General features: G+C 46.2%; 50 protein-coding genes, 1 other RNA gene, 1 pseudogene and 1 riboswitch. Of the genes and pseudogenes, 32 read left to right on the top strand and 20 right to left on the bottom strand.

All coding sequences use genetic code 11. The features are described 5' to 3' along the window. Positions 1–234: 234 nt before the first annotated feature. A complete protein-coding gene (locus MO387_RS16650) occupies positions 235–744 on the top strand; it encodes a hypothetical protein (RefSeq protein WP_325050878.1) in 510 nt (169 codons plus the stop codon). Positions 745–1,190: 446 nt separating this feature from the next. Here the strand turns inward: MO387_RS16650 and MO387_RS16645 are convergent, their stop codons facing one another. From MO387_RS16645 to MO387_RS16630, 4 genes are all read right to left on the bottom strand, one after another. Then, positions 1,191–1,883, bottom strand: coding sequence for a hypothetical protein (locus tag MO387_RS16645; protein ID WP_107949246.1), 693 nt, complete (start codon positions 1,881–1,883; stop codon positions 1,191–1,193). Between the two features lie 18 nt (positions 1,884–1,901). After that, the gene (locus MO387_RS16640; protein WP_107949244.1) at positions 1,902–2,687 is read right to left on the bottom strand and encodes a hypothetical protein; all 786 of its coding nucleotides are present in this window, start codon (positions 2,685–2,687) and stop codon (positions 1,902–1,904) included. A 59-nt stretch (positions 2,688–2,746) separates the two neighbouring features. Next, complete coding sequence (locus MO387_RS16635; protein ID WP_107949242.1) at positions 2,747–3,748, bottom strand: nuclease-related domain-containing protein; 1,002 nt, start codon at positions 3,746–3,748, stop codon at positions 2,747–2,749. A 659-nt stretch (positions 3,749–4,407) separates the two neighbouring features. Then, positions 4,408–5,385, bottom strand: coding sequence for a class 1 fructose-bisphosphatase (locus MO387_RS16630; protein WP_107949237.1), 978 nt, complete (start codon positions 5,383–5,385; stop codon positions 4,408–4,410). 266 nt (positions 5,386–5,651) lie between these two features. On the opposite strand from MO387_RS16630, the gene MO387_RS16625 reads away from it, so the two are divergent. After that, positions 5,652–7,967, top strand: coding sequence for a S9 family peptidase (locus tag MO387_RS16625; protein WP_107949235.1), 2,316 nt, complete (start codon positions 5,652–5,654; stop codon positions 7,965–7,967). Between the two features lie 314 nt (positions 7,968–8,281). Here the strand turns inward: MO387_RS16625 and arcA are convergent, their stop codons facing one another. Further along, entirely contained in the window at positions 8,282–8,998 is a 717-nt protein-coding gene (arcA, locus tag MO387_RS16620) for a two-component system response regulator ArcA (RefSeq protein WP_006080127.1), read from the bottom strand. Between the two features lie 588 nt (positions 8,999–9,586). Here arcA and MO387_RS16615 point away from each other — a divergent pair. From MO387_RS16615 to MO387_RS16605, 3 genes and pseudogenes are all read left to right on the top strand, one after another. Then, positions 9,587–10,021 (top strand): DUF3293 domain-containing protein, encoded by a 435-nt coding sequence (locus MO387_RS16615; protein WP_006084167.1) that lies wholly within the window; start codon positions 9,587–9,589, stop codon positions 10,019–10,021. 101 nt (positions 10,022–10,122) lie between these two features. Further along, positions 10,123–10,297, top strand: a riboswitch (Lysine riboswitch). A 150-nt stretch (positions 10,298–10,447) separates the two neighbouring features. Next, on the top strand, positions 10,448–11,803 hold the full coding sequence (gene lysC, locus MO387_RS16610; protein WP_063881752.1) for a lysine-sensitive aspartokinase 3: 1,356 nt from the start codon (positions 10,448–10,450) through the stop codon (positions 11,801–11,803). Position 11,804: 1 nt separating this feature from the next. Further along, positions 11,805–12,926, top strand: a pseudogene (locus MO387_RS16605) (succinylglutamate desuccinylase/aspartoacylase family protein). Between the two features lie 103 nt (positions 12,927–13,029). On the opposite strand, the gene MO387_RS16600 reads toward MO387_RS16605, so the two are convergent. After that, positions 13,030–13,995, bottom strand: coding sequence for a zinc transporter ZntB (locus tag MO387_RS16600; protein WP_107949233.1), 966 nt, complete (start codon positions 13,993–13,995; stop codon positions 13,030–13,032). A 299-nt stretch (positions 13,996–14,294) separates the two neighbouring features. Here MO387_RS16600 and MO387_RS16595 point away from each other — a divergent pair, with 299 nt between their 5' ends. Further along, positions 14,295–14,669 carry a YacL family protein gene (locus tag MO387_RS16595; protein ID WP_006080134.1) on the top strand — a complete coding sequence of 125 codons (375 nt, stop codon included), beginning with the start codon at positions 14,295–14,297 and terminating at the stop codon, positions 14,667–14,669. A gap of 89 nt (positions 14,670–14,758) precedes the next feature. Here the strand turns inward: MO387_RS16595 and MO387_RS16590 are convergent, their stop codons facing one another. Then, positions 14,759–15,388, bottom strand: a complete 630-nt coding sequence (locus tag MO387_RS16590; protein WP_107949231.1) for a response regulator — start codon at positions 15,386–15,388, stop codon at positions 14,759–14,761. Further along, positions 15,381–17,216: a nitrate/nitrite two-component system sensor histidine kinase NarQ gene (gene narQ / locus MO387_RS16585; RefSeq protein WP_199908757.1), complete on the bottom strand. Its 1,836-nt coding sequence runs from the start codon at positions 17,214–17,216 to the stop codon at positions 15,381–15,383. The genes MO387_RS16590 and narQ overlap by 8 nt, the downstream gene beginning before the upstream one ends. Positions 17,217–17,441: 225 nt before the next feature. Between narQ and nrfA the strand changes: the two genes are divergently transcribed. Both nrfA and MO387_RS16575 read left to right on the top strand, forming a co-directional pair. After that, positions 17,442–18,845, top strand: a complete 1,404-nt coding sequence (gene nrfA / locus MO387_RS16580; RefSeq protein ID WP_012090224.1) for an ammonia-forming nitrite reductase cytochrome c552 subunit — start codon at positions 17,442–17,444, stop codon at positions 18,843–18,845. A gap of 258 nt (positions 18,846–19,103) precedes the next feature. Beyond that, positions 19,104–19,856, top strand: a complete 753-nt coding sequence (locus MO387_RS16575; RefSeq protein WP_063881746.1) for a putative porin — start codon at positions 19,104–19,106, stop codon at positions 19,854–19,856. Positions 19,857–19,937: 81 nt separating this feature from the next. Here the strand turns inward: MO387_RS16575 and MO387_RS16570 are convergent, their stop codons facing one another. Next, positions 19,938–20,480 (bottom strand): hydrolase, encoded by a 543-nt coding sequence (locus MO387_RS16570; protein WP_106651648.1) that lies wholly within the window; start codon positions 20,478–20,480, stop codon positions 19,938–19,940. A gap of 344 nt (positions 20,481–20,824) precedes the next feature. Between MO387_RS16570 and MO387_RS16565 the strand changes: the two genes are divergently transcribed. The 5 genes from MO387_RS16565 (at position 20,825) to aroG (ending at position 25,726) form a co-directional block, all read left to right on the top strand. After that, on the top strand, positions 20,825–21,163 hold the full coding sequence (locus tag MO387_RS16565) for a P-II family nitrogen regulator (protein ID WP_028761800.1): 339 nt from the start codon (positions 20,825–20,827) through the stop codon (positions 21,161–21,163). A gap of 10 nt (positions 21,164–21,173) precedes the next feature. Next, positions 21,174–22,424 (top strand): ammonium transporter, encoded by a 1,251-nt coding sequence (locus MO387_RS16560; protein WP_012197658.1) that lies wholly within the window; start codon positions 21,174–21,176, stop codon positions 22,422–22,424. Positions 22,425–22,637: 213 nt separating this feature from the next. Beyond that, the gene (locus MO387_RS16555; protein WP_107949227.1) at positions 22,638–22,976 is read left to right on the top strand and encodes a hypothetical protein; all 339 of its coding nucleotides are present in this window, start codon (positions 22,638–22,640) and stop codon (positions 22,974–22,976) included. 127 nt (positions 22,977–23,103) lie between these two features. Beyond that, positions 23,104–24,297, top strand: a complete 1,194-nt coding sequence (locus MO387_RS16550) for a hypothetical protein (RefSeq protein ID WP_012197656.1) — start codon at positions 23,104–23,106, stop codon at positions 24,295–24,297. A gap of 373 nt (positions 24,298–24,670) precedes the next feature. Beyond that, a complete protein-coding gene (aroG, locus tag MO387_RS16545) occupies positions 24,671–25,726 on the top strand; it encodes a 3-deoxy-7-phosphoheptulonate synthase AroG (protein WP_107949225.1) in 1,056 nt (351 codons plus the stop codon). A gap of 103 nt (positions 25,727–25,829) precedes the next feature. Here the strand turns inward: aroG and MO387_RS16540 are convergent, their stop codons facing one another. Next, positions 25,830–26,006, bottom strand: coding sequence for a hypothetical protein (locus MO387_RS16540; RefSeq protein WP_006080150.1), 177 nt, complete (start codon positions 26,004–26,006; stop codon positions 25,830–25,832). Positions 26,007–26,489: 483 nt separating this feature from the next. Between MO387_RS16540 and MO387_RS16535 the strand changes: the two genes are divergently transcribed. Together MO387_RS16535 and MO387_RS16530 are read left to right on the top strand one after the other, a co-directional pair. After that, positions 26,490–28,289 (top strand): ABC transporter ATP-binding protein/permease, encoded by a 1,800-nt coding sequence (locus tag MO387_RS16535; RefSeq protein ID WP_107949222.1) that lies wholly within the window; start codon positions 26,490–26,492, stop codon positions 28,287–28,289. A gap of 77 nt (positions 28,290–28,366) precedes the next feature. After that, the gene (locus tag MO387_RS16530) at positions 28,367–28,627 is read left to right on the top strand and encodes a hypothetical protein (protein ID WP_107949220.1); all 261 of its coding nucleotides are present in this window, start codon (positions 28,367–28,369) and stop codon (positions 28,625–28,627) included. A 147-nt stretch (positions 28,628–28,774) separates the two neighbouring features. Here MO387_RS16530 and MO387_RS16525 read toward each other — a convergent pair whose 3' ends face one another. From MO387_RS16525 to MO387_RS16515, 3 genes are all read right to left on the bottom strand, one after another. After that, positions 28,775–28,984 (bottom strand): hypothetical protein, encoded by a 210-nt coding sequence (locus tag MO387_RS16525; protein WP_012588577.1) that lies wholly within the window; start codon positions 28,982–28,984, stop codon positions 28,775–28,777. 151 nt (positions 28,985–29,135) lie between these two features. After that, complete coding sequence (locus tag MO387_RS16520) at positions 29,136–30,626, bottom strand: FMN-binding glutamate synthase family protein (RefSeq protein ID WP_006084153.1); 1,491 nt, start codon at positions 30,624–30,626, stop codon at positions 29,136–29,138. 11 nt (positions 30,627–30,637) lie between these two features. Next, the gene (locus MO387_RS16515) at positions 30,638–31,255 is read right to left on the bottom strand and encodes a histidine phosphatase family protein (protein ID WP_107949218.1); all 618 of its coding nucleotides are present in this window, start codon (positions 31,253–31,255) and stop codon (positions 30,638–30,640) included. Between the two features lie 226 nt (positions 31,256–31,481). Between MO387_RS16515 and MO387_RS16510 the strand changes: the two genes are divergently transcribed. The 3 genes from MO387_RS16510 to MO387_RS16500 all read left to right on the top strand — a co-directional run bounded on the left by MO387_RS16510 (position 31,482) and on the right by MO387_RS16500 (position 33,645). Further along, positions 31,482–32,108 (top strand): DUF5610 domain-containing protein, encoded by a 627-nt coding sequence (locus MO387_RS16510; RefSeq protein WP_107949216.1) that lies wholly within the window; start codon positions 31,482–31,484, stop codon positions 32,106–32,108. Positions 32,109–32,221: 113 nt separating this feature from the next. Beyond that, complete coding sequence (locus tag MO387_RS16505; protein WP_107949214.1) at positions 32,222–32,971, top strand: ferredoxin--NADP reductase; 750 nt, start codon at positions 32,222–32,224, stop codon at positions 32,969–32,971. Positions 32,972–33,048: 77 nt separating this feature from the next. Next, positions 33,049–33,645, top strand: a complete 597-nt coding sequence (locus MO387_RS16500; RefSeq protein WP_107949212.1) for a glutathione S-transferase N-terminal domain-containing protein — start codon at positions 33,049–33,051, stop codon at positions 33,643–33,645. Between the two features lie 14 nt (positions 33,646–33,659). On the opposite strand, the gene MO387_RS16495 is transcribed toward MO387_RS16500, so the two are convergent. Next, on the bottom strand, positions 33,660–34,070 hold the full coding sequence (locus tag MO387_RS16495) for a hypothetical protein (protein WP_107949209.1): 411 nt from the start codon (positions 34,068–34,070) through the stop codon (positions 33,660–33,662). Between the two features lie 220 nt (positions 34,071–34,290). Here MO387_RS16495 and MO387_RS16490 point away from each other — a divergent pair, with 220 nt between their 5' ends. The 5 genes from MO387_RS16490 (at position 34,291) to MO387_RS16470 (ending at position 41,135) form a co-directional block, all read left to right on the top strand. Then, positions 34,291–35,298 (top strand): Fe(3+) ABC transporter substrate-binding protein, encoded by a 1,008-nt coding sequence (locus MO387_RS16490; RefSeq protein ID WP_107949207.1) that lies wholly within the window; start codon positions 34,291–34,293, stop codon positions 35,296–35,298. Between the two features lie 84 nt (positions 35,299–35,382). After that, positions 35,383–37,014: an iron ABC transporter permease gene (locus MO387_RS16485; protein ID WP_107949204.1), complete on the top strand. Its 1,632-nt coding sequence runs from the start codon at positions 35,383–35,385 to the stop codon at positions 37,012–37,014. After that, a complete protein-coding gene (locus MO387_RS16480; RefSeq protein ID WP_107949202.1) occupies positions 37,014–38,063 on the top strand; it encodes an ABC transporter ATP-binding protein in 1,050 nt (349 codons plus the stop codon). The genes MO387_RS16485 and MO387_RS16480 overlap by 1 nt, the downstream gene beginning before the upstream one ends. A gap of 177 nt (positions 38,064–38,240) precedes the next feature. Then, positions 38,241–39,953: a gamma-glutamyltransferase gene (gene ggt / locus MO387_RS16475; RefSeq protein ID WP_107949199.1), complete on the top strand. Its 1,713-nt coding sequence runs from the start codon at positions 38,241–38,243 to the stop codon at positions 39,951–39,953. 246 nt (positions 39,954–40,199) lie between these two features. Next, complete coding sequence (locus tag MO387_RS16470) at positions 40,200–41,135, top strand: Dyp-type peroxidase (RefSeq protein ID WP_011845757.1); 936 nt, start codon at positions 40,200–40,202, stop codon at positions 41,133–41,135. Positions 41,136–41,206: 71 nt separating this feature from the next. On the opposite strand, the gene MO387_RS16465 is transcribed toward MO387_RS16470, so the two are convergent. After that, a complete protein-coding gene (locus tag MO387_RS16465) occupies positions 41,207–42,109 on the bottom strand; it encodes a LysR family transcriptional regulator (protein WP_107949197.1) in 903 nt (300 codons plus the stop codon). A gap of 106 nt (positions 42,110–42,215) precedes the next feature. Here MO387_RS16465 and MO387_RS16460 point away from each other — a divergent pair, with 106 nt between their 5' ends. Further along, on the top strand, positions 42,216–42,848 hold the full coding sequence (locus tag MO387_RS16460) for an NAD(P)-dependent oxidoreductase (RefSeq protein WP_107949195.1): 633 nt from the start codon (positions 42,216–42,218) through the stop codon (positions 42,846–42,848). Between the two features lie 140 nt (positions 42,849–42,988). Here the strand turns inward: MO387_RS16460 and argR are convergent, their stop codons facing one another. Next, positions 42,989–43,459 carry a transcriptional regulator ArgR gene (argR, locus tag MO387_RS16455; protein WP_006080175.1) on the bottom strand — a complete coding sequence of 157 codons (471 nt, stop codon included), beginning with the start codon at positions 43,457–43,459 and terminating at the stop codon, positions 42,989–42,991. A gap of 294 nt (positions 43,460–43,753) precedes the next feature. On the opposite strand from argR, the gene mdh reads away from it, so the two are divergent. After that, entirely contained in the window at positions 43,754–44,689 is a 936-nt protein-coding gene (gene mdh, locus MO387_RS16450; protein ID WP_011845758.1) for a malate dehydrogenase, read from the top strand. 96 nt (positions 44,690–44,785) lie between these two features. Here mdh and MO387_RS16445 read toward each other — a convergent pair whose 3' ends face one another. Continuing rightward, a complete protein-coding gene (locus tag MO387_RS16445; RefSeq protein ID WP_107949193.1) occupies positions 44,786–45,184 on the bottom strand; it encodes a DUF393 domain-containing protein in 399 nt (132 codons plus the stop codon). A 283-nt stretch (positions 45,185–45,467) separates the two neighbouring features. On the opposite strand from MO387_RS16445, the gene folM reads away from it, so the two are divergent. Beyond that, entirely contained in the window at positions 45,468–46,214 is a 747-nt protein-coding gene (gene folM, locus MO387_RS16440) for a dihydromonapterin reductase (RefSeq protein WP_107949191.1), read from the top strand. A 30-nt stretch (positions 46,215–46,244) separates the two neighbouring features. On the opposite strand, the gene MO387_RS16435 is transcribed toward folM, so the two are convergent. The 3 genes from MO387_RS16435 to MO387_RS16425 all read right to left on the bottom strand — a co-directional run bounded on the left by MO387_RS16435 (position 46,245) and on the right by MO387_RS16425 (position 47,558). Then, complete coding sequence (locus tag MO387_RS16435) at positions 46,245–46,949, bottom strand: 5-formyltetrahydrofolate cyclo-ligase (protein WP_107949188.1); 705 nt, start codon at positions 46,947–46,949, stop codon at positions 46,245–46,247. A gap of 8 nt (positions 46,950–46,957) precedes the next feature. Continuing rightward, positions 46,958–47,138, bottom strand: a non-coding RNA gene (gene ssrS, locus MO387_RS16430) — 6S RNA. Between the two features lie 117 nt (positions 47,139–47,255). Beyond that, positions 47,256–47,558, bottom strand: coding sequence for a cell division protein ZapA (locus MO387_RS16425; protein ID WP_006080182.1), 303 nt, complete (start codon positions 47,556–47,558; stop codon positions 47,256–47,258). Positions 47,559–47,793: 235 nt separating this feature from the next. On the opposite strand from MO387_RS16425, the gene MO387_RS16420 reads away from it, so the two are divergent. From MO387_RS16420 to gcvP, 6 genes are all read left to right on the top strand, one after another. Then, positions 47,794–48,369: a UPF0149 family protein gene (locus MO387_RS16420; protein WP_006080183.1), complete on the top strand. Its 576-nt coding sequence runs from the start codon at positions 47,794–47,796 to the stop codon at positions 48,367–48,369. 218 nt (positions 48,370–48,587) lie between these two features. Then, entirely contained in the window at positions 48,588–49,814 is a 1,227-nt protein-coding gene (gene ubiH / locus MO387_RS16415) for a 2-octaprenyl-6-methoxyphenyl hydroxylase (protein WP_107949186.1), read from the top strand. A 44-nt stretch (positions 49,815–49,858) separates the two neighbouring features. Next, entirely contained in the window at positions 49,859–51,082 is a 1,224-nt protein-coding gene (locus MO387_RS16410; RefSeq protein WP_107949184.1) for an FAD-dependent monooxygenase, read from the top strand. 254 nt (positions 51,083–51,336) lie between these two features. Beyond that, entirely contained in the window at positions 51,337–52,431 is a 1,095-nt protein-coding gene (gene gcvT, locus MO387_RS16405) for a glycine cleavage system aminomethyltransferase GcvT (RefSeq protein WP_107949182.1), read from the top strand. Positions 52,432–52,456: 25 nt separating this feature from the next. Further along, entirely contained in the window at positions 52,457–52,846 is a 390-nt protein-coding gene (gcvH, locus tag MO387_RS16400; protein ID WP_006080188.1) for a glycine cleavage system protein GcvH, read from the top strand. 122 nt (positions 52,847–52,968) lie between these two features. Beyond that, complete coding sequence (gene gcvP / locus MO387_RS16395; protein WP_107949180.1) at positions 52,969–55,857, top strand: aminomethyl-transferring glycine dehydrogenase; 2,889 nt, start codon at positions 52,969–52,971, stop codon at positions 55,855–55,857. The last annotated feature ends 188 nt before the right edge of the window (positions 55,858–56,045 follow it).

The following is a 56,045-nucleotide window of genomic DNA, read 5'->3' as shown; positions in this document are numbered from 1 at the left end:
GCTGCTTCAAGTTTGAATTCAGCACTAAATGTTTTTCTGGTTGTCGATCTCATGTGTTCACCTAAGGTCATCTATGAGGCAATAATATCACCTCTATTTAGGTGGCCAAAATTAGTGTGCCACTACAGTGCCACTACATAGATACTTAAGTCATCTAAACAAGGAGGCTTAATCATGTAACACACATCATTGGATCAACAGTTAATCGAATACCGTCAACAACGTGCTTTGGCTATGCCCTTATCTGGCATGATAGTGTGGATCTTGCTATTTGTATTAAGTTTTATGTTATCGCCTTCACATTTGGTGATGGCGGTATTTATCGGAACGGATTCAATCGTCTATTTAGCCATGGGCATTTCTCGGCTAACCGGTGAGAACATGTCGTTCAAGAAAAAGCATGAGCGTAATTGGTTTGATAACGTGTTTATAGCCGCAGTGGGTATGAGTTTCCTGACCTTTGCTATCAGCATTCCATTCTTCATGGAAAATTATCTGGCATTGCCTTTCGCCCTTGCGGTGCAAACAGGTTTAATGTGGTTAGTCCACGGTGTTTTAGCGGCGCAAAAGGTGGCGATTGTACATGCGATTGTGCGCACTGTGGCTTGCGCGGCTGCTTTTATGTTGTGGCCTGAGTTGAGTTTTCAGCTTCAACCTTTGATTGTGGTGATATGTTATGGGTTCTCTATCCCAGTAATGGAACGCCGTTGGAAGATTCAGCAAAATCTTTGTGTTGCAAGATAGTTGGGTGTTTCAGTTTCCACTGACGTGTAGAAGAGCAATACGGCCTTACGGCCGAGGTAAGTTAAAGTCGTGGGGTTTCACCCCACACCCGATAACAATGCTGGTTTGTTTAGCGTTTGAATTGGCAAGGTTATCGCTGTGGTTATATGAGTCTTGCGGCCTATCGGCCGAGGTAAATCAAAGTCGTGGGTCTTCAACCCACACCCGACCAAAAGGGGAAAAACGCCTGTTCCCCTTTTGGAAATCCCCCGGCGTCCCTAGCGAAGTTACATGCATTGGTTAGTGGCTTCGTGCTTATTCGAAAATCACTAACGCTTCCGATGGTACATCCTGTGCCCCGAAAGCTAGCGAGGTATCCATGCCTCGCTCACGCGATTTTCTTCAACGCCCTTCAGCAACTTCGCAGGGGAGGTGAACTTCTATTGCCTTGGTGTTAGCTGTTAGTCCTAAGGATTTGTACCTGTCCCATCTTTCGCAACCGTTGATATCGCCTGTGCTACTTTTTCTTCTGTATCTTTCAAAATCTCTTTTGACTCCTTTTCCAATTTTGCTGTCAGTTTTGAGAAACCAGGTATGTTTCTTAGCTTTTCAACGGCATCACCTAATTTAACACTTTTATCTAAAGCATCCATCAAGGGGTGATCTGTCGTTTTGTAATCCGAGATTAGTTTTCCTGGGTTTTCAGAATTTACATGTAGCAAGTTGAAAAGCAATTTTACCTTGAGTTCACCAGATGTATCACTATCACCTAGCTCCTCAATCTGAGTCGAAAGACCTTCAAAGGTTTTGCTCAATACTCCCTTATGTGTATATTCTTCAATTAAGCGTTTTGATAAGTTCATCTTTTTATTAGAAGAATAAGCCATCCAAAGAATTGGGAAATATAGTGGTAATATTGATAGTACTAGTTTTGGTGTTTCAGAAATTACTGAAACAAGATCTTTTTGCAAAAATATCAATAGATAAATATCAACTAAAAATGGTATGAATGAAACGCCAATTAACCATCTTATTGCTTTTTTAAATGCATTATTATGAGCTTCTAACTCTAAGCTTTCAGATGTTATCTTTTCATTATAAGCCGCACTGAGTCCAGTCGTTAGTGCCGCTGGTAAAAGAGTTATTATCTTTTGATACACCTCATTGTATTGGTTTTCTTAGTTTTTTAATGTACTACCTATTTTTTCATTTGATGTGTCCAGTAATAAATTGTAGTTTTTTGTTGTATCTGATAATAGTTTGTCTAAATTTAATTTAAGATCTGATAAATCATTTTTTATTACAAGATAACTAGACTCTAACTCATCTTTTATACCATCTATCCTTTCGCTTTCACCATCATCATTTTCAGTATCATAACCTAATATTTCGTCTCTTAACTCTCTAACTTTTGAGTGGTAAGAAGTTATGTTTTTCAAAATTACTTGGGCTTTTGAGTCAATTTCATCTAAGGAGTCTAGTTGTATTGATGCATCATTAAGTCTAGTTGGTAGATCATTATATTTATCTAAAATTTCATTTGTATAAGTTATTCTTTGTTCTACTTGTTCGTGCGTGTCACTAATCGTTTTGAATAAGTTTTTTCCATTTTCAAAAGTTTCTTCAAAAACTTCTATTTTCTGTTCAAAAACTTGAGTTTTAGATTTTGTTTCATCTAGGAAATTCTTTAGTTCTTGGAATGTTTTCGTTGAATCATTAAGGATAACATCAATTTGTTCTTTTGCTCTTTGAATTTTGCCTTTATACTGAGCCGCAGATCTAGCTGCTTGTAGTGCAATAGTTTGATTCTCTGAAGGTTGCTTAGTTTTATTTTTTAATACTTCAATTTCTTCATTCAGAGATTTAATAACTGAGTTTTGCTCGTCGAAATTTTTTTCTAGAGGAACTAATCTTTGCCATAAACGCCCTATTTCATCTGTGTTGTTCTTTTCAGTTCTATACATTTTTATATTTCCTATAAAGTTATTATATTTTTCATATATGCTTAAGTGAAGTTATTTAATTATTTGTTTTCATTAAAGATTTCTAAATTATTTTCACATTGCTGGCATTGTAGTGTGTAGGTATCTTTTGCCTTCATTACTCTTGTTTGCGTGCTTTTGCATTGTGGGCATGTTTGTTTCATTGGCGTGTTTTTAGTGCATTGATTGCATTTTATGTAGTAACCAAACTTACCGTACATTGGTGTGTAGTTTGTTGATTCTCCGCAATGTTTGCATCGAAGCATGCTGTTTGTTGTGAGTTGCGCTATTGCTAGGTTTTTCGCTTCCGCCACTTTGTTAACGGCAAAGGAGGCAACAGGTTCTTTGACTTGTGGTGTTTGTACGGACGTTATTTCAGTCGTAGCTTGAGATGGGTCTATATGGCGATCGATTAAGAACTTAGCGATTGAATTCAGTTCTTCTTGATTAAAGTCTGGACGGGTATCACTCACATTTATCAGTCGTAAGAATTTGCTTTTAAGATTCATGACCTTTTCAAGCTTCTCGACTAAAAACTCTGTCTTAACTAACAGTTCTGAAACTGCCGCAGGCATAGTTTCTCTGTTGATAACCGCATCACTTGAGACAGCGCATACATGGTCCCAGCAACGCATACCAAAGCCTTGCTGTCTTATACCAAGTAATTTTCCTAGAATTTCACTTCTATGCTGTTTTAGCATTTCTTTAAGCAGTGCTTGTTGTAGTTCAACTTGCTTGATAGGAGATGGCATACCAAACCATTTACTTCCGTGACTGCGCGTCCACTCACCCTGTTGGTTGATTTCCACATGGCCTTTTATGCTCTTGGATTCAATTAGCACAAAACCGTAGGTGTAGATAACTAAGTGATCAATTTGCGCGGTTTCGTCATTAAAGGTGAATCGAAAATCATTGATAACCAACACTTCTGGATGATCTTTGAAGGCGCGGCGTAAATAGAAGGCAACATCCTGTTCTTGTTTTTGACCCGCGATAGCCTGTGGTGTTTGGGTATTTTGAAATGATTTGGTTTTTAGAATCATTTATCAACAGCATCCATTCATAACTTGATAATAATCAGCTTCATAATACCCACTTTGCCATTGAAAGATAAAGACAAAAATCGCTAAACGTTAACGTAGCTCAAAGATGGGAAAGTACAAATCTTTGGGGAGTTACATCCAACACAGAAGTTACAGAAGTTCACCTTCCCCTGCGAAGTTGCTGAAGGGTGTTGAAGACTCTTTATTGAAAGAATGGCGCGTGACGCAGACAGGACGTCTGCGTAGCTTTCGGGGGGAAGGGGCGAATGAAAATCGGTGATTTTCGCGCTTATGAGCGAGAGGCAGGGACTGCCGAACTGGGGGGCTTTACATGGATGTAAAGCGGAGCCATCGGAAGCGTTAGCTATTTTCGAATAAGCACTAAGCCAGTCTCTAATGCATGTAACTTCGCAAGGGGCAGCAAGGGAGATCCAAGAGGGAATTGCTGTTGATCCCCTCTTGGTCGGGTGTGGGTTGAAGAACCACGACTTTGATTCACCTCGGCCGTTAGGCCGCAATTCTTTCGTCGGTTATGCCGCATCAAAAATCAAAATGTCGCACTATACGACAACAAAAAAGCCACTATAATCAGTGGCTTTTATCATAAAAATCAAAATCTAAGCGATTCGGCTTAGTCTAGATTGGGTTCTTCACACTCTCTATTTATGAGAATCAATACCGTGATAGCTCAGGCAAGCGTCGACTTCATTGCTGCTGCCTAGGATGACGGCAACACGTTGGTGAATATGCGTTGGGGTAATGTCTAAAATAGTTTCGTAACCCGTTGAGGCTTTGCCGCCAGCTTGTTCGACTAAGAATGCCATTGGGTTGGCTTCGTACATCAAGCGTAGTTTGTACGGTTTTTTAGGATCTTTATTGTCGGTTGGGTAAGTGAAAATACCACCGCGAGATAGCACGCGGTGTACATCGCCGACCATGGCCGCAATCCAGCGCATGTTGAATGATTTTTCGCGTGGGCCAATTTTACCAAGCAGTAAATCGGCAATATAGGTTTGCATTGGCGCTTCCCAAAAACGTTGGTTCGACATGTTAATGGCAAACTCTTGGGTCTCTGGGCTAATGCTCATGGCGGCGTTAGTCAGTAAAAATTCATTGGTTTCTGGGTGCAAAGTAAAGAGTTGCACACCTTGGCCTGTGGTTAATGCCAGCATGGTCGATGGACCATAAAGTACATAACCTGCGGCTAATTGTGCGCGGCCAGATTGTAAAAAGCTGGTTTCAGTCAGCTCGCCAGCAGGCGCGGGCAGGACGGAGAAAATGGTGCCGACTAACGAGTTGATATCGATATTAGATGACCCATCTAGCGGATCGAAACACACCAGATATTGGCCATTTTGGCTGACTTCAACCACATGATCTTCTTCTTCTGACGCTAAACCGCGCACTGTACCGTCAGCTTTTAAGGCATCTTTGAGCATGTCGTTGGTGATGATATCCAGTTTTTTCTGGGTTTCACCTTGGACGTTTTCTTGCTCAGTCGCGCCTAACACGCCCGCAAGTGCACCGTGGCGAACGGCATGGCTAATGGCTTTTGAGGTGTCGGCTAAGGTTAAAATTAGGTGGGAGAGGGAGTCGTTCACTGCCTGTGAGGTCAGGTGCTGGGCCAGAGTCTGCATGTTATGTCCTTTAGAGGTTCAACAATGAGGTCAATTTCGTTATTTGCCGCGAATGATAACTCAGTTAGTCGACAATTTCAGCGATGTTGCTGATGCTTTTAGCGAATATTAGGGCTTTTTGGGATTATTTGGATTGGGCTTGACGCAAGGGCCTAATTTGTATCGGCATATTGCATGCTATTTCTATTTAGGGTTTGCCTCTGGCACAATGTCGGCTTGTTTTTAATCGCTGACATCTTAGGCGATTATGTTTCCAAGGAATAATAATGATTAAAAATAGGTTAACTTGGTTCCCTGCATGCTCACTTAAGGTGCGCGCCGTTCCCCTACTGATAGCGAGCCAAATGGCCATGATTTCGACAGCTATGATTTCAGCAACGACCCCTGCTTTGGCAATGGAAGGTGGCAAACAGCCACTGACGATTGAGCGAATTAATGCCTCGCCTGCCTTAGCGGGCACCAGTCCTCGTGGTTTGAAATTGTCCCCCGATGGGCTGCGGGTTACCTATCTTGCTGGCCGTAAAGATAATCAAAGTTTTTATGATCTCTGGCAGATGGATGTCAAAACTGGTGAGTCAAGCCTGCTATTAAACGCTGATAAACTTGCGACAAATGAATTATCCGATGAAGAAAAAGCTCGCCGCGAGCGCCAACGTATTTATGGTGAAGGCATTATGGAGTACTTCTGGGCCGATGATAGCCAAGCGCTATTAATTCCGGCTGCCGGTAATCTGTATTACTTTTCCCTCGTCGATAATAGCGTGACCCAATTGCCGATTGGTGAAGGGTTCGCCACAGATGCACGCCTATCGCCTAAGGGCAATTTTGTGTCTTTCGTGCGGGATCAAAACTTGTATGTGTTAGATCTGGCGACGAAAAAACTCCAAGCTATGACGACCGATGGCGGCGGGGCGATTAAAAATGCTATGGCTGAGTTTGTCGCTCAAGAAGAAATGGATCGTATGACTGGTTACTGGTGGGCGCCCGATGAATCGGCTATCGCCTTCACCCGTATCGACGAATCCGCGGTCGAGCAAGTGACGCGTAATGAGATCTATGCCGATGGCATTAAACTTACCGAGCAGCGTTACCCAGCCGCAGGTAAAAACAACGTCGACATCGCATTAGGTGTGGTCACGCTAAAAGATAAGGCCATCAATTGGGTGAGCCTGCGCGAAGAGAATAGCAAAGACAAGAGCAAAGACATTTATCTGCCACGTGTCGATTGGTTGCCCGATAGCAAACACTTGTCGTTCCAGTGGCAGAGCCGCGATCAACATCAGCTCGATTTGCAGTTAGTGGCGTTAGATGCGCTGACTAAGCCAAAAACCTTAGTGAAAGAACGCAGTGATGCTTGGGTAAACCTCAATAACGATCTGCATTTCTTAAAACAGCAGTCTGCCTTTATTTGGGCATCTGAGCGTGACGGCTTTAATCATCTGTATCTTTTTGACTTAAAAGGTAAACTCAAAACACAATTGACTAAGGGCGAGTGGGCTGTCGATGAGTTGGAATACATAGATGAAACCGCAGGCTGGGTGTATTTCACCGGCCGTAAAGACACGCCAATTGAGAAACAGCTTTATCGCGTGCCTTTAGCGGGCGGCAAGGTTGAGCGCGTGAGCAAGCTTGCGGGGATGCACAATCCTGTTTTCGCCGATAATCAGAGCGTATATCTCGATTATTTCAACAGCTTATCTCAGCCACCGCAAATCAGTTTACACGGTGACGAGGGCCAGCAACTGGCTTGGGTCGAGCAAAATGCGGTTAAGCAAGGTCATCCTTTATATGATTATGCAGGGCTGTGGCAAATCCCTGAATTTGGTGAACTGAAAGCCGAAGATGGCCAAGTGCTGCAAACCCGCTTATTCAAACCCGTTCCCTTCGATGCAAGCAAGAAATACCCTGTCGTAGTGCGAGTTTACGGTGGGCCGCACGCCCAGTTAGTGACTAATAGTTGGAGCGAGCAGGACTACTTTACCCAGTATCTGGTGCAACAAGGGTATGTGGTATTCCAGTTGGATAACCGCGGCAGTGCGCACAGAGGCACTCAGTTCGAGCAGGTGATTTACCGTCATTTGGGCGAAGCTGAAGTGAATGATCAAAAAGTGGGGGTGGATTATTTACGGAGTCTGCCCTTTGTCGATGCCGATAATGTGGCGATTTACGGCCACAGCTACGGTGGTTATATGGCCTTGATGAGTTTATTTAAGGCGCCGGATTACTTTAAAGCCGCGATTTCGGGCGCACCTGTGACCGACTGGCGCTTGTATGACACCCATTATACTGAGCGTTACTTAGGTCACCCCGAAGGTAATGAAAAGGGTTATGAAGCCAGCAGCGTGTTTCCTTACGTGAAAAACTATCAAGCAGGTCTGTTGATGTATCACGGCATGGCTGACGATAACGTCTTGTTTGAAAACAGCACTCGGGTTTATAAAGCGCTGCAGGATGAAGGTAAATTATTCCAGATGATCGATTATCCGGGATCTAAACATTCGATGCGTGGCGAGAAAGTGCGTAATCACTTATATCGCTCATTAGCGGATTTCCTCGATAGACAGCTGAAAAGCGCTAAATAGCGCGAGATAGAGAGTGGGTCTGTTTACGTATACGTAGTAGGCTCGCTTTTTTCGCTCTAATATCATTCGCTCTGATTTGCGCTGATAGGTGGAGCTTGTTTTATAATTATACTTGTGTTTTATAAGAAGATTTTCGTCTCTATTTTGGACATCGGCTTGCCATCAGCCTGACTCTTAACTCTGTAAGCGTCGCCTATTAATCTGATTCGCTAAATTTAAGACATAAAAAAACCAGATCCTAGGATCTGGTTTTTTGTGAATTGATGCTTATCGAATCAATCCTGTTGCTAATGCGAGTGTCGCTTAGCGGGCAATTAGCCTTCTAAGTTACCGCAAAAGCGATAGCCTTCACCGTGAATAGTCGCGATGATTTCTGGCGTATCTGGCAAGCTTTCGAAATGCTTGCGGATACGACGGATAGTCACGTCTACAGTACGATCGTGTGGCTTAAGTTCACGGCCAGTCATTTTCATCAGTAGATCGGCACGAGTCAAAATTTTGCCTGGGTTTTCAACAAAGTGCAGCATAGCGCGGAATTCGCTACGTGGCAGTTTGTAAGATTCACCCTGTGGGCTCACTAATGAACGGCTGTTGATCTCTAAGCTCCAATCGTTGAAGCGATAGTATTCTACTGAGCTCTTTTCTTCGACTTCGGCACCAGCGCTGTTGACGCGAGTCAGAAGGTTACGAGCACGAATCGTCAATTCACGTGGGTTGAACGGCTTGGTAATATAATCGTCCGCGCCAATTTCAAGTCCAAGGATTTTGTCGACTTCGTTGTCACGACCTGTCAGGAAGATCAGACCGATGTTGTTGATTTCACGTAGTTCACGTGCCAACAACAGGCCATTCTTGCCTGGCAAGTTAATGTCCATAACGACCAAGTTAATTTTGTTTTCCTGCATAGCCTTATGCATTTCTGCGCCATCATTGGCCTCAGTTACCACATACCCTTCTGCCTCGAAAATACTTCTCAGCGTGTTACGGGTAACGGCTTCATCTTCAACGATCAGAATGTGCGGATTTTGCATATTATTTACCTAAATTTTAATCAGTTTATACTAACCAATAAGAGCAACTTACTTCGGGCTCTTATATTCATAAAAGCGTTGATACTTCCTTGAACTGCTTTGTGCTCAAAAGGAAAATCTTTACGGTGACATCTATATCTGGATGTAGATTAAGTGCACGTTTAAGTGTAATACGAGAAAACGTAATCAGTACCAACTTCGATAAGCAATAGTTAGAATAAGTTCCTTAACTATTGTTTTTTTTAAATGTTTAAAAGACAAATCAAATGTAGAACACATTTTAAACAGATGCCCGGTCAGTTCACGTTACTTAAAGCGATATATGTAACAAACTGTATTGAACGATAAGCATCTTGCTCAATCTGTTTCAACTCACCAGTACGTACATTGTACTCGTTTTAGTCATTTGTTAACAAATGAAATGTTAACAAATTTTAGGTGAGTCGGGGTTTTTACCATGATATTTACTTTAGCTATTGATTAGTATAACTAATGTATTTGCCATTCCTGTGAGCCAGTTCACGCCTCTTTGGATTTTACAATCACTCTGCTACACTAGCTTGGGTTCATTTTTCGATTAGACTACCAATGGACAATACGACTCAAGATTTGTGGCAATGTTACCAAGCGCCGTTATTTTTGCTGACTCAAGCATTATCCTGTGATTTTTCCTTTGCTGTTATTACCGCTCATAATCCCGCTTCAAAGCTGCTTTCTCCCAGTCAAAACCGTTTACTCGATCGCCAACTTCTCCGTGAAATTGAATTACTCGGCAGTCCCTATCGTGCTTTAGTGGGCGCGGCGCCGGATTTATCCCACATGGAAAAAAGCTGGGCCGTGTTTATCGATAGAACGATGGCGCTGCAATTGGGGAAGAAATTTAATCAATACGCGATTTATGTGGTCGAACAAGGGGATGTGAGCTTAGTGCCTTGCACCTTGGCCGGACATGATGAAGTCTGTTTAGGCAAATTTAGTGATTATGTGCAGCTGGTATACGAGTTACCCGATTTAAGCACTTAGTTGTTTTCAAAAGATTTTATTTAAATTATTCATTTGTTATGAAATTAGCATTGACTTCATTAGGGGTTTATTGCTACTTTTTTCGTCCCTTTCCCTAGGAAAGGAACAGAAGAGGAGCGTTAACTAGGTAGTCGGTCAGAGGAGCACAAACTCCAGCGATGACTGATGAGGGAGATTAACGCCGAGGCATAGATATGGTTGCTGCATGTTTATGTCGGTCGATCAGGCTGAATCCTGACGATTGTCACCTGTAATTGGTGGAGAGCTTCTGGTGACGATTGCTGTTTCCCTTCTTTTGGGGTGCGTTATCATTGAGCACCAGGCTCTTCGAACGAAGTTAGTTCGGAGTGTGATCATGTTAGTTAATCAATATTTTATTCAATCTGCGTTTATTTCTTGCCCTACGTGTTTCACGGAGGTGCGCTAATGTCCCTCGTTGTCGCAAAATTTGGTGGCACCTCAGTCGCCGACTATAACGCTATGAATCGCTGTGCCGACATAGTGTTAGCTAATCCTCATTGCCGTTTAGTCGTGGTCAGTGCATCGAGTGGCGTGACCAATCTGTTAGTGGAATTGACCCAAGAATCCATTAACGACGATGGTCGATTACAGCGATTAAAACAAATTGCCCAAATTCAATATGCGATTTTAGATAAGCTCGGTCGTCCTAACGATGTGGCCGCCGCATTAGATAAATTATTGAGTCGCATGTCAGTATTGAGTGACGCGCTCGCATCACAACGCAGCAAAGCGACCATGGATGAGTTGTTGTCCCTCGGTGAGCAATGTTCTTCGGCGTTGTTTTCAGCCGTCATCCGCGAGAAAGGTGTTAACTCTAGTGCCTTCGATGTACGCCGAGTGTTACGTACTGACAGCCATTTTGGCCGCGCTGAACCTCAGGTCGAGCAGATTGCGACTTTAGCTCGTGATTATCTACAGCCACTGTTAGCGGAACAAGTGATTGTCACACAAGGCTTTATCGGTGCCGATGAAGCAGGTCAAACGACAACATTAGGCCGCGGTGGTAGTGATTATTCTGCAGCTCTGTTAGCCGAAGCGTTACGCGCCTCAGCGGTCGAGATTTGGACCGATGTCGCAGGGATTTATACAACCGATCCGCGTCTTGCGCCCAATGCTTTTCCGATTGCCGAGATCAGCTTTAATGAAGCCGCCGAGATGGCGACCTTTGGTGCCAAGGTATTGCATCCTGCGACCATTCTTCCTGCCGTTCGTCAGCAAATTCAAGTGTTTGTGGGTTCAAGTAAAGAGCCTGAAAAGGGTGGGACTTGGATCCGTCATCAAGTGGAAGATGCGCCCGTATTTCGCGCTGTGGCTTTGCGCCGCGATCAAACCCTGTTAAATCTTCACAGCTTGCAAATGTTGCATGCACAGGGCTTTTTAGCGGAAACCTTTGCGACATTGGCGCGACATAAGATCAGTGTGGATTTAATTACCACCTCAGAAGTGAACGTGTCTCTAACCCTCGATAAAACTGGCTCTGATTCTAGCGGTCAAGGTCTATTGAGTGAGGCATTGTTGCAAGAATTATCACAGCATTGCCGAGTGCGCGTCGAAGATGGATTAGCCTTAGTGGCGATTATCGGTAACCGTATTGCGACCACGCCGGGTATTTGTCGCCGTGTGTTTGAAGTGCTTGAGCCACACAATGTGCGGATGATTTGCCAAGGCGCCAGCCCACATAACCTGTGTGTGTTAGTGGCAGAATCGGAAGCGGCGCAAGTGGTGAAATCGCTGCATCAAAATCTGTTCGAAGGCGCTTAATATGCTGCCGATAACATCGTCTCTGCAAATTGGCGAGCTTGCCGCAGGGCAAGCGCTTACCTTGCCTATTTACCATTTTAAGCCGAGCGACGATAAGGCGACTGGCCCCAAAGTGTATATTCAGGCCAATGTCCACGGCGCTGAAGTGCAAGGTAATGCGGTGATTTATCAGTTGATGAAGCAGCTCGAACTCTGTGACATCCGCGGTGAAATCACCTTAGTACCATTAGCCAATCCCCTTGGGATCAACCAAAAGAGTGGTGAGTTTACCCTTGGCCGATTTGATCCTATTACGGGGGCGAATTGGAATCGTGAGTATTTGAATCATGCTATCGATTTGCCGACTTGGTATAGCGAACATGCCAAGCTCAGTGATAGCGAGCTGATCCAAGCTTATCGCAGTACTTTGGTTGAAGCTTGTCAGCAAAAGTTGCGTCACGAATGGGGCATTACTACTGGCCATAGGCTTGCAGTTAATCTGCAGATTATGGCCCACGGCGCGGATATCGTGCTCGATCTACACACGGGGCCTAAATCCTGTAAGCATTTGTATTGTCCTGAATATGACTTAGCTGCCGCGCAGTTTTTGTCGATCCCTTATACGCTTGTTATCCCCAACACCTTTGGTGGTGCTATGGATGAGGCAGCGTTTTGTCCTTGGTGGCAATTAAGTGATTTTGCAAAAGCGCAGGGGCGAGATTTAGCCGTTGCTGTGTCAGCGTTAACCTTGGAGTTGGCGAGCCAAGAGCGCGTCTGTCTTGAGGATGCGTTGGTTGATGCCCAAGGGATTTTGGCATATTTAAGTCACCGAGGCGTGATCGCTGAAACCGTTGCGCCCGCTAAAATGCAGCGCTTTGGTTGTTACCTTAAAGACTATAAAAAGTATCACGCACCAAGTTCAGGGTTAGTGGAATACCTCGCGCCTGTGGGTGAACCACTGGCTGCGGGACAGCCCTTAGTGAATTTACTGCGAATGGATTTATACGGTACAGTGGATTAGCTAAAGACGCTCAGTTTGCCGCAGGACTGCGTGCCGATTTTGCACTTTGCTTCGGCATCTGTGCACCAAGGGACAGAGCTTTATAAAGTCATGACTAATGTGTTTGAGTTGCCGACGACATAATCGCCCGCTTAGAGCATAAGCATTAGCTCATAACATTCAGCTTATAAGAATGAACGAAAACAACGCCAATCCTAATCGATTGGCGTTGTTGTTTTTAAGGTGGCTATAACCACTTAAATCGATAAAACAGTGCCATCTGTAGGGCGACGAGTGAGATTAATATGCCGCAGAAGGTGGCGAAGGCCCAAGTGTTGTCGGCGCCCGGTATGCCGCCAATATTGACTCCGAGTAAGCCGGTTAAAAAACCCAATGGTAAGAAGATGGCAGACACTAAGGATAAGAAATATAAGCGTTTGTTGAGTTGCTCCGATTGCTGACTGAGTAATTCTTCCTGAGTCACATTGGCTCTGTCGCGCAGGGCATCGAGATCTTCAATAGTGCGAATAAGCTTATCGTTTGTTTCCCTCAGCTTGAGTCGCTCAGTATCGTTAAATAGACTCAGTTGTTCGGAAATCATTTTTGAAAAGGCTTCACGCTGGGGCGCTAAATAGCGGCGAATGGCAACGGTTTGGCGACGCAGTTCGGCGATATCGGTGCGTAAGTCTTTCACATTGCCTGAGACGACTAGCTCTTCTAAATCTGAGAGTTGTTCTTCTAACTTATCGATGAACTCGACTTTACGGTTAGTGAGTCGCTCACAGATTGCGACGATAAAGTCACCTGTGGTGGTCGGCCCATTTCCCTCAAGGATCAGCTCGGCGACATCTTTGACCGACTGTAACTCGCGATCGCAGGTGGATATGATCCGCTGTTTATCGGCATAAATACGCACGGCCACCATGTCTTCTGGTGCCGAGTTTGGGTTGAGGTTGACGCCGCGTAATGCGAGTAATATGCCTTCGCCTGTAATCACAGCGCGGGGGCGAGTGTCTTGGGCCAGTAAGGCATCACTTTCGACCTTCGGCAGGCCGCTATTGAGTATCCAGTGGCGCGCCTTTTTATTGCGATAGCGAAGATGCAACCAGAGTAGACCATCCTGCGGATCCCATTTTTCGATCTGTTCTAAGCTTAAGGTGGAACCCGCTTGGGCGCCGCTTAGCACTAAACTGTAGATAAATCCTTCGTGCATATCGCATTCCATATAACTTTCAAAATCATACAAACAAGCTAACTGATTTTACCGCGAAAATGAAGTCAGTACTCGTGCTTAACGGCGTGGCAACGCGCTTTATACTGCGTTTAAGGCTTTCGACAGAGCACCACTATGCCTTCAAGCCTTCGCCTTGCCTAAAGCGCGTTGAACTCCCGCTGAATGAACAGATATTTTGTACGATTGGTATTAAATCGGCTGTGCTGCGGGAGGCGAGCAACTTCGGCAAGGATAGGTTAAAATTAGCATTAGTAGGCTTAGAGCAAAGAGACAATAAAATGGAATACGAATTTCGGCGTAACAGTTTAACCGGCACTTTTCTGGCCAGCTTTAGCATGGATCATGAAGTGCTGGGGCAATGGTTTACAGAAGAATTGGGGCCTGAGTTAGCCAAAATTCAGCAAGTGTTAGACATGATTAAAGAAATTCAAACCGATAAACGAGGTGCATGGCGTCTCGTCGGTAATGATTTCACCTTAGAGTTAGAGCGTGAGCAGGCGCGGGTGTTTGCGAATACCTTAGGTTTCGAGCAAGAGTATGAATTAGAAGAGGCGATGTCACTCTATGATGCTGAATCTGAAGCTTATTGTGGCCTAGAAGATTTTGAGCAGGCGTTACTGAGTTGGCAGACATTTATCGAGAAAGGTCTGTAATCGTCCATTCAAATCCTGTTCGATAAAAACATAAAGGCAATCATAGGATTGCCTTTATTGTTTGCGCCATACCTCGCTAAACTCAAGGATTATTGATTAAGGTAGCGCACCGCCATTTCGGTTCTCGACTTGGCATTGGCTTTACGCAGTAGGTTTTTCACATGCACTTTGACAGTGCCTTCACTAATGTGTAAATGCTCTGAAATCATCCGATTACTTAAGCCTTCCGCCAGTTGCTCTAGAATTTGCAGCTCCCTTGGCGTTAGGCTTGAAATCCATTCTTGCTCATCGGTCGCATCTTTTAGCTCGTAGAGGTATTCCTCCACTTCATCGCTGATAACTCTGTGGCCAAGCATGGCATTTTTGAGTTTTTCGAGCAGTAAATCGGGCTCAGTATCTTTGAGCAAATAGCCGTCGGTTCCTGCACGTAATAAACGGATCACATCTTGTTTGGCATCGGAAACTGTGAGTATCACTATGCGCGAGGTGACGCCCTCTTGGCGCATGGCATTGAGCGTATCTAGGCCTGTCATGCCTTTCATATTCAGATCGAGCAAGATGATATCGGGCTCATCGGTGGCGACGGCGGTTAATGCATCTAAACCACCACCGGCTTCGCCAAAAAGGCTGAAGTCAGGATCTGAGGCAATGAGCTGGCAGATGCCTTTGCGTAACAGGGGATGGTCGTCGACCACAAGTACGGAATAAGGTTTACCCATTTGAAGGCTCCTGTTGAGAGGGGAAAATAAGCGTCACTCGAGTGCCACTTGAACCTTTGCTGTGCTGCGCAAGGTCGAATGAATAGTTAGGCTTGAATACATCGTCTTGTTTATTGCATCCTTGCTCAATCGTGGTTGCCGTAGCAGGTTTAAATCTGCTTATCTCGTTGTCGCTAAATACGACTTTACCTGAAAGTTTGCTGGCTCGCTCATGCATAATCCCTATGCCAAAGTGTTGATCTCGTTCTTTTAAATGTCCAATACCTATGCCGTTATCGCAAACATCGATATTGACCATGCCCTCGTCATCCTTATAACAATGGATATTGATGAGGCTGGCCTCGGCGTGTTTGATGGCGTTTAAGGTCGCTTCCCGAGTGATTTGCAGTATGTGAATATGCTGCTTTGCCTCTAGCCATTGTGGTGCAAGTTTATAGTCTAAGGTGATCTTGATACTCGTCTTGGTTCTGAGCTGCTCAAGCATAGCCTCTAAGGCACTTTTTAGATCGGGTTCTTTAATCGTGAGTCTAAAGGTCGACAGCAATTCCCTGAGCTGCACATAGGCAGTGCTCACGCCTTCATTGATTTCGGTTAATTGAGCCTCAACGGTAGGGTTGCGGCAGCTGTGATCTAAGTTTTTGCGTAATAAGCTAATTTGGATTTTAAGGAAGGACAGCACTTGACCTAAGGAGTCGTGTAATTCCCGTGCGATCACGCCGCGTTCCTCCATCAGCGCCAGTTGTTGTCTTTGCTCAGTGGCGTTGTGGATCACAATTGAGCGAGTCAGCATAATCGCGAAATTATTAAATAGCGCGATATTCGGTGTTTGATCGGCAATCAACTCTAAGTAACCCAGATTCGCTTGCTCAAATTGTAGCGGGAAACGGGTGCTGTTTTGAGTTACCTCTGGCCAGCCGCCATCGGCCTCAATCACTTCAAGTTCTTGCTCTGGATACTGGATAATGAGCCTAAGGTAGTCGAGTGACTCATAGCCTTTTAACTGATTTAGTGCCGCTTTGAGCGCTTTGTAATCGAGCTTATTTGCGTTTAATGTCAGTAGGTTATCGTATAAAAATGCCAGCTCATTGTTGGCCCGAGTGAGTGCTAAGGTTTTCTCTGCCACCTGCGACTCTAAATCGCCATAAAGCATGGCGAGTTCCTTGGCGGTTTTTTGCAGGGCATGGGTGAGCGCTGTAAGTTCGATATATTCGGTTTCGGGCATTTCGATTTCAAAATTGCCTTTAGAAATAGTATTCGCCGATTCCATAAGCTTTTGCAGTGGGATCACCACTTTCTTTTTAGTAAAACGCACCGCCACAAAGGCGATAATGAGCATGACGCTTAAGCCTAATATTTGGCTGGCGGCGAGGAGCCTGAGTTTAAAGGCGGCGTGGTGCTCCATCTCCAATACCAGTAAATCTATGGTGTCGACAAAGTCCTTAAGTGACGCCACATAGTCGCGGGAGTTTTCTTGCTCTATGTAGTATTTCATCACCAGCCATTTATCGATCACGAGCTGATATTGATCGGCAATCTTACGTGGACTAAACCAACTATCTGAAGGCTTTAAGGTATCGGAATAGAGGGTGTTTTCGAATTCGATTATTTTATCGAGCGCAGCATCACTGCCAGAGTTGGCGTAAAACATCAATCGATAGCTTTGCATCCGCAAAGAACCCGAGGCGTTAATCGCCTTAGCGTCGCCCAAGCTGTAAGACAAATTGATGATAGCAAAGGTCGATAAACTGCTAGAAAGCAGAATGAGTGCTAACATTAATCCTAAGATTTTTGAGGTTAGACTGCCTCGTTTCATTAATCCGCTATTCATTTTAATGGCCGCTGTTATGGCACTTTGCAGTGGTTTTTACATTAGAAAATAATGTAATACATTAACAAAAGTATAGAAGTGTGAACAACAACACCTTTACATTTTGATCTAGCGCAAACTTCGACCTAGATACCCCCTAAGAGGTATATGTTTAGCGGGATTAAGTCACTAAGTTTGACCATGGAGATGTCGTGATTTACAACAATAATGCAACACGGAGATGAGATGATGAAGAAGATGACAGGTAAGTCCTTTGCACTAAGTGCACTGGTTGCCGCCAGCTTCATGGCGGCGGGCGCAATGGCGAGTGATAAAACTGAGCCTCGCAACGAAGTTTATAAAGACAAATTTGCTAATCAATACGCTAGCTGGCATGACACAGATAAAAGCACTGAGAATACCGATGTGTTAGCCTCGGACCCGAGCTTAGTCGTGCTGTGGGCAGGTTATGGTTTTGCGAAAGATTACAACGCACCACGTGGCCACATGTATGCCATTACGGATGTGCGTAACACTCTGCGAACTGGCGCACCAGCCAACGCGGAAGATGGTCCAATGCCTATGGCTTGTTGGAGCTGTAAGAGCCCTGATGTACCTCGCTTAATTGAAGAGCAAGGTGAAGATGGTTACTTCAAAGGCAAATGGGCAAAAGGTGGCCCAGAAGTGGTGAACACCATAGGCTGCGGCGACTGCCATGAGAAAGGCACGCCTAAACTGCGTATCTCTCGCCCCTTTGCTGAACGTGGTATGGAAGCATTAGGTACACCGTTTGCCAAAGCGTCTAAAAAAGACAAGCAATCTATGGTCTGCGGTCAGTGTCACGTTGAATACTATTTCGAGAAAAAAGAAGGCAGAAAAGGTTTCGTTAAATTCCCTTGGGATATGGGCACAACCGTTGAGCAAATGGAAACCTATTACGACGGTATTGAGTTCTCCGACTGGACGCATGCGCTGTCTAAAACCCCTATGTTAAAAGCGCAGCACCCTGGTTATGAAACTTGGAAACTCGGTGTTCATGGTAAGAACGATGTGAGCTGTGTTGATTGTCACATGCCAAAAGTGACTAACGACAAGGGTCGTAAGTACACAGATCATAAAGTGGGTAACCCATTTGATCGTTTTGAAGAAACCTGCGCGACGTGCCACAGCCAAAGTAAAGAGTTCTTAGTCGGCTTGACCAACGAACGTAAAGCGAAAGTAAAAGAGCTTAAAGGCCGCGCCGAAGCACAACTGGTGAAAGCGCACTTTGAAGCCGCAGCCGCTTGGAAAGCGGGTGCAACTGAAGCGGAAATGAAGCCTATTCTAACCGATATCCGTCATTCACAATGGCGTTGGGACTATGCGATTGCTTCACACGGCGCTGCTGCTCACGCTCCTGAAGAAGTCTTACGTATTTTAGGTACCGCGGTAGATAAAGCGGCTGATGCGCGGGTTAAATTAGCGCAACTGTTGGCGAAAAAAGGCATCACAGATCCTGTCGCTATCCCTGATATTTCGACTAAAGCTAAGGCACAAGCCGCTTTAGGTATGGACATGGAAAAAATGAATGCTGAGAAAGAAGCATTTAAGAAGGACATGTTACCTAAGTGGGATGAAGAAGCGAAAAAACGCGAAGCCACTTATAAATAATACTTAAGTAGACTTCAAAATAATAAAAAGCTCCTATATAAGGAGCTTTTTTTATATCCTTTATTAAAGGATAAATATTAAATTTTTATTTCAATTCTATATTTTTTGCATTAAGGTGTGCGCCGCTAGGAGAGCAGGTTCGTTTAAATAAAAAATTTAAATGGATATTAATGATAATGGAATAAGCAATGCTGAGATTGTTTCTTCGTTATCTTCATCTTTTACTCCTAGCTTATAATCATATAAGGGAATACTTTGATGAAAAAAATTACCGCGCTTGCAATATTATTAGGTTTCGTAAGTGTTAATGCCGCTGCTGCACAAGATAACTCATTTCAGCATGAAGCAGGCCTAAAATATAGCGCAAATTCTGAAGAGTTCAGCGATGGTCTGTGGAACGCGAATTATCGTTACTACATTAGCCCAGTTGACCAAACTAAAGGTCCTTATGCGCTTAATGGATTTTTAGCTCAAACGTCTAATGTTGGCGTTAATTACAGCAATTATGATGAGTCAGATTTAGATACCATTGGTGTTGATGGCACTTATGTATTTGCTTCTAAATGGTTTATTGCTGCTAACTATCAACGTTCTGAAATCGGCAGTTTTGACTGGAACACTTACGGTGCAGAAGTCGGTTATTACTTCAACGATAGCTCTGCAGTATCTGCTTTCTATAACGATGGCAGCGATAGCATCGAAGAATCATACGGTTTAAAAGTGCGTAGCTTTATTGCACTGCAATCAACCACTGGTGTTGATTTGAGCGCAAACTGGACACATCAAGATTCTGACGACACATTCAATTTAGGTGCTGATTGGTATGTGACTAAATCATGGTCTGTTGGTCTAGGTTATACTGATGATGGTCATGATGATACTTTCGTATTAAAAACCGCTTATTGGTTACGTCTATCTGATAGCTTCTCTGCAAACTTTGAATTAGCTAGAGAATTAGATTCCGATGCTGATGGTGTATTTATTGGTTTAGGTCTGACTGGTCGTTTCTAATTTAATAATTGTAACGATATTTTAATATAAAGGTCACAAGTTAATGTGACCTTTATTATTTTACCCTAAATAAATTTAAGACTATTTTATCAGTTTTAATAATGCCCTAAAGCGCTCGCCTTGGGCCTGATGTTGTAATTCAAATAATAGTGATTCAACGTTCGTTAATAAGGCGCCTCTGGCTGTCATCATCTGAATACCCAGTTGTTTATTCTCAGCACTGCGTGACGAGACGCCGTCTGCGACGAGATGCACCGAATATTGCTGCTCTATAAGGTCACAACAGGTTTGATAAACACACACATGGGTTTCAATGCCCGCCAGTATGACGTGTTTACGATTTGTCTTAGTGAGTGCCTGCGCAAACTCTTCACAGTGCCAACCGCTAAAATGTTGCTTGGCAATGGGGGAGCCGCTTTTCTCTAGCAAGGTTTGAAGCTCAGGACTGGTTGCTCCGAGCTTATCGGGTAGCTGTTCTAACCAGAGTATAGGTATTTCAAATAATTGTGCACCTTGAATTAAGGTCTGTAGTTGTTGGTGCAGCTTGTCACTGTTATCCATGATTTGTGCAAGTTTTCCCTGCACATCGACGATAACGAGAACACATTCTTCAGGTTTTAACATCGGGCCTTCCTTCTGCGCTTGATGATTGTCTTAGTGATGATCTTCGCTTTTGTTTAAGAGCTTGTACTGTGATGCTCAGATTTCATCTCGATTTACGCTTCCCCCAGTAGACCTCAATTTAACCTTGTTACCAATAGGCCTAAGGTCGAATAGCGACTGCACTTAAGCTGCTCACTAAAAGAGTGCGTTGCACTTGTTTGTGCTCGATTATGGTGCATTTTTAACCTTTAAAAATAATCTTATTTAGTTAAATTTTAAATTAATCAGCAAGTTAAATTTTTGGCCTAATGATTGAATTACCTTTGATACAAGTTAATAACAATCGCGTTTTTTTGGAGGTCAGGATGAAACTAGTCAGCGCTATCATCAAGCCGTTTAAGTTGGATGATGTCCGTGAAGCTATCGCCGGAATAGGTATTGAAGGCATGACGGTGACCGAAGTTAAAGGTTTTGGCCGTCAAAAAGGGCACACAGAGTTGTATCGTGGCGCCGAGTATCAGGTGGATTTTTTGCCAAAAGTAAAACTAGAAATTGCCACTAAGGCTGAAAATCTCGACATGTTGATTGAGGCCATTACCACTGCGGCCCATACGGGGAAAATTGGCGACGGTAAGATCTTCGTCGTCGACTTAGAACATGCTATCCGTATCCGTACGGGTGAACTCGATACAGAAGCGCTATAAGGGGCTGATAATGGAAGAATTAACAAAATTAGGTGGCACAGTCACTGAACTACGCTTTGCACTCGATACCTTTTACTTTTTGATCTCAGGTGCTTTGGTAATGTGGATGGCAGCGGGATTTGCCATGTTAGAAGCGGGCTTAGTTCGCTCTAAAAACACCACTGAAATTTTAACTAAGAACGTGGTTTTGTACGCGATTGCCTGTGTGATGTACCTATTGGTTGGCTACAACATTATGTATGTCGATAACACTGAAGGAGGCTGGTTGCCATCGATTGGTACCTTAATCGGTTCTCAATCATCGGATGCGAGCCATGCATTAGAATCTGACTTCTTCTTCCAAGTGGTGTTTGTGGCAACGGCGATGTCAATTGTCTCTGGCGCCGTGGCGGAACGGATGAAGTTATGGGCTTTCCTGTTCTTCTCTGTGGTAATGACTGCGGTTATCTATCCAGTGGAAGGGTATTGGACTTGGGGCCAAGGTTTTATCGCAAAACTGGGCTTTGTGGACTTTGCGGGTAGCGGTATTGTGCACATGACTGGTGCGACTGCAGCGATTGCGGGGGTATTATTACTCGGTGCACGTAAGGGAAAATATGGCCCTAACGGTCAAGTGAATCCTATCCCAGGCTCTAACTTGCCAATGGCAACCTTAGGTATGTTTATTCTGTGGATGGGCTGGTTTGGCTTCAACGGTGGCTCGCAATTAATGGTGTCGGATGCGGCGAATGCGAGCTCAGTGGCAAAAGTGTTCGTTAATACTAATACTGCGGCTGCATTTGGTGCTATCTCTGCGCTTATCGTATGTAAGATGATTTGGGGTAAAGCGGATTTAACCATGATACTCAACGGTATTCTGGCGGGTTTAGTGGCGATTACGGCAGATCCGCTATCACCTTCACTGTTAATGGCGGGCGTGATTGGTGTGGTTGCTGGTGGTTTAGTGGTGTTCTCTATTGTGGGCTTAGATCGCATTAAGATCGACGATCCTGTGGGCGCGATTTCAGTACACGGCGTGGCGGGTTTCCTTGGGTTAATGTGTGTGCCATTATCCAACGCTGATGCTACCATTACTGGGCAGTTGACTGGTGCAGCCTTCATCTTTACTTGGGTATTCTGTTCATCCTTTGTGGTTTGGTATGCGATTAAGAAAACCATGGGGATCCGTGTGACTGAGGAAGAAGAATACAATGGTATGGATGCGTCTGATTGCGGTATCGATGCCTATCCAGAGTTTGTTACGGTTAAAAATGCTGGCTAAGTAAACTGGCAAATTAATTGTGATTCAACTTGATGCCTAGTGTGGATCGAGGGATAGTAAAGCAGAGCTTAGGCTCTGCTTTTTTTATGGATCATCGCAATGGTTGAAGCTCAGGGAGTTTAAGGGTGAAGGTATAAGTCGGTTGCCGCGCATTACTATTGTCTACAGCACTATTTACCTGCACCATTTACTGCAAGAATAAAGGGGTGAACTATGAGCTTACATGCCACAGCTGTCGGTCAATTTACGCGACTCAGCCTTATCGTTATTGCTGGCTTGATATCAGTATCTGCCTTAGCAGGGGAAATCATAGTTAACCGCTCGAGTGAGCCTGTCGATGCCTTTGCTGTGCGTGATCAAGTGCTCAAGGATTTTGAGTGGCAGGAGTCGCTGCGTCGCCAGCAGCAGATCCAAATTCTGCAGGCTTTACCCTTAGGTTGTATTACTGTGATAAAGCCCTATCGCTATTTCACCTGTGGGGAACATAACTATCGGCCATACCATTACCAGCAGCGCGAATTATACATAGAGGTTGATCGACCTTCGCAGTAACTAACGTGCTAAATCACTTGCCGTTATTTTTTAACGATAGCGATTGTCATTTTTTGTAACCATTTTATGTCGTCTTTTTCGCCATTTGTAATAAGCTCAAATAGGAGCTAATGGTGTGGGAGGACATATGTCAAAACTATTCCGAGCCGTATACCTGAGTGCCATCATGGGCGCTGCACTCAGTCAGTTGTTCGCCTGTAGCTCGACGACCATCGAGCCTGATCCCTCTGATCTTGAGTCGCTACTTGCCGATTCACTGTTTTCCCCTATCGTCGATATTCCTTCAGTTGCGGATATTTTTTATTTGCCGCCAGAGGTGGTGACAGACGTAAAGCGTAGCTATGACAAATACACTTTTTCCCATAATAACGCCATGTTAGCCAACGAATGGTTAGCCAGTTATATCAATGCCAGCCAAACCAATAGCGCTAAAATTGATTTTCGCTACCAAGATAACCTGACCCAAATTGCCCGTGAAACCTACGCCCAAAGGGCAGGGAATTGCATGTCCTTAGTGGTCATGACTTCTGCGTTGGCGGATATATTGAATGTGGGCGCTGAGTATCAAGATATCGCTATTGAACCCGTATGGGACAAGCAAGGGGATTTCTATTTAATCAATGGTCATGTGAACTTACGCTTACTTCCGCCCGAGAATTTACATTCAGTCTATGTGTCATCCGCAGCAATCTTAGTGGACTTTATGCCTGAGCGCGCCCTACGAGGGTATGGTAAGACCCGAGTGAATAAGCAAACCTTGATCAGCATGTTTTACAATAACATGGCGGCAGAATCTTTAGTGAATGGCGATTTAGATAGGGCCTATGCCCTCATCAAAGCGGGTTTAAATGTCGGTCAGTTTGTCCCCTCACTCAATACGCTCGCCATTATTTATCGGCATAAAGGGGATGAGAAACGGGCCGAACAAGTGTATCGCTATGCGCTTAAGTTTGAGGCGAAAAATTTAACCACGCTTTATAACTTAGCTTTGATTTTAGGGGATCAGGGCCGGCTTGATGAATGGGCTGAAATCAATAAAGTGCTTGAATTAGCAAGGATACGTAATCCTTATTATTACTATGATATGGCGCAGCAAGCCTTCGATGAACATCAATACGACGAGGCTTTAGCATGGTATCAAAGGGCGTTGGCCAAAGCTGATTATCGGCATGAATTCTTCTTCGGTTTATCAAAAACCTATTGGGCGCTGGGGGATGAAAAGCGTGCCAAACTGAATATGGAAAAAGCGCTGGCTTTGAGCCGTGATGATTCAGAGCGTCATCGCTATCAAAACAAGTTACAAGTCATGCTGCACCATTAGTATTGGCCTGCTCTAGCATCCAGTTCTCTTGCGTAGAGAGCTGGATCAATTGCACTCATTCAAGCGTTTAGTCGTTAATACCTTAGCTGACAGGCATGGATAGCTCACTCGCACTTGCCGCAAGCATTCCCCGCTTGCTTTTTATCCGCCATATTCGATTTTGTTCATTAAGGCTGTGAGTTAGTCAGCATATTTGAATTTTGATTTTTTTAAAATATATTAAAACAATAAGTTATATTTGATTTTTTGAAATGGAGACAACTTGGTTGCATTGGCGCTTGAGACTCGATAAATTGAACTCAGTATTGCAGTTGAGATCCCTTATCGCAGCGATAGAAATAGCCTAAAACACCAGAGTTGGAGCAGTAAAATTATGTATTACCAAAATGATGACGTTCGCATTAAAGAAGTAAAAGAGTTACTTCCTCCTATCGCGATTCTAGAACGATTTCCTGCTTCCGAAAAAGCCTCTGCGACTGTGTTTAATGCGCGAAATAGTATCCACAATATTCTGGCTAAGTCTGATGATCGCCTGTTAGTGGTAATTGGACCTTGTTCTATCCACGATCCCAAAGCGGCGTTGGAATATGGTCAGCGTCTGGTTGCGCTGCGTGAGCGTTATAAGGGTCAACTCGAAATCGTGATGCGAGTGTATTTTGAAAAGCCAAGAACCACAGTGGGTTGGAAGGGGCTTATCAACGATCCTTACATGGATAACAGCTTTAAACTCAACGATGGTTTACGCACTGCGCGTAAGTTATTGGTGGATTTGAACGACAGCGGCATGCCAACCGCGGGTGAGTTTCTTGATATGATCACCCCACAATATATGGCAGATTTAATGTGCTGGGGAGCCATCGGCGCCCGTACTACTGAATCACAAGTGCACAGAGAGTTAGCCTCGGGTCTTTCTTGTCCGGTCGGTTTTAAAAATGGGACCGATGGCACCATTAAAGTCGCTATCGATGCGATAGGTGCTGCGAATGCACCGCACCATTTTTTATCTGTGACTAAGTTGGGTCATTCGGCGATCGTTTCGACGAAAGGGAATCCTGATTGCCACATTATTTTACGTGGCGGCCGCGAGCCTAATTACAGTGCGCCGCATGTCGCTGAAATTAGCCAACAGTTATTAAAAGCTGAACTTGCCGACAACATCATGATCGACTTTAGCCACGCCAATAGTAGTAAAGAGTACCAACGACAGTTAGTGGTTGCCGAAGATGTGGCTGGCCAAGTGGCGACGGGCAATACTGCTATTTTTGGTGTTATGGTAGAAAGTCATTTAGTGGAAGGTCGTCAGGATTTAATTGAAGGTCAAGAGTTGTGTTATGGCCAGAGTATTACCGATGCGTGTATTGGTTGGGATGATACCGAGCGCCTGTTGGCCATTCTGAATCAGGGTATTATCGAACGCCGTCAGGTTTAATTGTCTGCTCGTGCGAACATAAAACGCAACTATACCTGAGTTAGTCGTTAACGATTGCGGGTAAAGTAAAAACAAAGGCGCTATCCCGGCGCCTTTGTTTTATCTATTTATTGCTTATTTCAACAATGTATTCATTTGCTTTGGCTAAGCTACCAAAGGCGGCAATAAGGTTGTCTCTACCTTTATCTTGTATCTCTGGATTGCCTGATTCGATCATCATCCACACCCAAGTTTGGATCAGTGGTAATGGCGGGTATTGAACTTTAGCGGAATCCAACATAAAGCTTCCTTTGATCTTATTTAATTTGTTTGTCTTAATGTTCTCGCTAGAGATTGGGCGTATGAATCGCAAAATCTAGCGCGTAGAGGTTAACAAATTCTATCGATTTGTATAACCGCCTCCATGGCATTTTGGGCAAAACTGCAAAAATAATCAACAGCAGTAAGGTTGAGCTAAGCCTTCCCCCATAGCCAACTTGTCTTCTGTTATACGGCGCAGAGGTCAAGTCAAACGCAAGCTATGGGTACTTATGTCAGCACAGAAATCAGTATAAATTCATTTCTTGTGAATATGCCAGTGTAATACGTAAGTATGACGTTTTAGCTTTTAATAGGATCAGAATAGCAACGGATTGTGTCGTGAATAAGTCTATTTGTCTGTCAGGAAAATCTGATTGATTTTATTCAAGCTTTGCTCGTTTCGTTTAGCTTATGTCTGGTTTGTACTGTTACAATTGGCATAACTCATTCAAGGTTATCTCCTATGCGCCCAACGTTATATTTTGAAGGTCCAGTCGATAAATTAAACTGGCACGTCATGAAGCTGCTTTGGCCTTACTTATTGGAATACAAAGGCCGTATTGCGCTGGCGATGTCATGCCTCATCATCGCTAAGCTGACCAGCGTGGCTTTGCCTTTTATTTTGAAGCATTTGGTCGACACCTTAGATGCCGATAAAACCGCGCAAGCCCTCAGTGTGCCCGTGGGATTAGTGTTGGCCTATGGTGCGATTCGTTTACTGACGGCGATTACGGGGGAGATCCGCGATACCTTGTTTGGTCGGGTGACTGAGCGTGCGATCCGCCGTTTAGGCTTAGCGGTATTCGACCATTTACACCGGCTTGATCTCGATTTTCATCTAGAGCGCAAAACCGGCGGTCTATCCCGTGATATTGAGCGCGGCACCAGTGGCGTGAGTTTCCTCATGCGGTTTATGGTGTTCAACATAGTGCCGACCTTGCTCGAAATTGTCATGGTGATTGGCATTTTCTTCTATAACTACGGGATTGCGTTTGCGGCAATCACCTTTATTGCTGTGTTGGCCTACATCATATTCTCTGTGGTTGCGACCGAATGGCGCACTGAGTACGTACGCGATGCCGCCAAGGCTGACTCTTTATCAAATACGCGGGCGATTGATAGTTTGCTGAACTACGAAACCGTTAAGTATTTCAATAATGAAAAGTATGAGTCGCAGCGCTACGATCAAGCGCTCGAACAGTGGGAAGTCGCTAAACGTAAAAACCGTTTATCTTTGTTTGCGCTTAATGGTGGGCAAGCTGTGATTATCGCTCTGGCGATGACAGCTATGATGGCGCTGGCGGCTTACCGAGTCACCTATGGCGATATGACCTTAGGTGATTTTGTGTTGATTAATGCGTTTATGATGCAGCTCTTTTTACCCCTTAACTTTTTAGGTTTCGTGTATCGCGAAATTCGCGGCGCCTTAGCCAATATTGAACGTATGTTTAGCCTGCTCGATAAACATCCCATGATAGTCGACTCAGCCCAAGCACTCGATTTTCAGCCCACCAAGGGCGAGCTGGTATTTGAAAATGTGAATTTCAGCTACGACGAGCGGCAAATTTTGCGGGACGTGAGTTTTAAGGTTGCTGCGGGAAAAAAAGTGGCCGTAGTCGGTGATAGTGGTGCCGGTAAATCGACGCTGATTAAACTGCTATTTCGATTTTACGATGTGGACCAAGGCGCGATTAAAATCGATGGACAAGATATCCGTCATCTGACGCAAGATGCGCTGCGACGGGCCATCGCTATCGTGCCGCAGGATACTGTGCTGTTTAACGATTCATTAGTTGAGAACATACGTTATGGCCGCCCAACCGCGACGGATGAAGAGGTGCGCAACGCAATTAAATTAGCGCATTTAGAGCAATTTATTGCATCGCTTGCCCTTGGGTGGGATACAAAGGTGGGTGAACGCGGCTTAAAGCTCTCTGGCGGAGAAAAACAGCGGGTTGCGATAGCCAGAGCCATTTTAAAGGGCTCGCCCGTGCTAGTGTTTGATGAGGCAACATCCTCACTCGATAGCCGCTCCGAGCAAGCGATTTTGTCGGCACTGCGGGAAGTCGCTAAAGGGCATACCAGCCTTGTGGTGGCTCACCGATTGTCCACTATTGTCGATGCTGACCAAATCGTTGTATTGAGCCAAGGTGAAATTGTTGAGCAGGGTAATCACCAGACTTTGCTAGTGGCAAATGGTCTATATGCCAAATTATGGCGGATACAAAATGAGCAGCAACATACTCATCTGAGCAGTGAATAGCGTAATACAGTTCAGTCTTTATTCAGCTTCGGCTCTCTATACTCAAATGCCAACACATCAATCGGAAGAGATCTGGCATGGAAAATATTGCACTGAGAGTGAACATTGAAGGCAAAGAAGAAAAAGTCGCCACTGATTGGTTTGCCATCATGGCGACATTGAAAAAACGTGGTGTTGATTATGATTCGCTGCAACGTATTCATGCTGAATTGAATGCGGGTCTACTGGTGACGACTCGGTGTCTTACTTTGGCTAAGGTCAATCCAGAGATGGTACTTGCGGGCGTGATCCGCGATATGAACGTGCCGACAAGTGACTATATGATGAGCATGCGCTAGAGATAGAGATGAGTATGCGTTAGAAAGCACGTGTTAGATGAGATTGTGGGAGGATAGAGGTGAACTTCTATTCTCGATGCTCAAGGAAGAGTGATTTTGCTCTAGAGCTACTCTAGATAAATTCGACTCTCGATAAATATTACCGAATTAAGCTACGCCGTTCAGCTTGCCAGCTTTCCAACCTTCGCATAAAAGATTCAATTTAGGCACTGACTCATCGATCAAGGTGAGTCGAATGATCTGTCCTTCACGAAAACACACAAGCTCGCCTTCGATCTCAGTTAGGCGATTACAGCTCTTACAGCTTGTGCTTACAGTTTTACTGGGGGGCAGTTGGCTTACGAAGCTAGATTTCAAAGTGTTTCCTTAAGTTCTATTGTGGGTAAGGTATTTGAATAACGCCTCACCTCACGAATCTTACCTCTTTTGTGATGCGCATTCAAATATACCTGATGTAAAACCCATATAGACAAAAGTTGTACTGGCTAATAACCGCAAGGGTTCGCGGCTATTTATCCATGTGCGAATAGAATTTGTCGAGTGAGATGGATAAGCCGCTATCGAGCACAATTCGTACATGTGAAGGCTTGAGCTGTCTTGGCTCTGTCACACCGCAAGAGTGCGCAATCAGCCCTAAGTCATGGTGTAAATTATGATTATAGCTAGCGACCCGCGTCGATTTATCCCTAGGATTTAGCCCTTGTTGTAGTTTTGGATTGTGCGTCGTGATACCCGTTGGGCAGGTATCTTTATTACACTGCAAGGCTTGAATGCAACCGAGGGCGAACATGTTGCCACGGGCCGATGCGATAAAGTCGGCGCCTAATGCCAAAGCCCAAGCGACTCTGGATGGGACGATCAGTTTGCCCGAGGCGATGACTTTAATGCGTTTACGCAAGCCGCGTTGGATCAAGATATTGACTAGGATAGGTAAGCTTTCTTTCAGCGGTAATCCGACATAATCCATTAATGGTTGCGGCGCTGCGCCCGTGCCGCCATCGGCGCTGTCTAAGGTGAAAAAGTCAGGGGCTGAGTCTTCGCCGCGGCGTTCAATTTCATCACATAAATCTTCCAGCCACTGCACATCGCCGAGTACGGCTTTAATGCCGGTAGGTTTACCTGTAACTTCACGAACTCGCTCGACCATATCTAAAATATCATTCACTGACTTAAATTCGATGTGGCCATTGGGGCTGATTGAGTCGTGCCCCTCTGGAATACCGCGAATATGGGCAATCTCAGCGGTCACTTTAATACCGGGTAAAATGCCACCTTTGCCTGGTTTTGCGCCTTGGCTCATTTTAATTTCGAACATTTTGACTTCAGGATGAATCGCTATCGCTTTCAGTTTTTCATCGTCTAAATGTCCTTGTTCATTGCGAACGCCGTATTTGGCTGTTCCAATTTGAAAGACGAGATCGCAGCCACCTTTGAGATGATAAGGGCTCAAGCCGCCTTCACCTGTGTTAAGCCAGCAACCCGCTTGCGCTGCGCCATGGGAAAGGGCGGTGATGGCTGGGCGCGATAGGGCGCCAAAACTCATGGCTGAAATATGGCAAATGGCTTGAGTTGTATAGGGCTGACGACAGTGAGTGCCAATCGTCAGCGGATGAATAGGAGTGATATCTTCATCTTGGGTTGGGAAGGCGGTATTCATAAACATGATAGTACCAGCTGTATCCAAGGGACGAGTCGAACCAAAGGCTATGGTTCTATCGACATTTTTGGCGGCGCGGTACACCCAGCTGCGTTCAGCACGGTTGAAGGGCAATTCTTCCCTGTCTTGGGCGAAAAAGTATTGTCTGAAAAACTCACCTTGTTTTTCGAACAGATATCGAAAACGACCAATCACGGGATAGTTATGTCTTACCGCTTGTTTGGTCTGCATTTTATCTGCGATATACATGTAAATAACCGCGAGTACTGCGAGTCCTATAACGATCAAAAACAGTCCTGAAAACAGATCGAGTCCCCACATAAACCAATTGAGTTCACTCATGTTATTTATCCTTATTCTTGTCCGTAACGGGTGGAGATCAAGCTTGCGGGTTGGCCATCATTGAGAGAGAGTAAAAACAGCTGACTGTAGTCCTCTTCGCCGATCGCTTGGATCTCAGGTCCACCCAGGGCTTTGATGATCAATGGCACTGTGTTTGAATGCCCAACGATGAGCGTATTGCCTTGTACCGCATGCACTTGTTCGACAATCTGCTGAATATGTTCTTCGATAGGCTTTGCTGCTTCGACTATCGTCACGGGCAAATGGCGAGCCTCGGCGATAGGCGCGAGTGTTTGCTGGGTTCGCAGGTATTGAGTTGCAATGAGCTGCGACAACGGCGTGCGGCTCAAGGCGGTGATCAGTGACGTTGCGCGCATTTCCCCCTTGGGCGATAACTGTGGGTCATTGGCTGGCGTGTCGGCTTTTTCGGCATGTCTGACTAAAATGATCAGTCTGTTTTCCGCGTTTGCTTGGCTAATCGGTGCGAGGCTGAGGCAAGTTAAGATAATAAGACCAGTGAGCAAACTAAGGCGTTTTATATTAATGCTCATATAGTGCTCAGTAGTGCGCTTAAGCATTCGTGTAAACACGTGAAAGCGGAAATGACTCAAACTGCGGCCTGCTGCCATGGTGTAACATCCTTTTCTATTAGCTTTTGTCTAAGCTCGACGATAGCAATGAGCTGCATGCGGGTGGATTGGCACTTTATGCAATTTATACAGAATAAACCCACTCAATTTATACGGGCCTTATCATGGCCTTGTGGTCACGATGGTACTTCAATTCTAAAAATTACTAAAGCTGGTTAAATTTTGGTCGATAATAAAGTCGACCCGAATTGAATGGATAGTCATCATGGAAATTAATAAATCTCCTCAAGTGCAAAGTACCCCTTTGCCGCAGAAAAAATATGCTGAAAATACGGCGCCTAAGGGTACCGAAGTGAGTGATTCGAAGGACGCGAAAACCACCGAAGTGACCTCGAAACAAACCGCGCAGCAAACGAGTAAGCAGCTGATGAATCAAGCAATTCTATCTGCGCAGCAGGAAGTGAATATCAAGTCTGGCGATCAGTCTATGACTTTACTCTATCGTGCCGCTATCGATGCGATAGACAAAGAGCTAGCGCCTACTATGGGCGAAAACGCGACTCAAACCGCTTACGATAATGGCGTAGATACATCGCCAGAAGCGACTGCAGATCGTATCGTGAGTTTTGCGACGCAGTTTTTTAGCATTCACCAGCAACAAAATTCGGGTATGAGCTTAGATGAGCAACTCGATAGCTTTATGGGAATTATTGGTGGTGCAATTGATAACGGCTTTAAAGAAGCGAAAGACATTCTGTCTGGCCTTAGAGTCTTGCAGGGGGATATTGCCGATGGTGTCGATAAAACCTATGGTTTAGTGCAAGAGGGACTACAGGCCTTTAGAGATAGTTTTAATAAGAAGACAGATGAGACACAATCGAGTGCCAGTTAACGCTCTGTTGTTTTCGGTTCTATCGCCATAAGCCCCTTATCATAAGGGGTTTTTGTTATGCGGAAAAAAGTCTATGCTGGAAGCCTATTTAACGTTTCGCTTGAGGGTACGCTATGTGGACTAGGGGACAAGTTATAGAACGTATTGATTGGAGCGATAAGTTATTTTCATTGCGCATCGCCGCCGAGTTAGCCCCATTTATTCCTGGCCAGTTTATCAAGTTAAGTCAAATGCAAGATGATAAGCGTGTTGCCAGAGCATACTCCTTAGTCAATTCTCCCGATAAACCCTATGCCGAAGTGCTCGCAGTCGCGGTAGAGGACGGCCTGTTATCGCCGCAATTGCAAAACCTTGGCATAGGCGATGAAATTGAAATTACCTCAACCGCGACTGGTTTTATGACCTTAGTGGAAATTCCTAAGGGTGGACTTCAAGGCAAGCACTTATGGTTTTTGGCTACAGGTACAGCGGTAGGGCCATTTTTGTCTATGCTCGACACCCATGAACCTTGGGAGCGTTTCGAAAAAGTCGTACTTGTGTATGGCGTGCGCGAGGCGCAGGATTTGGCGTATCTTGATAAGCTGCGTGAGTTAGAACGCACATACCCAGCACAGTTTACATTAGTCTTGAGTGTGACCCGTGAACCCTTTGCCGATGCGTTGCAGTGTCGTATTCCCGAGGGCATAGTCTCGGGTGAAATCGAACAAATGGCAGGATTAACCTTAAGTGCCGCTGATTCCCAAGTCATGATTTGCGGCAATCCCGGTATGATAAATGGCGCCCAAAGCGCCTTACTCGATAAGGGATTAGTGAAGAATTTACGTCGTGCTCCCGGACAAATTACCGTAGAGAAATATTGGTGATCCCATTTTATATGGGTGGGAGCCGTTTTCGCTCCTAAATAGCCATAGCGTTTAATGCAAATATAAGGAAATTTTTGATGAAGTTGTTAAGTTCTCAAGCTTCACCCTATGCCCGTTGTGTTAGAGCCTTAATCCAGTATTTAGGAATTAACAATATTGAAGAGCAGCTAGTCAATCCCTTTGAAAACAGTGCCGAATTACTCGATGCTAACCCGCTAGGACAGATCCCGTGTCTCATCACTAACGATGGCGTGGCGTTATTCGATAGCGAAGTGATTATGCGCTACCTAGATGCTGAGCTTGGCGATCGTAAGATGTTTGGCATCTCAAGTCATAACTGGGTGTTGGAGTGTCAATATTCTTTGATAAAAGGCTTAATCGATAGCGCGGTGAAATTACGCCAAGAGCAGATGCGTGAAGATGAAGGCGTGAGATCGGCTTTTTGGACGGCTCGCTTTGAACAAGCATTGCTGCGTGGTCTTATGCAGGTTGAGCTGCAAACCGTCATCACCCAAACCACGATTCAGGCACCGCAATTAGCCTTGATTTGCTTGCTTGATTATGTGGACTTTAGACATCCAGAGTTAGATTGGCGCAAGGTTGCCCCTGCGACGGCACTTTGGTTTAGTGATATGCGTAATCTCCCCGCGTTTATCCAAACCCGTCCCCAATAACTGGATGGAGATGCTCAGCCATCGGTTGCGCGTCTTCCCTTTGGTCTATCACGGCGGTTTTGTTCTCCAAAAGCGCCGAATAATTCCCGTGTAACCCCATATTCGACTCTACGGTCATTCCCTATTTGACGCCTATCTTCATGGTGTTGATAGCGACATTGGCACTGGGTCATAGTGCATTCTTCCATCGGGATTTCCGGTGCATCCTTCGATAAAAAACGTTTTCCAGACAGTGTTTCAGCCTGCTCACAGCAACTGCCGTCATTCACTATGCTTACACTGTGAAAATGATGATGCGGCTTAGTTCTATCCGCGTGTTGATTTACCGCTTTAGCATAGTGTCTATGCCGCTTGTGACCAGTATTGAGTTTAAATAGGCCAAATAGCGCTACTGCGACTATACCTAGTAGCAAAACAGTTAACATGACGCCTCCTGAAAGCATTTTAAGCAAATTAAGGTTCAGTTTAGTTTGATTTGAGATAATCACCAGTTTTTGAATTTAAATTCATTAAAAACAAAAAGTTAAATGGACTATTGCTCTCTGTATATCCATCTATTACTCTTGCGCTACTGATAAGCATTATCATTAATGCGGCCATGTTCACACTCGCTGAACATATCATCACTTTGGGGAGAAATGAGTAATGAAATGGGTAACTTGCGCGGCTATTGTTGGGTTAATGTCGGTTGGGCATTCAGCGAATGCAGATGATAAATTAACCGTTTATTCTTATCGTCAAGCCTTCTTGGTGGAGCCTATCTTGACGCGTTTCACCGAAGAAACCGGCATAGGTGTTAATTTGGTCTTTGCAAAAGATGGTATTGCCGAGCGTCTCGCCCGTGAAGGTCGTTTATCCCCAGCAGATTTGGTGCTGACCTCTGATTTCTCGCGTCTAGTTGAATTAGTCGATAAAGATCTGACTTCACCAGTTAAAAATATCCAACTCGAAAGCAACATTCCTGCTCAGTATCGTGACCCCGATGGCCAGTGGTATGCCCTGACCATGCGAGTACGAAATCTCTATACGGCGAAAGACCGTTTAGGGCCGCAGCAAATCACCTATGAAGAACTCGCCGATCCTAAATACAAAGGCAAAATCTGTACCCGCAGCGGTAAGCATCCATACAACATAGCATTAGTGGCATCTATGATTGCTCACCATGGTGAAGCTGAGGCTAAAACGTGGCTGACTGGCGTGAAGAGTAACTTAGCGCGCAAGCCACAGGGTAACGACAGAGCCCAAGTGAAAGCGGTAAAAGAAGGTTTATGTGATATCGCTATCGGTAACAGCTATTACTACGGCAACATGATGCAAGACCCTGAGCAAAAAAGCTGGGCCGAGGCCGTCACTATTAACTTCCCGAACCAAGCCGATCGCGGTGCTCATGTGAACGTTTCTGGCATGGTGTTAACTCGTCATGCGCCTAATAAAGCCAATGCGATCAAATTGATGGAATTTCTATCCGCCGATGTGGCTCAAAAGGCCTATGCTGAAGTGAATATGGAATACCCAGTAAAAGCCGATGTGGCACCTTCAACCTTAGTGGCTTCATGGGGGGAGTTTAAGTCGGATCAATTGCCGATTTTTAAATTGGCTGAATATCACCAAGCGGCAGTTAAGTTATTAGATGAAGTGCAGTTTGATCTCTAGCATTTGACGTTAAGCACTAGTGACAAATTGCAGAACTAGGTTATCAGCGCCATTGATTGGCGCTGTAACTTTTTAAGGATTGACATGATTTTAGGATTAGCCAGAAGCTGGTCGCTTGCTGGTTATGCGGTCGCCACCCTGCTGGTGCTGCCACTGGTTGCGCTGATATTGCAGGCTTTGCAGCCTGACGAAGCCGTGTTTGGCCACTTGATGGCAACTGTCCTGCCGACTTATATCATCAACAGTTTATTGTTGATCTTTTGGGTGAGTTTGGGCGCGTTATTACTCGCGTTACCCTGTGCTTGGTTGATGGCTCGCTGTGAATTTGTCGGTAGGCGTTATTTGCAATGGGCGCTATTACTGCCCCTCGCTATGCCGGGATATATTGTTGCCTACGTTTATACCGATTTGCTCGATTATGCGGGGCCAGTGCAGCGCAGCTTGAGATCAATATTTGGCTGGAGCTCACCGCAGGATTATTTCTTCCCCGATATTCGCACCTTAGGCGGCGCGGCGTGCATGTTGTCGCTGGTATTATTTCCCTATATTTATCTCTTGGCGCGTACCGCGTTTATGGAGCAATCCTTAAGTTTGGCCCATGCTTCGCGCATTATGGGCTGTTCGCCGTGGCAGAGTTTTTGGCGGCTTTCATTGCCTATGGCAAGGCCAGCACTCGCGGTTGGCGTGGCTTTGGTGGCGATGGAAACTGCCGCCGATTTTGCGACGGTTAACTATTTTGCCGTGCCAACCTTAACCACGGCCGTGTACGACACTTGGTTGGGTTATGGCAATCTGACCGCCGCTGCTAAGTTGTCGGCGATTATTTTGCTGGTGGTGTTTAGCCTTATTGGATTTGAGCGTTTCGCCCGCCGTAAACAGCAGTTATTCCAAAAACAATCGCGCATCCAAGCCAGTGATTTGTATCGACTCTCGGCAGCGCAAACCGCAGTTGCACTGAGCTTTTGTGCCACTCTGCTGCTATTGGCCTTTTTGTTGCCCTTTGGGATTCTATTGTCCTATGCCATTGGTTATTTTGAACAAAGCTGGGATGAGAGCTTTTGGCAGTTAAGCCTTAACAGTCTCAGCCTTGCGCTGATCACTAGCTTAATTTGTTGCTTAATCGCTTTGCTGCTCATGTTTGTGCGTCGCATAAGCCCAAGGCCCAGTGATGTCCTGCCCTCACGTTTAGCCTCGACGGGTTATGCCTTGCCCGGCACTGTGCTCGCTATCGGCGTATTAGTGCCGCTCACTATGCTCGATTTTGCGATTAATGATCTGGCGGATTTACTTGGTTTAAATGGCCCTGGGCTTATTTTAACGGGCAGCGTAGTGGCGTTGATTTTTGCCTTTTGCGTGCGTTTTGTGGCAATTGCTATCGGCAGCGTTGAAAGCAGCTATAAACGCATTTCGCCATCGCTAGACATGGTGAGTCTGACTATGGGCCAAAGCCCAAGGCAGTTACTGCAAAGAGTGCATTTACCTCTACTTGGTAAGGGATTGTTTGCGGGCGCGTTATTGGTGTTTATCGAAAGCATGAAGGAATTGCCCGCGGCATTATTACTGCGACCTATCGGTTTTGAAAACCTTGCAACCTATGTTTTCCAGTTTGTGTCCGATGAAAAACTCGAGCACGGCGCCTTAGCCGCGATTGTCATTGTACTGGTGGGCTTAGTGCCGCTGATTTATTTAAACCGTTCATTGGAGCTACACAGCTGATGACAAACACGCTCAAACTTATGCAAGTTCATAGCGATTATCAGGGCCAGCAAGTACTCAAAGGTTTGAGTATGACCCTCGACCAAGGGGAAATCCTTGCGCTGTTAGGTCCCAGCGGTTGCGGTAAGACCACACTGTTGCGGGCGGTTGCGGGATTGCAGGCGATTAGCCAAGGTGAAATCCAGATCAATGGCCGCGTTGTGAGTGGCGACAGCCAGTTTGTGCCTAGCGAACAGCGCGGTATCGGCATGATTTTCCAAGACTATGCGCTTTTCCCCCATTTAACTGTGGCGGAGAATATTCTTTTTGGCGTGGCTAAATTGTCGGCCGGCGAGCGTCAGGCACGGTTGGATGAGATGCTAACCTTAGTCAAACTCGAAGGCTTAGCTCAGCGTTATCCCCATGAGTTATCTGGCGGTCAGCAGCAGCGCGTCTCGATTGCGCGGGCACTTGCCTATGAGCCGCAGTTATTACTGCTCGATGAGCCTTTTTCTAATATCGATGCCCAAGTGCGCTACGAAATGATGGCGGAAATTCGCAGCATTTTAAAACAGCGTAATGTTAGCGCGGTGTTTGTCACCCACAGTAAGGATGAAGCCTTTGTATTTGCTGATACTTTGGCGATTTTTAAGCAAGGCATTATAGTGCAGCATGGTAGCGCCGAAGCCTTATACGCCGCGCCAAATAGCCGTTATGTGGCGGACTTTTTAGGTAGCGGTAATTACTTACCCGCCGCAGTGCTCGATGGACACAGAGTTGCCACTCCTATCGGTCATTTAACCAGCCTCACGCCATTAGGGTTGCCGAGCGAGTTCAGCGGTACGGTATTTTTGCGCCCGCAGCAATTGACGCTCAGCGCCGATGAGCAAGGTGTGGGCACGATCACTGAGCGGCGTTTCTTAGGCGCTTTTTGTCATTACTGGGTCAAAATTGAAGCCGCTTCCCACGCTTATTATGTCGAAGTGCGAAGCCAAATGATGCAGCTCACTATCGGCCAAAAAGTCGGGGTAACGACAGAGCCGCACTCGCTGGTGCTATTTGAATCTTAGGCATATTAATATTGTGCAGAGCAAATCTAAGCGGTCAGGTATTTATGCCACGGCGATAAGCTATCACCAACGAAAGTACGACATTTTTGCTTACGTTTAACTTGGGCCTATGCGGTATTGGTTGGTGATATTTTCGACCATCCTTGTTACCTTAATTTCTCCAGAGTGGGAGGAATTATGATAAAAACAATAAAATCAATTTGTACCTTAGTGACAGTGGCGACGGCAATATCGTCTTCAGGAGTGATGGCCATGGATAGGATCACGGGTAAAGCCTTTGCGACGCGCTCAGAAGTGTATGCCACCCATGGAATGGCGGCGACCAGTCAACCACTCGCCACACAAGTCGCTATTGATATACTCAAGCAGGGCGGCAGTGCGGTCGATGCGGCGATTGCCGCGAATGCCATGCTAGGGTTAGTCGAACCAACGGGTTCGGGTGTTGGTGGTGACTTATTTGCCATCGTCTGGAGCGCGAAAGATAAACGCCTCTATGGTCTTAACGCTTCGGGCCGCAGTCCAAAATCCTTAAGTTTAGAAAAGCTTAAATCCCTCGGCTTAGACTATTTACCGCCGCTTGGACCCTTGCCTGTTTCTGTGCCCGGCGCTGTGGATGGCTGGTATGAACTGCATAATAAGTTCGGCAAATTAGCGATGGCCGATAATCTCGCGCCCGCAATCCATTACGCCCGTGATGGTTTCCCTGTGTCCGAACTCATCGCCTATTACCTTGAGGGGAGTGGTAAAAAACTCGCTAAATTCCCCGGTTTTAAAGAAACCTATATGCCTAATGGCAAGATGCCAGCGGTGGGCGAAATCTTTAAAAACCCAGCGCTTGCTAATACCTATGAGAAAATTGCCAAGGGTGGCCGCGATGCTTTCTATAAAGGCGATATCGCCAAAAGTATCGATAAGTACATGAAATATCAAGGTGGTTATTTAAGTTATGATGACTTAGCGAGCCATACTAGCGAATGGATAGATCCCGTTTCGGTGAACTACCGTGGTTACGATGTGTGGGAACTGCCGCCCAATGGTCAAGGTATTGCGGCGCTGCAAATCCTAAAAACCATGGAGCCCTTTAATATTGCCGCCATGGGCTTTAATAGCCCTGAATATGTGCATTTATTTGTCGAAGCGAAAAAACTCGCCTTTGCCGACAGAGCTAAGTTTTATGCCGACATGGCCTTTAATAAAGTGCCGGTTAACGAGTTGATTTCGCAGCAATACAATTATGATCGCGCTAAGTTAATCGATCCCAATAAAGCGGCCAAGAGTGTCGATGCGGGTAATCCAGCGTTGCAACATGGCGATACTGTGTACCTGACCACCGCCGACAAAGACGGCAACATGGTGTCACTCATTCAAAGTAATTACCGTGGTATGGGTTCAGGGATGACGCCGCCGGATCTCGGTTTTGTGCTGCAAGATCGTGGGCAAATGTTTGATTTAACGGAAGGGCGTTTTAATACCTACGCACCGGGCAAGCGTCCTTTCCATACTATCATTCCCGCTTTTGTGACCAAAGACGGTAAACCTTGGCTTAGCTTTGGGGTGATGGGCGGCGCGACTCAACCACAAATGCACGCACAGATTGTAATGAACCTGATTGATTTTAAAATGAACTTGCAAGAAGCGGGCGATGCCCCCAGAATTTTGCATATGGGTTCAACCGAGCCCACCGGCGAAGTGATGAATGATGGCGGCTATGTCAGTCTGGAATCGGGCTTCCCTGTGGAAACACGCCGCGAGCTTATCAAGAAAGGTCATGTGCTGCGTGACGGCCTTGGCGATTTTGGCGGCTATCAAGCTATTGGATTTAATGCCGAAACGGGCGTGTATCGTGCGGCTTCTGAGAGCCGTAAGGATGGTCATGCCGCCGGTTATTAACTTCAGCGTCACACTAAGGTAAGCTCGAGGCAGAGTAAGCTTTGCTTCATTTATTCGATTAAACTGATTGACGAGACTTTTACAGTCTCGTCAATTTTTACATTTAGGGATCTTGGGCGCGATAACGCTGCGTAATGAGCGTTATCATGATAAACCAGAACAAACTGTGCGTTAGTTAATGTCATTTTCAGGTAAAGTTGCGGATAATATTGCCGAAAATGAATTTAGAAAAAGGGTGATAACCAAATGGATATACAAAATATGCCGCGTGAACAGTTGGGTGTGTGTGCAGAGGGGAACTTACACAGTGTCTATTTGATGTTTAATGCCAATGACAATGTAGAGTCACAATTACGTCCCTGTCTTGCCAACGTTGCGCAGTATATTTATGAGCTGACAGATCAGTATTCTGACAGTGCATTCAATGGTTTTGTAGGGATTGGCGCTAACTATTGGGATAGCCTCTATCCTAATGCGCGTCCTGAAATGCTTAAGCCTTTCCCTGCGATGCAAGTCGGCAGCCGCGAAGCGCCAGCAATTGAATATGATTTGTTCGTGCATATCCGCTGCGACCGTTACGATATTCTGCATTTAGTCGCCAATGAAATCAGCCAAATGTTTGAAGACTTAGTGGAACTAGTCGATGAAGAACGGGGTTTTCGATTTATGGATAGCCGCGATTTAACCGGCTTTGTCGATGGCACCGAAAATCCTAAGGGGCGTCACCGTCAAGAAGTCGCTCTGGTTGGTGATGAAGATCCTGAGTTTAGGGGCGGCAGCTATATTCACGTGCAAAAGTATGCCCATAACTTGAGTAAATGGCATAGATTGCCGGTTAAAAAACAAGAAGATATTATCGGTCGCACTAAGCAAGATAATATCGAGTATGAGTCAGAAGATAAGCCACTGACCAGCCATATCAAGCGGGTGAATCTTAAAGATGCGAATGGTCAGTCGATGGAAATCCTGCGCCAGAGCATGCCCTATGGTTCACTAAAAGAGCAGGGATTAATGTTTATCTCTAACTGCCGTACGCCTGAGCATTTTGAAAAAATGCTGCATAGCATGATGTTTGGTGATGGCGAAGGTAACCATGATCACTTGATGCATTTCACCAAGGCGATGACAGGCTCATCCTTCTTTGCCCCCGCATTGGATTTTATGCTGCAATTCGACGAATAAGCTTTCGATATCTGCGCAGATTCAGCATCAATTAAACGCACTTATGCTAACGCCTAAGTGCGTTTTTTATGCTAATGCGCAGGGAGCCATTTTTTGATATCGAGTTGCCATTGCTGGGCAGTGAAATCGATAAAGGCGCGCACCAGATTTTGCTGATAACTGCGGGATAAGTACACAGCCCATAGGGTTTGGCCTGGCGTCGTAAAGTCGGGTAGGACTTCTTTGAGCTGACCACTGGCAAGGTATTGGTTAGCTAAGTCACAGGGTAAACGCACTATGCCATGTCCACGTAGCGCCGCACTGACCAACACTCCCATATCGTTAGCCCTAAGATTCCCTGTAACTTTTACGTGCTCGGCTTGCAGCTCTTTCAGGAAAGGCCAATTTTGTTGCGCCGAGTGTATCAGGCAGTTGTGAGCCAGCAGATCTATCGGCTCGACAAGTGGTGTGTTGCTATCAAGGTAGCTTGGCGCAGCACAGATCACGGCATCTATAGTCATTAAACGCCGCGCAATCAAATTATCATCCGGCTGCTCGGTATAGCGCAATGCCACATCGACTCGCTCATCCACCAATTGCGCAAAACTGTCCGACATCACCAGCTGAATACTGACCTTAGGGTGAATTTTAATAAAGCGATCAACAACATCAAACAGGCTGTTCTGTCCAAGGCCAATCGGTGTGGCGATACGAATACTGCCCACCAGTTCACTGTTATGGCTGTGGGCGCGGCTTTCCATGGCGGCGACTTCACTTAAGATCCGCTGGCAAAATTGCAGCGCTTCTTCGCCTTGCAAAGTCAGGCTGACGCTGCGGGTGGTACGGTGTAGTAAGCGTAAACTCAACCACTGCTCCACTTCTTGAATATGGCGGGACACCTGTAGGCGGCTGAGGTCTAAATGCTCGGCAGCTTTGGTAAAGCTGCCACAGTTTGCCACTTCGACGAAACTGCGTATTGCGGCAATTTTATCCATATTAGTACCTCAAACTGAAACAATCATGCTCATTTATTGATGTTTATCACGGGAAACACTGCAAGTAAACTGGCTTCAATGTAAATCATCAGAGAGAGTTAACGAAATGAAAATCGCAATTTTAGGTGCAACAGGTTGGATTGGTGGTGCAATTTTAAAAGAAGCATTGAGCCGTGGGCACCAAGTAACTGCGTTAGTGCGTGATCCGAGCAAGTTATCCGCTACTGATGTGGCTGTGCATGCTGTGGATTTAGAGCTGCCATTAGTTGCGCAACCCTTTGCTGGCGTAGATGTTGTCATTGCCTCTGTTGGTGGCCGCGCACAACAAAATCATGGCCTAGTGGCGAGTACGGTTCAGCATTTACTGGATGTGCTGCCTAACGCTAAGGTGCCACGTTTATTGTGGGTTGGTGGCGCAGGGAGCTTAGAAGTGGCACCGGGTGTGACTCTGGTTTCTAGCCCAGATTTCCCCGCAGCATATAAAGATGAGGCGTTAGCTCAGGGTGAAGCTTTGCAGGTATTCCGTGCGGCGCAAACTGCAATTAATTGGACCTTTGTGAGCCCCGCCGCTGAGATTTATCCTGGCGAGAGTGAAGGCCCATATCGCCTTGGTGGCGACAGCTTCTTTACCGATGCTAATGGTCGCAGCCGCATTTCTGTTGCAGATTACGCTAAAGCCATGTTAGACGAAGCCGAACAGGGCACTCACGCAAATCAGCGCATCAGTGTGGCTTACTGACCTTAGCGTATAAACATCGGTGAGCGAGAGATTGGCTTAAATGTGTAACGTAATCGGGACAATGGCCAAATAATCAGCGCAAGATTGGACAGAAATGCGTACGGATGAAATAGAACAGGTCAGCAAGCTGACCTGTTTTTTTATTCTGCGTAATTGAATAAAGATTTGATGGTTTCTAAGGTATCGGCGATATCTTGGATGCTCGATGGACAAATAAAGATAGTGTCATCACCAGCAATTGTGCCCAAAATGCCTTCTGGTTTACCGATAGAATCCAATAAACGGGCAATCAGCTGCGCGGCACCAGGACTAGTTCGCACGACGATCATCGCTTGGTTATGATCGACATCGAGTACCAAATTCTTCAGCGGGCTCCCCGCGGTTGGTACGCCTAATTCGGCCGGCAAGCAATACACCATCTCTTGCTTAGCGTTGCGAGTCCGCACTGCGCCGAACTTGCTGAGCATGCGTGATACTTTTGATTGGTTAATATTACCAAAGCCTTCAGCTTGCAAGGCGGTGACGATTTCACTTTGAGAGCCAAAGCGCTCTTCTTTTAAAATCGACTTAAAAATTCTAACAAGGTCATCCTGATTCTTGGTCGTTTGCATAATATTATTATTCGTTATTCAAAAAAACAGGCCCATTTTGAATATTTTTAGAAAAATTGTCAACAAATAACCAGATTGGTTGAATAAAAATTCACTAACCCCCTGTGGTTAAGCGTTTGCTGGGGGCTTAAAAATACCAATTTGAGTAATTGTTCTACATTGCTTCTAAGTTATTCCGGAATTCTTTTGTCCCACGACTAAGGGATAATTGAAATTGTTGTGACATTCCAGTAATGTGACGCCAACGTAAATTAGATCCATGTCACACATATCCGAGAAATAACGGAGATAACTATGAAAGTTGCTGTACTTGGTGCTGCTGGTGGTATCGGCCAGGCTCTTGCCCTACTGTTAAAAACTCAACTGCCTGCGGGTTCACATTTGTCTCTATATGATATCGCACCGGTTACTCCGGGTGTTGCGGTTGACTTGAGCCACATCCCAACTGCTGTTGAAATCAAAGGTTTTGCTGGTGAAGATCCAACGCCTGCCCTCGTGGGTGCTGACGTTGTTCTAATTTCTGCTGGTGTTGCGCGTAAGCCTGGTATGGATCGTTCAGATCTGTTCAATATCAATGCCGGTATCGTTCGCAACCTGATCGAAAAAGTAGCGGCAACTTGCCCTACGGCTTTGGTTGGCATTATCACTAACCCAGTCAACACGACTGTCGCTATCGCTGCAGAAGTGATGAAAAAAGCGGGTGTTTACGATAAGAACCGTCTGTTCGGTATCACGACATTAGACGTGATCCGTTCTGAAACCTTCATCGCCGAATTAAAAGGCCTGAACGTTGCTGACGTTAAAGTCAATGTGATCGGCGGCCACAGCGGCGTGACCATTCTGCCATTACTGTCTCAAGTTGAAGGCGTGACTTTCACTGACGAAGAAGTGGCAAGTCTGACTACTCGCATCCAAAACGCGGGTACAGAAGTGGTTGAAGCTAAAGCCGGTGGCGGAAGCGCGACTCTGTCTATGGGTCAAGCGGCTTGCCGTTTCGGTCTGTCTTTGGTTCGTGGTCTGCAAGGCGAAGCTAACATCGTTGAATGCGCCTATGTTGACGGCGGCAGCGAGCACGCAGAGTTCTTCGCACAACCTGTGCTGTTAGGCAAAAACGGTATTGAAAAAGTACTGCCTTACGGTGAAGTGAGTGCATTCGAAGCTAACGCTCGTGATTCTATGTTAGATACGCTGAAAGGCGATATCAAACTAGGCGTTGATTTCGTTAAATAATCTTTCGGATAATCTTTTTAGATTATGACGAATTAAAAAACGGAGCCATTGGGCTCCGTTTTTTTATGTCTGCGTTTTACACTTTCTAAAGCTAATTCAGCGGCGCTTGGTGGGAATTTGGCAGTTATCGTCGCAGCGGGCTTTGCCCGTTAGGAGATAGGAGATGCGATATCTGTGTTTTGCGAATCTGAGATAGCACCAATCGGCCACAGTTTTTATCACGGGCAGGCGTAACAGTTGGATCCAAGCGCGTGTTCCTGTCAGTGCCCACGCTTTACAGGTGACATCTAACCCGAGTAACACTTCGCCCGTTGCGGTTTCACCGTGAAGAATAGTATTGGCGTAGTCTCTATCGATATGGCTGAAACGTTCACTAAAGTCGGATGCATTTAAATCCTCAAGCGCAATCAAGTTGTTGGGATCGCGCGCTTTCAGTTGACGCATTTCGGCGCTACATAATGGGCAGTTACCATCATAAAAAATCCGCAGTTCCATCGGGTCCACCTCTGATGACTTGATCACAATACTTGGTCTAAGCTCTTGGCTTGTGCACTTAAGCTTGGTTTCTTATAGCCTATACGCAGAATAAAGGGTTTTAGATCGCAGCTGATTTTAGATCGACGCTGATTTTAAATCTAATCCGCGTCTCATTTGGTTTTTTGTTAGGTTAAATTCAAACGAGTACAGTAACATCTTGGTTATTCATCAGGTTAACTTGATTGCTTACCTTTTAGTGAACAAGGTAAAACCTGACAAATAACGGACTCAAAGGATAGGTATGACATCTCCCATCATAATCACAGGCGTGGGTAAACGCATAGGTTACGCCTTAGCCAAACATTTTCTCGCCCAAGGTCAGCTGGTGATTGGTACTTATCGCAGCCATTACGATAGCATTGATGAGCTGAACGCTTTAGGTGCGACTCTGTATCCCTGCGATTTTTATGACGATGCCCAAGTGCAATCCTTAATTGATGAGTTAACTCAACTGCCTCAAATTCGCGCCATTATTCACAATGCTTCGGACTGGCTGCCGGATCCTGTTCTTACAAAGAATGAGCCTTTAAAGAGTACCACTTTTACGCCGAGCCAAGTGCTGCAGCGGATGATGCAAGTGCATGTGAGCGTGCCCTATCAGTTGAACTTGGCCTTAGAGGCGCAGCTACGTGCCGCTGCTGGCGATGAAATCGGCGGCAGTGATGTGATTCATATTACCGATTACGTGGCAGAGAAGGGCAGTCAGAAGCACATAGCCTATGCCGCCAGTAAAGCCGCGCTGCACAATATGACGCTATCCTTTGCCGCCAAATTCGCGCCCGAGGTTAAAGTCAATTCGATTGCACCAGCGATGATCCTATTTAATACGGGTGATGACGCCGCCTATCAGCAAAAAACCTTAGCCAAAGCGCTGTTGCCGAAAGAGGCGGGGAATGCGGAGATTATCGAACTCGTGGACTACCTGCTTAATAGCCGCTACGTCACAGGTCGTTGCCATAATGTCGATGGCGGTCGCCAGTTAAAATAGTTATTTTATTTTTCGAAAACAGCTAATGGCTTAGAACGTCATTACGCGACTTGGGGTGATGATGAATGGCAAAGGCACATCCCAATGCTCGCAGGGTAAACTCACAACTTGCTGGCAGTCGTGGGCGTAACCCATAGGCAAAGGTTTACCTTTAAGCTGCCAGTTTGCCAGTGTCCTATCGTAATAACCGCCGCCCATGCCCATGCGATTCCCCATTAAATCAAACGCCACTAAAGGCGTGATAACCACATCTAGCTCAGTTACTGGGATAATGGCGCGCACATCTAACTTAGGTTCTAAGATACCGAATTGATTCGCCTGCATAGGCGTGTCAGCACTGTAATGCAGGAATAACAGTTGCCCTGCATTGAAGGGATGCAACCTTGGCAGATAGGTGTGAATGCCCAATTGCCACAGCGCAGCGATCAGCGGCGGCGTGGCGAGTTCGCCATCGTGGGTGAGATAAAGCGCCACATGTTGCGCATTTTGGGCCTGCAATGCATCGAGCATTCGTTGGCTGGCGCTTAAGCTTGCTTGGGTTTGCTCGGTTTCTGAAAGGGATTTGCGGGCGGTGCGAATGCTTTTGCGTAACTGATTGCGGTTTTCTTGCATATGAATGGCGATATTTGCCGCATGGCTAGCGACATCAGTCATTTCACCAACAGCAGCATCTACGGCAAGGTGCGCCGTGTCGCTTTGGGTATTCAAATGAGAAAGTTTGGAGGATGTAGACATAAATTAAGATGCTCCCCAGAATGCCGCTACCGGTGTAGCCCTTGAACCGTAGGTTCAAGGCGGGTAAATGATTACCTCCTAAGGCTTCTCGGTACAAGCCGAGCATGCACAATGTCAGTAAAGCATTCACCCTGAGATAAAAATTATCGGCACAGGGACATTACCAGTTGGCATGCATCCCAGGGAGCAAAACGGTATTGAATCGCTAAAACATTGGTTTATTTAGATAAGCCAGTTTAGCCATTCACTGTGCGTCAGTCGGTTTAACTCAAATGGTGTTAAATCACCAAGGCGCACAGTTTAAATCTATTTAGTTGAACGCTCAACTAAGGCATTTTCGAGGGTCGACTGCAGCAAGCTGATCCTGTCGTCCATCTGTTGCATGTAATGCTTATTTTTTTGCTTTTCTTGGAACAACTCGTGTCCAATATTCAGCGCCGCCATAATGGCAATTTCTTCGCGGCTTAGGCTATTGGTTCGGGTTTTTAACGCTGTGAGTTGTTGTTCAACTCCCAACGCTACCGTACGTAAGGCATCCTCTTGACCTTTCGGGCAAGCGATAGAGTAGGTGCGCCCAAGTAGGGTAATTTCAACAGCACTGTTACTCATGTCGCGGGTGATCCTTTCGTTAGCCTCTTAGGGCGGACTATATAGGGCTGATATTAAAAGTGCAAGGTAAGCCGCAAATGGATTGGTCTTTGGCGGTTTTGTTTGCTGTTTGTGTGAGCAGTTGGATAATTTTTTATCAGGGTGTGGCCGATTTCGCCATTATTGGGATTCAGTATTGGTTCAAGTCTTTATCTCTGCTAGCATTGCTGCTGGAAAAATCTTATTGGGATCTGACATGGCAACCCCTCCTTCGTTACGTATCGACAGCTTAAAACTCGCCTTAGATGCGGCTGAAATCGGCCAACATCCGGTAGAAGTTCACGGTGCTTTAGTCGGTTTAATTTGCGGTGGTGTAGCGCAAACTGGCGACACTTGGATCAAGCCTTTATTTGACTTGATGAACGATGGTCAACCTTTGCCTGCGCAGTTGCACCAATTAGTGTGTGATTTGTTTAATGATTCAGTCGCGCGTTTAGTGGATTTTGAATTTGGTTTCATGCCGCTGTTGCCCGAAGAAGAAGAGCCGCTCAGCCAACGTGTTGAAGCCTTGTCCCTTTGGACCCAAAGCTTTTTGACTGGCATGGCAATTATTCAGCCGAAACTGAATCAAGCCTCGGCAGAAGTGCGTGAAGTGATCAAAGACTTGGCGGAAATTGCCCAAGTTGAATTTGATGTTGCCGACGATGAAGAGTCCGAAGCTGCTTACACTGAACTACTCGAGTTTGTGCGTATCGCAGCCATCATGTGTTACTCGGAGTTTGGCCCTGAGATCCCGCTGGGCGAGACCGACGATACCGCGGTGGTGCATTAATTTACCGCGATTGTTTAGTGCTTAAGTTTAGCGCTTAGGTTTAGTGCTTAGGTTTAATGCTTAATAAATTAACGCAGTAGTGGCTTCATTTGATATCAAAGGCGGGCAAACCTGCCTTTGAATTCATAGCACTGGTGTTTTTGAGTGCATAGCACTGATGTTTACATCTCTTATGTTTACATGCCTCAGTGCCATGCCAAAGCTTGAATGAGATCCCCATGACGGCCACAAATCACATGGATACTTCAGTTCAACACGTCGACATCGCGATTGTAGGCGGTGCGATGGCGGGGGCGACTCTCGCGTTGGCTCTCGCGCGTCTGTCTTCATCCGCAGCTCGGCCGCTTTCCATTGCCTTAATCGAGGCGCACCTTCCCGATAAACAACACCCCGGATTCGATGCTCGCTCCATCGCTATCGCCCACGGCTCTATTTTCGAATTATCCCGTTTAGGCCTCTGGCCAAAGCTCGCCCATTTAGGCACGGCGATTGAAAATATCCATGTATCGGATCGCGGCCACTTTGGCATGACAGAACTCAATGCCGTGCAGTTTCATTTAGATGCCTTAGGCCAAGTTGTTGAGCTTGAGCGTGTCGGCCAAGTGTTGTTTAACGAGTTGAATAAGAGCGAGGTAAAACTGTTTTGCCCCGCCAAGCTTGCCCAAGTGGAACCCGCCGTTGAAGGCCACACCTTAGTGCTCGACACGGGCGAGCGCCTTAAAGCCAAACTCGTGGTCGCCGCCGATGGTCTGCAATCCAAAGTGCGCAGCAGTTTTGCTTTGCCCGTGACCCAAGTGGCTTTTGAGCAAACCGCGATTATCGCCAATATTCAAACCGACAAGCCGCATCAACACTTGGCCTATGAGCGTTTTACCCAAACGGGTCCCTTAGCGTTATTGCCTATGGGCGATAGCCAAGGTCAACCTCGTTTATCTCTGGTGTGGGCGCTCGATGATGCACGGGCTAAACAGATGCAAACCGCGCCTAAGGCCGAGTTTTTAGCGGCGCTTCAACAGGCCTTTGGTTATCGTGCGGGCACGTTTATCGATGTCAGCGCGCGCCATGCGTATCCGCTTAATTTGTCGTATATGCCAAGGCCAATCCATCACAGATGTGTGTTTATCGGCAATGCGGCGCAGACGCTGCATCCTATTGCGGGGCAAGGATTTAACCTAGGCCTGCGGGATGTGGTTAGCTTACTTGAGGTGCTCCAAAAGGCGCTAGATCAGGGTGATGATATCGGCTCCGCCGCCGTGACCCATGCTTATCTCAATGCCCGCGAGCACGACAGAAACAGCACTATCCGCAATATCGAATTTTTAGTCCGTGGCTTTTCAAACCAATACTGGCCGATGGCGCTGGGTCGTAACTTAGGCTTGCGCTTATTATCTTGGTTTCCGCCACTTAAAACCCCCGTTGCTCAAAAGGCGATGGGCTGGAAATAACCCGCTTTTCATTACTGGTATCGCAACGCGAAAAGGATGTACCCATGTTAAGTTCACAAGCCTATGACATCGCCATTGTGGGTGGCGGCATGGTGGGACTCGCCACCGCGATTGGATTGGCACAGGCCAATCTTAATGTCGTCGTTATCGATGCGGGCCACACGGATGCCGTTGTCGGCGAGCCGCGTTTACGGGTGAGCGCCATCAATAAGGCGAGTCAGCGCTTGTTAGAAAACTTAGGTGCATGGACTTATTTAGACACTTCCCGCGCCACGCCTTATCAAAAAATGGCGGTGTGGGATAAAGATGGTTTCGGCAAAATTGCCTTTGACGCCAACAGCATCAGCGAAACCAGTCTCGGCGCGATTATCGAAAACGATGCCATTAGCTTTGCGCTGGCTAAACGCGTAGCTGAGTTTGACAATATCACCCATATCGAAAACCAACGCTTAGAACGCATTGCCTTTGGCGAGCGCGAAGCTTGGCTAACCCTCGCCAATGGTGCCGAGTCTGGAATAGAAAGTGTCAGTGCTGCCTTGGTGATCGCTGCCGATGGCGCCAACTCTTGGGTGCGCGAGCAATGCAAGATCCCGCTGACATTTTGGGATTACGGCCACCACGCAATTGTCGCAACGATCCGCACCGAAATGCCGCACCTTGCCACCGCCCGCCAAGTGTTTTTAAAGGACGGCCCGTTAGCATTTTTACCCCTGTATGAAGACTATCTCTGCTCCATCGTTTGGTCGGTGCCGCCTGAGCGCGCCAATGAATTATTGGCGATGGACAAAGTGCAATTCGAGCGCAACTTAACCGCGGCTTTCGACGGTCGTTTGGGGATTTGTCAGCTGGAAAGCGAGCGCCAAGCTTTCCCATTACGGATGCGCTACGCGCGCCATTTTGCCCGCCACCGTTTAGTGTTGGCAGGCGATGCCGCCCACACTATCCATCCGCTGGCGGGCCAAGGGGTGAACCTTGGCTTTTTAGATGCGGCCAGCATTATCGAAGTCATCAGCGAATTACAGCAAGCGGGTAAAGATATCGGCGATTATGCCCAGCTGCGCGCGCTGGAACGTTGGCGTAAAGCCGATGCGATGGAGATGATCGCGGCGATGGAAGGCTTTAAGCGCTTATTCGAAGGGACGAATCCGCTGAAAAAAGCGATCCGCGATCTGGGCTTAAATCTGGTTGATAATGTCGCTGGGCTGAAAACAGTGTTCATACAACAGGCCATGGGCAATAAGTCGGCGCTGCCTAAGTTATGTCGTTAGCCTCGGTTGCGCTAATGTGATCAGAATTGCCGCTAATATCAGCATATTGACTGCAAGCTGCGCAAATCTGGTCTTCGCATGTAAAAAAATTACATGTTAAAGATGAGAAAATCTAATGATACTGACTTCGGATTAGAAAAATCTCCTGTATACAAATTTGTGACGCAAGGTATAATTTCGCCGCATTTTAGACCCTAGTATCTACACCCTACACTAGGCAGAGACCTGAAAAAGGCCGCAAAAAAGGGATAACAATGGCTAACAAAACTATTCTGTTTAACAAGCACTTAGAATCAAACGCTAAGATGGTCGACTTCCACGGTTGGGACATGCCTCTCAACTATGGTTCACAAATCGAAGAACACAATGCCGTGCGTCAAGACGCGGGTATGTTCGACGTTTCCCACATGACTGTGGTTGATGTGATTGGTAACGACGCTTGTGCATTTCTGCGTAAGTTGCTGGCAAACGATGTGGCTAAGCTTAAAGTTCCAGGTAAAGCCTTATACGGCGGCATGTTAGACGAAAATGCTGGCGTCATCGACGACCTCATCACTTACTACCTCACTGACACTAACTACCGCGTGGTAGTGAACTCAGCGACCCGCGAAAAAGATCTCGCTTGGATCGCCAAGCAATCCCAAGGTTTTGATGTCACTGTGACTGAGCGTCCAGAACTGGCGATGATCGCCGTTCAAGGTCCTAACGCTAAAGCGAAAGCCGCTGCCGTGCTCAGTGCCGAGCAAAACGCCGCCATCGAAGGCATGAAACCTTTCTTCGGTAAGCAAGCCGATTCTCTGTTTATTGCGACTACGGGTTACACAGGCGAAGCGGGCTACGAAATTATCGTCCCAGAAGATGAAGCAGAGGCCATGTGGCAAGCATTGTTAGATCAAGGTGTTAAACCTTGTGGTCTCGGTGCCCGTGACACACTGCGTCTCGAAGCCGGTATGAATCTCTACGGCTTAGACATGGATGAAACCATCAACCCATTGGCCGCCAACATGGGCTGGACCATCGCATGGGAACCGAGCGACCGTGACTTTATCGGCCGTAAAGCCCTCGAAACACTTCGCGATGCCGGAACCGACAAACTTGTTGGTCTAGTGATGGAAGAAAAGGGCGTGTTACGCCATGATATGCCAGTATTTTTCACCGACTCAGCCGGTGTTGAGCACCAAGGCGTGATTACCAGCGGTACTTTCTCGCCAACATTGGGCTATTCTATTGCGATGGCGCGTGTTCCTAACTCGATTGGGGATACGGCGGAAGTCGAAATGCGTAAAAAACGTGTGGCTGTTAGAGTAGTAGCGCCAAACTTTGTGCGCAACGGTAAACAAGCATTTTAAAAAAACGGAACAAGGAACAAGAACAATGAGCAATATTCCGACAGAACTGAAATACGCCTCTTCACACGAATGGATCCGCAAGGAAGAAGACGGCAGCTACACAGTTGGTATCACTGAGCACGCCCAAGAGCTGTTAGGTGACATGGTTTTCGTTGAACTCCCAGAAGTTGGCGACACTGTAACTGCGGGTGAAGACTGTGCTGTAGCTGAATCAGTAAAAGCGGCGTCTGACATTTATGCCCCTATTTCTGGCGAAGTGATTGCCGTGAACGAAGCGCTGGAAGATTCTCCAGAACTCGTTAACAGCAGCGCTTACGGCGAAGGCTGGTTCTTCCGCGTAATGCCTTCTGACGAATCAGAAGTCGACGCCCTGCTGGATGCCGAAGGCTACCAAGCTGTAATCGACGAAGATTAATCGTCGACGCTAACGAAGCCCTGAGGGGCTTCGTTTGTTTTAGCGCAAGATTGACATAACAACAGCCCGTTAATCAGTACCCTACAGTTCTGAATTTCGGCAAATCTGGAACAAGGTTTATCATGACCAAGCAAACCCTTACTCAGTTAGAGCAGCACGATTTATTCTTACGTCGTCATATCGGCCCAGATAGCAACCAACAGCAAGCGATGCTGAATTTTGTTGGTGCTGAGTCACTGGAAGATCTGACCGCGCAAATCGTGCCTGAGTCGATCCGTTTAAGCCAAGACCTGAGCATTGGTGATTCCTGCGGCGAAGCCGAAGGCATTGCCTACATTCGTGGTTTAGCGGACCAAAACCAAGTATTTAAGAGCTACATAGGTATGGGTTACTACGGCACTCAAGTGCCAAACGTGATCCTGCGTAACGTATTTGAAAACCCAGGTTGGTACACGGCTTACACGCCATATCAGCCAGAAATCGCCCAAGGTCGTTTAGAAGCCATTCTAAACTTCCAGCAAGTGTCGATGGACTTAACGGGTTTAGATTTGGCTTCTGCTTCTTTACTAGATGAAGCAACCGCTGCTGCCGAAGCGATGGCGCTGGCAAAGCGTGTTTCTAAAGCGAAAAAAGCCAATATCTTCTTCGTTGCCGATGATGTGTTCCCGCAAACCTTAGACGTAGTGAAAACCCGCGCTGAGTGTTTTGGTTTTGAAGTGGTAGTTGGCCCTGCAAGCGAAGCCGTTAACTACGAGCTGTTTGGTGCTTTGTTCCAATATACCAACCGTTTCGGTCAAATCACTGACTTCACTGAATTATTCGCAACTCTGCGTGCGAAGAATGTGATTGTGACTGTGGCCGCCGACATTATGTCCTTGGTATTACTGAAATCACCGGGCTCTATGGGCGCCGATGTGGTATTTGGTAGTGCGCAGCGTTTCGGCGTACCAATGGGCTTTGGTGGTCCACACGCGGCCTTCTTCGTTGCCCGTGACGAACACAAACGTTCTATGCCTGGCCGTATCATTGGTGTGTCAAAAGACGCCCGTGGTAACCGCGCACTGCGTATGGCGATGCAAACTCGCGAGCAACATATCCGCCGCGAAAAAGCCAACTCAAACATTTGTACTGCACAAATTTTGTTAGCGAACATGGCGTCTTTCTACGCCGTATTCCACGGCCCAGATGGCCTGAAAACTATCGCATCACGCATTAACCGTTTTGCCGATATTTTAGCGGCTGGTTTGCAAGCGAAGGGCGTGAGTTTAGTTAACAGCACTTGGTTTGATACCATCAGCATCAAAGGCTTAGATGTTGCTGCTGTTAATGCACGTGCACTGGCTGCTGAAATGAACCTACGTTTCGATACCGACGGCACTGTGGGCATAAGCTTAGACGAAACCACATTGCGCACAGATATCGACGCCTTGTTCGATGTGATCTTAGGCGCTGGCCATGGTTTAGATGTTGCCGCGTTAGACGCGCAAATCGTGAGCCAAGGTAGCCAATCGATTCCTGCTGCACTCGTGCGTCAAGATGCGATTTTAAGTCACCCAACCTTCAATCGCTATCAAAGCGAAACCGAGATGATGCGTTATATCAAACGTCTCGAAAGCAAAGACTTAGCACTTAACTACTCGATGATTTCACTGGGCTCATGCACCATGAAGTTAAACGCAGCGGTTGAAATGCTCCCTGTGAGCTGGCCAGAATTTGCCAACATGCACCCATTCAGCCCACTGGACCAAGCTAAAGGCTACACCCAGTTGATTGAAGAGCTGTCGACTTGGTTAGTGAACATCACAGGCTACGACGCTGTGTGTATCCAGCCAAACTCAGGCGCTCAAGGTGAATACGCTGGCTTGTTAGCCATCAAGAAATACCATGAGTCACGTGGCGATGCGCACAGAAACATCTGTTTGATCCCGCAATCTGCCCACGGTACTAACCCAGCATCGGCGCAATTAGCCGGTATGCAAGTGATAGTTACTGCCTGTGACAAGCAAGGTAACGTCGATTTAGAAGATCTGAAGACCAAAGCCGCCGAAGTGGCTGGAAACCTGTCTTGCATCATGATCACTTACCCATCGACCCACGGTGTGTATGAAGAATCTATCCGCGAAATCTGCGACATAGTGCATCAGCACGGCGGTCAAGTGTACTTAGACGGCGCTAACATGAACGCGCAGGTCGGCTTAACGTCTCCTGGCTTTATTGGTGCCGACGTATCACACCTTAACCTGCACAAAACCTTCGCGATTCCACACGGCGGCGGTGGTCCAGGTATGGGCCCAATCGGCGTGAAATCGCACTTAGCCCCATTCGTTGCGGGCCACGTTGTGGTTAAACCGGGTCGTGAAAGTGACCACAACGGCGCTGTATCTGCCGCACCTTACGGTAGCGCTGGCATTCTGCCTATCAGCTGGATGTACATTAAGCTGTTAGGTTCACAAGGCCTGAAAAAGTCGACCCAAACTGCGCTGTTAAACGCTAACTACGTGATGAAGAAGCTGTCTGAACACTACCCAGTATTGTTCCGTGGCCGTAACGATCGCGTGGCGCACGAATGTATTATCGACCTACGCCCACTGAAAGAAGCCTCAGGCGTGACCGAAATGGATATCGCTAAGCGTTTGAATGACTACGGTTTCCACGCACCAACCATGAGCTTCCCTGTTGCGGGAACCCTGATGATCGAGCCGACGGAATCTGAATCTAAGGTGGAACTCGATCGTTTCATCGACGCTATGGTGTCAATCCGCGCCGAAATCGCCAAAGTGGAATCGGGAGAATGGCCAGTGGACAACAACCCGCTGCACAACGCACCGCACACTATGGCCGATATCATGGACCCAGAGTTTGATACGCGTCCATACAGCCGCGAAGTGGCCGTGTTCCCAAGTGCATCAGTACGCACGAATAAGTTCTGGCCAACCGTGAATCGTATTGATGATGTATACGGCGACCGTAATTTGTTCTGTGCTTGTGTGCCGTTATCAGACTACGAGTAGGGCTGAATAGTACGTTATTCAGGTCTAACGTTTGATGAAAGCGAACCCTTAGCGGTTCGCTTTTTTATTGTCATCCCAAAACCACCGCCTCTGGCGGTGGTGATTGTTCCTTGAGGCTATAGCCTGAATTACGCCCATGCTAAAAGAGACTTCTTATTCACCACAAGTAAGAGGAGACGAAAAGCATG

It is taken from the genome of Shewanella sp. N2AIL (assembly GCF_022690845.1).
GTDB lineage: Bacteria > Pseudomonadota > Gammaproteobacteria > Enterobacterales > Shewanellaceae > Shewanella > Shewanella baltica.
Note: the sequence above shows the minus strand (reverse complement) of the source record. Positions and strands in the feature narration are given on the sequence as shown.

Bases quoted from the DNA above. Each gene is read 5' to 3' on its own strand.
- MO387_RS16650 (WP_325050878.1), top strand. From the start codon at position 235: ATGCCCTTATCTGGCATGATAGTGTGGATCTTGCTATTTGTATTAAGT.
- MO387_RS16640 (WP_107949244.1), bottom strand. From the start codon at position 2,687: ATGTATAGAACTGAAAAGAACAACACAGATGAAATAGGGCGTTTATGG.
- MO387_RS16635 (WP_107949242.1), bottom strand. From the start codon at position 3,748: ATGATTCTAAAAACCAAATCATTTCAAAATACCCAAACACCACAGGCT.
- MO387_RS16630 (WP_107949237.1), bottom strand. From the start codon at position 5,385: ATGCAGACTCTGGCCCAGCACCTGACCTCACAGGCAGTGAACGACTCC.
- MO387_RS16625 (WP_107949235.1), top strand. From the start codon at position 5,652: ATGATTAAAAATAGGTTAACTTGGTTCCCTGCATGCTCACTTAAGGTG.
- arcA (WP_006080127.1), bottom strand. From the start codon at position 8,998: ATGCAAAATCCGCACATTCTGATCGTTGAAGATGAAGCCGTTACCCGT.
- MO387_RS16615 (WP_006084167.1), top strand. From the start codon at position 9,587: ATGGACAATACGACTCAAGATTTGTGGCAATGTTACCAAGCGCCGTTA.
- lysC (WP_063881752.1), top strand. From the start codon at position 10,448: ATGTCCCTCGTTGTCGCAAAATTTGGTGGCACCTCAGTCGCCGACTAT.
- MO387_RS16600 (WP_107949233.1), bottom strand. From the start codon at position 13,995: ATGCACGAAGGATTTATCTACAGTTTAGTGCTAAGCGGCGCCCAAGCG.
- MO387_RS16595 (WP_006080134.1), top strand. From the start codon at position 14,295: ATGGAATACGAATTTCGGCGTAACAGTTTAACCGGCACTTTTCTGGCC.
- MO387_RS16590 (WP_107949231.1), bottom strand. From the start codon at position 15,388: ATGGGTAAACCTTATTCCGTACTTGTGGTCGACGACCATCCCCTGTTA.
- narQ (WP_199908757.1), bottom strand. From the start codon at position 17,216: ATGAATAGCGGATTAATGAAACGAGGCAGTCTAACCTCAAAAATCTTA.
- nrfA (WP_012090224.1), top strand. From the start codon at position 17,442: ATGATGAAGAAGATGACAGGTAAGTCCTTTGCACTAAGTGCACTGGTT.
- MO387_RS16575 (WP_063881746.1), top strand. From the start codon at position 19,104: ATGAAAAAAATTACCGCGCTTGCAATATTATTAGGTTTCGTAAGTGTT.
- MO387_RS16570 (WP_106651648.1), bottom strand. From the start codon at position 20,480: ATGTTAAAACCTGAAGAATGTGTTCTCGTTATCGTCGATGTGCAGGGA.
- MO387_RS16565 (WP_028761800.1), top strand. From the start codon at position 20,825: ATGAAACTAGTCAGCGCTATCATCAAGCCGTTTAAGTTGGATGATGTC.
- MO387_RS16560 (WP_012197658.1), top strand. From the start codon at position 21,174: ATGGAAGAATTAACAAAATTAGGTGGCACAGTCACTGAACTACGCTTT.
- MO387_RS16555 (WP_107949227.1), top strand. From the start codon at position 22,638: ATGAGCTTACATGCCACAGCTGTCGGTCAATTTACGCGACTCAGCCTT.
- MO387_RS16550 (WP_012197656.1), top strand. From the start codon at position 23,104: ATGTCAAAACTATTCCGAGCCGTATACCTGAGTGCCATCATGGGCGCT.
- aroG (WP_107949225.1), top strand. From the start codon at position 24,671: ATGTATTACCAAAATGATGACGTTCGCATTAAAGAAGTAAAAGAGTTA.
- MO387_RS16540 (WP_006080150.1), bottom strand. From the start codon at position 26,006: ATGTTGGATTCCGCTAAAGTTCAATACCCGCCATTACCACTGATCCAA.
- MO387_RS16535 (WP_107949222.1), top strand. From the start codon at position 26,490: ATGCGCCCAACGTTATATTTTGAAGGTCCAGTCGATAAATTAAACTGG.
- MO387_RS16530 (WP_107949220.1), top strand. From the start codon at position 28,367: ATGGAAAATATTGCACTGAGAGTGAACATTGAAGGCAAAGAAGAAAAA.
- MO387_RS16520 (WP_006084153.1), bottom strand. From the start codon at position 30,626: ATGAGTGAACTCAATTGGTTTATGTGGGGACTCGATCTGTTTTCAGGA.
- MO387_RS16515 (WP_107949218.1), bottom strand. From the start codon at position 31,255: ATGGCAGCAGGCCGCAGTTTGAGTCATTTCCGCTTTCACGTGTTTACA.
- MO387_RS16510 (WP_107949216.1), top strand. From the start codon at position 31,482: ATGGAAATTAATAAATCTCCTCAAGTGCAAAGTACCCCTTTGCCGCAG.
- MO387_RS16505 (WP_107949214.1), top strand. From the start codon at position 32,222: ATGTGGACTAGGGGACAAGTTATAGAACGTATTGATTGGAGCGATAAG.
- MO387_RS16500 (WP_107949212.1), top strand. From the start codon at position 33,049: ATGAAGTTGTTAAGTTCTCAAGCTTCACCCTATGCCCGTTGTGTTAGA.
- MO387_RS16495 (WP_107949209.1), bottom strand. From the start codon at position 34,070: ATGTTAACTGTTTTGCTACTAGGTATAGTCGCAGTAGCGCTATTTGGC.
- MO387_RS16490 (WP_107949207.1), top strand. From the start codon at position 34,291: ATGAAATGGGTAACTTGCGCGGCTATTGTTGGGTTAATGTCGGTTGGG.
- MO387_RS16485 (WP_107949204.1), top strand. From the start codon at position 35,383: ATGATTTTAGGATTAGCCAGAAGCTGGTCGCTTGCTGGTTATGCGGTC.
- MO387_RS16480 (WP_107949202.1), top strand. From the start codon at position 37,014: ATGACAAACACGCTCAAACTTATGCAAGTTCATAGCGATTATCAGGGC.
- ggt (WP_107949199.1), top strand. From the start codon at position 38,241: ATGATAAAAACAATAAAATCAATTTGTACCTTAGTGACAGTGGCGACG.
- MO387_RS16470 (WP_011845757.1), top strand. From the start codon at position 40,200: ATGGATATACAAAATATGCCGCGTGAACAGTTGGGTGTGTGTGCAGAG.
- MO387_RS16465 (WP_107949197.1), bottom strand. From the start codon at position 42,109: ATGGATAAAATTGCCGCAATACGCAGTTTCGTCGAAGTGGCAAACTGT.
- MO387_RS16460 (WP_107949195.1), top strand. From the start codon at position 42,216: ATGAAAATCGCAATTTTAGGTGCAACAGGTTGGATTGGTGGTGCAATT.
- argR (WP_006080175.1), bottom strand. From the start codon at position 43,459: ATGCAAACGACCAAGAATCAGGATGACCTTGTTAGAATTTTTAAGTCG.
- mdh (WP_011845758.1), top strand. From the start codon at position 43,754: ATGAAAGTTGCTGTACTTGGTGCTGCTGGTGGTATCGGCCAGGCTCTT.
- MO387_RS16445 (WP_107949193.1), bottom strand. From the start codon at position 45,184: ATGGAACTGCGGATTTTTTATGATGGTAACTGCCCATTATGTAGCGCC.
- folM (WP_107949191.1), top strand. From the start codon at position 45,468: ATGACATCTCCCATCATAATCACAGGCGTGGGTAAACGCATAGGTTAC.
- MO387_RS16435 (WP_107949188.1), bottom strand. From the start codon at position 46,949: ATGTCTACATCCTCCAAACTTTCTCATTTGAATACCCAAAGCGACACG.
- MO387_RS16425 (WP_006080182.1), bottom strand. From the start codon at position 47,558: ATGAGTAACAGTGCTGTTGAAATTACCCTACTTGGGCGCACCTACTCT.
- MO387_RS16420 (WP_006080183.1), top strand. From the start codon at position 47,794: ATGGCAACCCCTCCTTCGTTACGTATCGACAGCTTAAAACTCGCCTTA.
- ubiH (WP_107949186.1), top strand. From the start codon at position 48,588: ATGACGGCCACAAATCACATGGATACTTCAGTTCAACACGTCGACATC.
- MO387_RS16410 (WP_107949184.1), top strand. From the start codon at position 49,859: ATGTTAAGTTCACAAGCCTATGACATCGCCATTGTGGGTGGCGGCATG.
- gcvT (WP_107949182.1), top strand. From the start codon at position 51,337: ATGGCTAACAAAACTATTCTGTTTAACAAGCACTTAGAATCAAACGCT.
- gcvH (WP_006080188.1), top strand. From the start codon at position 52,457: ATGAGCAATATTCCGACAGAACTGAAATACGCCTCTTCACACGAATGG.
- gcvP (WP_107949180.1), top strand. From the start codon at position 52,969: ATGACCAAGCAAACCCTTACTCAGTTAGAGCAGCACGATTTATTCTTA.